Annotated in this window: 50 protein-coding genes and 1 tRNA gene (2 of these 51 cut by a window edge); 21 read left to right on the forward strand and 30 right to left on the reverse strand. The window is 32.4% G+C overall.

The genetic code is table 11. The features are described from left to right. Nucleotides 1–351, reverse strand: the 5' portion of a protein-coding gene (dcd, locus tag N2712_00280; GenBank protein ID MCX8028418.1) for a dCTP deaminase. 171 nt of this gene lie to the left of the window's left edge; only the first 351 of its 522 coding nucleotides appear in the window; the start codon lies at nt 349–351; its stop codon lies beyond the left edge, outside the window. Nucleotides 352–453: 102 nt separating this feature from the next. Further along, nucleotides 454–1980 carry a YifB family Mg chelatase-like AAA ATPase gene (locus tag N2712_00285; GenBank protein MCX8028419.1) on the reverse strand — a complete coding sequence of 509 codons (1527 nt, stop codon included), beginning with the start codon at nt 1978–1980 and terminating at the stop codon, nt 454–456. A gap of 326 nt (nt 1981–2306) precedes the next feature. On the opposite strand from N2712_00285, the gene N2712_00290 reads away from it, so the two are divergent. The 5 genes from N2712_00290 (at nt 2307) to N2712_00310 (ending at nt 8132) form a co-directional block, all read left to right on the forward strand. Further along, the gene (locus N2712_00290; GenBank protein MCX8028420.1) at nt 2307–3803 is read left to right on the forward strand and encodes a leucyl aminopeptidase; all 1497 of its coding nucleotides are present in this window, start codon (nt 2307–2309) and stop codon (nt 3801–3803) included. Nucleotides 3804–3808: 5 nt separating this feature from the next. After that, entirely contained in the window at nt 3809–4513 is a 705-nt protein-coding gene (locus tag N2712_00295; protein ID MCX8028421.1) for a hypothetical protein, read from the forward strand. A 348-nt stretch (nt 4514–4861) separates the two neighbouring features. Next, nucleotides 4862–6217 (forward strand): alpha-amylase family glycosyl hydrolase, encoded by a 1356-nt coding sequence (locus N2712_00300; protein MCX8028422.1) that lies wholly within the window; start codon nt 4862–4864, stop codon nt 6215–6217. Nucleotides 6218–6396: 179 nt separating this feature from the next. Continuing rightward, nucleotides 6397–7521: a GTPase HflX gene (hflX, locus tag N2712_00305; GenBank protein ID MCX8028423.1), complete on the forward strand. Its 1125-nt coding sequence runs from the start codon at nt 6397–6399 to the stop codon at nt 7519–7521. A 440-nt stretch (nt 7522–7961) separates the two neighbouring features. Further along, nucleotides 7962–8132, forward strand: coding sequence for a hypothetical protein (locus N2712_00310; GenBank protein MCX8028424.1), 171 nt, complete (start codon nt 7962–7964; stop codon nt 8130–8132). A 27-nt stretch (nt 8133–8159) separates the two neighbouring features. Here the strand turns inward: N2712_00310 and N2712_00315 are convergent, their stop codons facing one another. From N2712_00315 to amrS, 6 genes are all read right to left on the reverse strand, one after another. Continuing rightward, nucleotides 8160–9062, reverse strand: coding sequence for a radical SAM protein (locus N2712_00315; protein ID MCX8028425.1), 903 nt, complete (start codon nt 9060–9062; stop codon nt 8160–8162). Between the two features lie 140 nt (nt 9063–9202). Next, nucleotides 9203–10777, reverse strand: a complete 1575-nt coding sequence (locus tag N2712_00320) for a peptide-binding protein (protein ID MCX8028426.1) — start codon at nt 10775–10777, stop codon at nt 9203–9205. Between the two features lie 194 nt (nt 10778–10971). Further along, entirely contained in the window at nt 10972–12120 is a 1149-nt protein-coding gene (locus tag N2712_00325) for an alkaline phosphatase (GenBank protein ID MCX8028427.1), read from the reverse strand. Further along, a tRNA-Met gene (locus N2712_00330) sits at nt 12121–12194 on the reverse strand. It abuts the gene before it with no gap. 213 nt (nt 12195–12407) lie between these two features. After that, nucleotides 12408–13166 (reverse strand): pyridoxine 5'-phosphate synthase, encoded by a 759-nt coding sequence (locus N2712_00335; protein ID MCX8028428.1) that lies wholly within the window; start codon nt 13164–13166, stop codon nt 12408–12410. A gap of 104 nt (nt 13167–13270) precedes the next feature. Then, nucleotides 13271–14290, reverse strand: coding sequence for an AmmeMemoRadiSam system radical SAM enzyme (gene amrS, locus N2712_00340; protein MCX8028429.1), 1020 nt, complete (start codon nt 14288–14290; stop codon nt 13271–13273). A 146-nt stretch (nt 14291–14436) separates the two neighbouring features. Here amrS and N2712_00345 point away from each other — a divergent pair, with 146 nt between their 5' ends. Further along, on the forward strand, nt 14437–14823 hold the full coding sequence (locus tag N2712_00345; GenBank protein ID MCX8028430.1) for a gamma-glutamylcyclotransferase: 387 nt from the start codon (nt 14437–14439) through the stop codon (nt 14821–14823). Between the two features lie 4 nt (nt 14824–14827). Here the strand turns inward: N2712_00345 and fabF are convergent, their stop codons facing one another. Further along, the gene (gene fabF, locus N2712_00350) at nt 14828–16078 is read right to left on the reverse strand and encodes a beta-ketoacyl-ACP synthase II (GenBank protein ID MCX8028431.1); all 1251 of its coding nucleotides are present in this window, start codon (nt 16076–16078) and stop codon (nt 14828–14830) included. A 241-nt stretch (nt 16079–16319) separates the two neighbouring features. On the opposite strand from fabF, the gene acpS reads away from it, so the two are divergent. Continuing rightward, nucleotides 16320–16685: a holo-ACP synthase gene (acpS, locus tag N2712_00355; GenBank protein ID MCX8028432.1), complete on the forward strand. Its 366-nt coding sequence runs from the start codon at nt 16320–16322 to the stop codon at nt 16683–16685. Here the strand turns inward: acpS and glmS are convergent, their stop codons facing one another. Genes glmS through N2712_00370 form a run of 3 tightly spaced genes read right to left on the reverse strand, consistent with a single transcriptional unit; the run spans nt 16686 to nt 23027 of the window. Beyond that, on the reverse strand, nt 16686–18557 hold the full coding sequence (gene glmS / locus N2712_00360; GenBank protein MCX8028433.1) for a glutamine--fructose-6-phosphate transaminase (isomerizing): 1872 nt from the start codon (nt 18555–18557) through the stop codon (nt 16686–16688). It lies immediately after the preceding gene. A gap of 29 nt (nt 18558–18586) precedes the next feature. Continuing rightward, nucleotides 18587–20029: a hypothetical protein gene (locus tag N2712_00365; protein ID MCX8028434.1), complete on the reverse strand. Its 1443-nt coding sequence runs from the start codon at nt 20027–20029 to the stop codon at nt 18587–18589. A 19-nt stretch (nt 20030–20048) separates the two neighbouring features. Beyond that, nucleotides 20049–23027, reverse strand: a complete 2979-nt coding sequence (locus N2712_00370; GenBank protein MCX8028435.1) for a valine--tRNA ligase — start codon at nt 23025–23027, stop codon at nt 20049–20051. Nucleotides 23028–23219: 192 nt separating this feature from the next. On the opposite strand from N2712_00370, the gene lepB reads away from it, so the two are divergent. Then, nucleotides 23220–24071 (forward strand): signal peptidase I, encoded by an 852-nt coding sequence (gene lepB, locus N2712_00375; protein MCX8028436.1) that lies wholly within the window; start codon nt 23220–23222, stop codon nt 24069–24071. Nucleotides 24072–24166: 95 nt separating this feature from the next. After that, the gene (locus tag N2712_00380; GenBank protein ID MCX8028437.1) at nt 24167–26407 is read left to right on the forward strand and encodes a sodium-translocating pyrophosphatase; all 2241 of its coding nucleotides are present in this window, start codon (nt 24167–24169) and stop codon (nt 26405–26407) included. A gap of 162 nt (nt 26408–26569) precedes the next feature. Here the strand turns inward: N2712_00380 and N2712_00385 are convergent, their stop codons facing one another. Genes N2712_00385 through N2712_00395 form a run of 3 tightly spaced genes read right to left on the reverse strand, consistent with a single transcriptional unit; the run spans nt 26570 to nt 28889 of the window. Beyond that, the gene (locus N2712_00385) at nt 26570–27277 is read right to left on the reverse strand and encodes an HAD hydrolase-like protein (GenBank protein ID MCX8028438.1); all 708 of its coding nucleotides are present in this window, start codon (nt 27275–27277) and stop codon (nt 26570–26572) included. Continuing rightward, nucleotides 27267–28598, reverse strand: coding sequence for an ATP-dependent protease ATPase subunit HslU (gene hslU / locus N2712_00390; protein MCX8028439.1), 1332 nt, complete (start codon nt 28596–28598; stop codon nt 27267–27269). Before hslU ends, N2712_00385 begins: the two co-directional genes overlap by 11 nt. A 3-nt stretch (nt 28599–28601) precedes the next feature. Further along, on the reverse strand, nt 28602–28889 hold the full coding sequence (locus N2712_00395; GenBank protein MCX8028440.1) for a hypothetical protein: 288 nt from the start codon (nt 28887–28889) through the stop codon (nt 28602–28604). A 145-nt stretch (nt 28890–29034) separates the two neighbouring features. Between N2712_00395 and gpmA the strand changes: the two genes are divergently transcribed. After that, the gene (gpmA, locus tag N2712_00400; GenBank protein ID MCX8028441.1) at nt 29035–29784 is read left to right on the forward strand and encodes a 2,3-diphosphoglycerate-dependent phosphoglycerate mutase; all 750 of its coding nucleotides are present in this window, start codon (nt 29035–29037) and stop codon (nt 29782–29784) included. A gap of 2 nt (nt 29785–29786) precedes the next feature. After that, nucleotides 29787–30632, forward strand: coding sequence for a carboxylating nicotinate-nucleotide diphosphorylase (gene nadC, locus N2712_00405; protein MCX8028442.1), 846 nt, complete (start codon nt 29787–29789; stop codon nt 30630–30632). A gap of 4 nt (nt 30633–30636) precedes the next feature. Here the strand turns inward: nadC and N2712_00410 are convergent, their stop codons facing one another. Genes N2712_00410 through N2712_00420 form a run of 3 tightly spaced genes read right to left on the reverse strand, consistent with a single transcriptional unit; the run spans nt 30637 to nt 36139 of the window. Further along, nucleotides 30637–33723, reverse strand: a complete 3087-nt coding sequence (locus tag N2712_00410; GenBank protein ID MCX8028443.1) for a DEAD/DEAH box helicase — start codon at nt 33721–33723, stop codon at nt 30637–30639. A 20-nt stretch (nt 33724–33743) separates the two neighbouring features. Then, on the reverse strand, nt 33744–35732 hold the full coding sequence (locus tag N2712_00415; GenBank protein MCX8028444.1) for a hypothetical protein: 1989 nt from the start codon (nt 35730–35732) through the stop codon (nt 33744–33746). A gap of 11 nt (nt 35733–35743) precedes the next feature. Next, complete coding sequence (locus N2712_00420) at nt 35744–36139, reverse strand: DoxX family protein (protein MCX8028445.1); 396 nt, start codon at nt 36137–36139, stop codon at nt 35744–35746. 214 nt (nt 36140–36353) lie between these two features. Here N2712_00420 and N2712_00425 point away from each other — a divergent pair, with 214 nt between their 5' ends. From N2712_00425 to N2712_00440, 4 genes are read left to right on the forward strand one after another with little or no spacing between them, the layout of a single operon-like run. Further along, nucleotides 36354–36941: a 2-oxoacid:acceptor oxidoreductase family protein gene (locus N2712_00425; protein ID MCX8028446.1), complete on the forward strand. Its 588-nt coding sequence runs from the start codon at nt 36354–36356 to the stop codon at nt 36939–36941. Between the two features lie 2 nt (nt 36942–36943). Next, nucleotides 36944–37231, forward strand: a complete 288-nt coding sequence (gene porD / locus N2712_00430) for a pyruvate synthase subunit PorD (protein MCX8028447.1) — start codon at nt 36944–36946, stop codon at nt 37229–37231. Nucleotides 37232–37243: 12 nt separating this feature from the next. After that, nucleotides 37244–38458 carry a hypothetical protein gene (locus N2712_00435; protein ID MCX8028448.1) on the forward strand — a complete coding sequence of 405 codons (1215 nt, stop codon included), beginning with the start codon at nt 37244–37246 and terminating at the stop codon, nt 38456–38458. A 10-nt stretch (nt 38459–38468) separates the two neighbouring features. Beyond that, entirely contained in the window at nt 38469–39407 is a 939-nt protein-coding gene (locus N2712_00440) for a thiamine pyrophosphate-dependent enzyme (protein MCX8028449.1), read from the forward strand. 118 nt (nt 39408–39525) lie between these two features. On the opposite strand, the gene N2712_00445 is transcribed toward N2712_00440, so the two are convergent. The 3 genes from N2712_00445 to N2712_00455 are packed head-to-tail and all read right to left on the reverse strand — an operon-like array spanning nt 39526 to nt 41304. Continuing rightward, the gene (locus N2712_00445) at nt 39526–40689 is read right to left on the reverse strand and encodes a DegT/DnrJ/EryC1/StrS aminotransferase family protein (protein MCX8028450.1); all 1164 of its coding nucleotides are present in this window, start codon (nt 40687–40689) and stop codon (nt 39526–39528) included. Further along, entirely contained in the window at nt 40689–41096 is a 408-nt protein-coding gene (locus N2712_00450) for a biopolymer transporter ExbD (GenBank protein MCX8028451.1), read from the reverse strand. The genes N2712_00445 and N2712_00450 overlap by 1 nt, the downstream gene beginning before the upstream one ends. Before the next feature lie 7 nt (nt 41097–41103). Continuing rightward, entirely contained in the window at nt 41104–41304 is a 201-nt protein-coding gene (locus N2712_00455) for a hypothetical protein (protein ID MCX8028452.1), read from the reverse strand. Nucleotides 41305–41362: 58 nt separating this feature from the next. On the opposite strand from N2712_00455, the gene N2712_00460 reads away from it, so the two are divergent. Continuing rightward, entirely contained in the window at nt 41363–43846 is a 2484-nt protein-coding gene (locus tag N2712_00460) for a hypothetical protein (protein MCX8028453.1), read from the forward strand. A gap of 82 nt (nt 43847–43928) precedes the next feature. Here the strand turns inward: N2712_00460 and N2712_00465 are convergent, their stop codons facing one another. Beyond that, nucleotides 43929–45323, reverse strand: coding sequence for a hypothetical protein (locus N2712_00465; protein MCX8028454.1), 1395 nt, complete (start codon nt 45321–45323; stop codon nt 43929–43931). A 240-nt stretch (nt 45324–45563) separates the two neighbouring features. Here N2712_00465 and mtnP point away from each other — a divergent pair, with 240 nt between their 5' ends. The 4 genes from mtnP to N2712_00485 are packed head-to-tail and all read left to right on the forward strand — an operon-like array spanning nt 45564 to nt 48075. Beyond that, the gene (gene mtnP / locus N2712_00470) at nt 45564–46436 is read left to right on the forward strand and encodes an S-methyl-5'-thioadenosine phosphorylase (GenBank protein ID MCX8028455.1); all 873 of its coding nucleotides are present in this window, start codon (nt 45564–45566) and stop codon (nt 46434–46436) included. Between the two features lie 9 nt (nt 46437–46445). Continuing rightward, on the forward strand, nt 46446–47081 hold the full coding sequence (locus tag N2712_00475) for an adenylate kinase (protein ID MCX8028456.1): 636 nt from the start codon (nt 46446–46448) through the stop codon (nt 47079–47081). 6 nt (nt 47082–47087) lie between these two features. Beyond that, nucleotides 47088–47306 carry a translation initiation factor IF-1 gene (gene infA, locus N2712_00480; protein ID MCX8028457.1) on the forward strand — a complete coding sequence of 73 codons (219 nt, stop codon included), beginning with the start codon at nt 47088–47090 and terminating at the stop codon, nt 47304–47306. 1 nt (nt 47307) lies between these two features. Then, nucleotides 47308–48075: a tRNA (adenine-N1)-methyltransferase gene (locus tag N2712_00485; GenBank protein MCX8028458.1), complete on the forward strand. Its 768-nt coding sequence runs from the start codon at nt 47308–47310 to the stop codon at nt 48073–48075. Nucleotides 48076–48153: 78 nt separating this feature from the next. On the opposite strand, the gene N2712_00490 is transcribed toward N2712_00485, so the two are convergent. The 8 genes from N2712_00490 to murF form a co-directional block, all read right to left on the reverse strand. Next, complete coding sequence (locus N2712_00490; GenBank protein ID MCX8028459.1) at nt 48154–50319, reverse strand: cyclic nucleotide-binding domain-containing protein; 2166 nt, start codon at nt 50317–50319, stop codon at nt 48154–48156. Nucleotides 50320–50321: 2 nt separating this feature from the next. Beyond that, nucleotides 50322–50789: a hypothetical protein gene (locus N2712_00495; GenBank protein MCX8028460.1), complete on the reverse strand. Its 468-nt coding sequence runs from the start codon at nt 50787–50789 to the stop codon at nt 50322–50324. Next, nucleotides 50786–52183 (reverse strand): hypothetical protein, encoded by a 1398-nt coding sequence (locus N2712_00500; GenBank protein ID MCX8028461.1) that lies wholly within the window; start codon nt 52181–52183, stop codon nt 50786–50788. The genes N2712_00495 and N2712_00500 overlap by 4 nt, the downstream gene beginning before the upstream one ends. 163 nt (nt 52184–52346) lie before the next feature. Continuing rightward, nucleotides 52347–53519: a tRNA guanosine(34) transglycosylase Tgt gene (gene tgt / locus N2712_00505; GenBank protein ID MCX8028462.1), complete on the reverse strand. Its 1173-nt coding sequence runs from the start codon at nt 53517–53519 to the stop codon at nt 52347–52349. Nucleotides 53520–53583: 64 nt separating this feature from the next. Next, nucleotides 53584–54258: a metallophosphoesterase gene (locus N2712_00510; GenBank protein ID MCX8028463.1), complete on the reverse strand. Its 675-nt coding sequence runs from the start codon at nt 54256–54258 to the stop codon at nt 53584–53586. Nucleotides 54259–54261: 3 nt separating this feature from the next. Continuing rightward, nucleotides 54262–54426, reverse strand: a complete 165-nt coding sequence (locus N2712_00515; protein ID MCX8028464.1) for a hypothetical protein — start codon at nt 54424–54426, stop codon at nt 54262–54264. Between the two features lie 41 nt (nt 54427–54467). Beyond that, entirely contained in the window at nt 54468–55793 is a 1326-nt protein-coding gene (locus tag N2712_00520; GenBank protein ID MCX8028465.1) for a hypothetical protein, read from the reverse strand. Further along, complete coding sequence (gene murF, locus N2712_00525; protein ID MCX8028466.1) at nt 55790–57181, reverse strand: UDP-N-acetylmuramoyl-tripeptide--D-alanyl-D-alanine ligase; 1392 nt, start codon at nt 57179–57181, stop codon at nt 55790–55792. Before murF ends, N2712_00520 begins: the two co-directional genes overlap by 4 nt. Nucleotides 57182–57283: 102 nt before the next feature. Between murF and N2712_00530 the strand changes: the two genes are divergently transcribed. Then, on the forward strand, nt 57284–57671 hold the beginning of the coding sequence (locus tag N2712_00530) for an Hsp70 family protein (GenBank protein MCX8028467.1). The gene runs 1337 nt beyond the window's last position; only the first 388 of its 1725 coding nucleotides appear in the window; its start codon is at nt 57284–57286; its stop codon lies off the right edge, out of view.

The raw sequence follows: 57671 nt of genomic DNA on the forward strand, positions 1-57671 counted from the left end.
TCCTTCAAAGCCTACATCTCCAAATCCTGCTGTAGCATGTATTGATATACCTAATCTTGCTATACTTGATCTTCCTTCTATCATCGGGACAAAGTTTTTTGTTATTGTATATTCAAAAGTTCTACCTAGATAGAGATTTCCTGGTTCGAGTAATAATCCTTCTTCGGGAATGATAACTTTTTGGTAATTGGATGGTTTTCTCATATCTAGTTTTTCATCTGTTAATACAAGTAGCTCGTTATGGAGTCTTAAGTTGTATGAGTTCGGATTTAGATATTTTTCATCAAATGGTTCGATGATTATATTACCTTTTTTTATTTCTTCTAGTATCTTTTTTGAAGTGAGTATCATAGTGCCAAATTATAAATAAGATTGTTTTATGATTAAAAATAAACTGATTTTCGTGTTATTTGAAGATTTAGTTTTTAGTAATTGAGTTAGATTTGAGTTGGATTATGAGTATAAAATTTTGTCTAGCACTCTATGCTGAATTGCTTCAGCTATATGGCTTTCTTTTATGTCTTGAGTTTCATCAAGATCTGCTATAGTTCTTGCTATTTTAAGTATTTTGTGATATGATCTCATACTTATTTTGAATTTCGATATAACTACTTCTAATAATTTTTTTGAGGAGTTTGATACTCTACATATTTCTTCTATGTATGTTGAGGGTATTTTAGAGTTTGTTTTTATGTTAAGTTTTAGTTTTGAGAACCTGTTGTGTTGAATTTCTCTTGCTTTTAATATTCTTGATTTTATTTGTTTTGAGCTATAGTGTCCATTAGTTTTTTCTGATATTTCACTGAATTTAACTCTTGGTACTTCGATGTGCATATCTATTCTATCGATGAGAGGTGTGCTAATTTTGTTTAGTATTCTTATGATATCGGTTGATGAGTATATACTATCGGTATTATCTTTTGCGACGTTCATTGCGGCTACAAACATAAAATTTGCGGGGAAGATCACACTACCTTCTGCTCTTGATATAGTTATAAAGCCTTCTTCTAAGGGTTGTCTCATTACCTGTAACACATTTGATTTGAATTCTTGTAGTTCATCAAGAAACAGAACTCCGTTGTGTGCTAGGCTTACTTCTCCTGGTTTTGGTATTCTGCCACCGCCTATTATTGAAATATCCGACGATGTGTGATGTGGTGCTCTAAATGGTCTTTCGGATATTATACCTTTTTCTCCTAGCATACCTGCTATGCTATAGATTTTTGTTGTTTCGATTATTTCTTTCATTTCCATTTCTGGCATTATGGTAGGTATTCTTCTTGCTAACATTGTTTTTCCTCCACCTGGTCCTCCTAGCATGAGTATGTTATGACCTCCTGCTACTGCTATTTCTATAGCTCTCTTAGCATGATATTGTCCTTTAACATCAGAAAAATCTACATCAAAGTTATGATTTTTGTATATCTCTATACCATCTTTTAATGTGCTTGTGCTATTTTCACCACCAATAAATTCTACAACATCTTTTAGGGTTTTTACGGGTAGGATATTTATGTACTCCGATACTATTATACATTCGTTTTTATTTTCTTCGGGTACAAAGACATTTTTAAAACCATTTTCAATAGCGAACAGAACTGCAGGTAGGATTCCTTTTGTGTACTTTAGTTTTCCATCTAGTGATAATTCGCCTATAAAAATAGTGTTGTTGATATCAATAATTCCGCTATCTGATACTTGTTTTGAACCGATTAATATTCCAAGTGCAAGAGATAGGTCAAGTATTGATCCTTCTTTTCTAAGGTATGCAGGTGCTAGATTTATGAGAATCCTTTTCAAAGGAAAGGTATATCCTGAATTTAGTATAGCACTTCTTACTCTTTCTTTGGATTCTTTTACTGTAGTGTCAGGAAGCCCCACTATATCAAAACTTGGAACTTTAGTTTCGATATCAACTTCGACTTCAACTAAAGATACATTTAATCCGACAAAGGAAACCGAATAAACTTTATTAACCATAATGATACCTCCAGTTGTCTATTATTCATTAAACATTAAAAGTTTTCATTTTGTTACAAAAATTTACTTGGGTTATTTTTGCTTATGGTGTTTGTGATAGTGATTTTGGATGTACTTACGTTTGACTTGGAATTTAAATTCCTAAAAAGGTGAGTAAAAACCACAGTAAAAATATAAAATATTTTGGTATTTAGGGATGTAGTTTTGGGAGGCTTTTGATTAATAGAATTTTGCCTAATTTGTTAGGTCCTGCTTAAAGCTGAAAAGTTTGTTTCTTGTCAAGGAGTGTATTTATCTATTATGATAATAATCGTGGAGGAAGTAGTATGGATGTATTTGTAAAGTCTTTTAAAGATTTTGTAAGTCAGGAAGCAGATGCTTTAGTTGTGTTTTCTTTTGAAAATGAAGATATAAAGAAAGTTATCAATCCTACTATAACTAGATTGGTTAATGAGGTTATAAAATCAGAAGGTTTCAACTCAAAAATCGGTGAAGTTGTTGTGATACCTAAGCCAGCTTTGCCAAAAAACGTAAGATTTAAAAAAATAATAGTCATAGGTGCTGAAAAAAGAGATAAGTTTAACACTGAAACTATTAGGAAACTAGGTAGCGTGATTTCTAAGAATGCTTCTAAATATAATTATAGCTCTGTCTTGATTTATGCTAATTGGTTTAGCAAGGGGGTGAACAGAAGTAGTGATAAATCACTTCCTTTTAAAGCATTGATTGAAGGACTACTTTTAGGTACATATAAATTTGAGGAATTTATTTCAAAAAAGGAAAGCGATAAGAAAACTAGTTTAGAAAAAGCTTATGTTTTGAAACCAAATTTAGATATAGATTTTGATAGAATTGCTGATAGGGTTAAAGTGGTTGTTGATGGAGTATTTTTGGCAAGAAAGCTTCAGAACTTGCCTTCAAATGTTGCTACTCCTACTTATATTTCTCAGATTGCAAAGATGGAATGTGAAAAAGTTGGTGTAAAGGTTAAAATTATAGATAAAAAAGAAGCTGAGGAGATGGGTATGAATTTGTATCTTGCTGTTGCTAGAGGAAGTGAAGAGGAACCAAAATTTGTTATCATGGAATATGAAGGAGGTGGAGACAAATGGTATGGACTTCTGGGGAAAGGTATAACTTTTGATACAGGTGGTATTTCTCTAAAACCATCTGATAGAATGGAAGAAATGAAATTTGATATGAGCGGTGCAGCAGCAGTTATAGCAACTATGGTAACAATAGCTAAATTAAAGCTTAACGTTAATGTAGTTGGTATAACTCCTCTTACTGAAAATATGCCGAGCGGTAAAGCGACAAAACCAGGAGATATTGTCAAGAGTATGGGAGGAATATTTGTTGAAATAGTAAATACCGATGCGGAAGGTAGACTTATCCTAGCTGATGCTCTTGAGTATGTTAAGAAGTATAAGCCTGATTTCGTAATAGATATTGCCACGCTTACAGGTGCTTGTGTTGTGGCTCTAGGTCATGAAGCAGCAGGACTTATGGGAAATGATGAAAAGTTAAAGCAACTAATAAAAGAATCTTCAGAAAGAACTTCTGAAAGAGTTTGGGAATTGCCTCTATGGGAAGATTACGACGAGTATATTAAAAGTAATTTTGCAGATGTGAAAAATGTAGGTAATAGATACGCTGGTGCTATAACTGCAGCAGTATTTATGAAAAAGTTTGTTGATTATCCATGGGCTCATCTGGATATAGCTGGTGTTGCATACACTGATAAGGAAAAATTTTATATATCGAAAGGGGGTACAGGTTTTGGTGTAAGATTGTTTGTAGATATGTTTGAAAGAATTAAATAATTTGTATGAAAGTATTGCTAATATCACCTTCTAGGATTGTTAGAGATGCTTTTATTTCTGAACTTATACCAAGAGGCATAGAAATACTGTGGTGTGAAAATATATCGGAAATCTTAAAAAAACTCGGTGATAAAATAACTAGTGTTGATGTTGTAGTAGTTGAAGTTATAAGCAAGTACGACGTTGTGAGTTTCCTAGATGCAATAAAAGCTCTAAATGTAAGAGCTGCGATTGTCTTGTATATAGACATACATAGTCAAGCTGAAGTGTATGAGTATCTAAAACTAGGTGTTATGGGTTTTTTACAGAAGCCACTCAAAACTGGTATCATCTTTAATGTGCTATCCAAAGCATATCAAAACTTCAAAGGTGCTCCCCCAGAAAGAAAAGTTGTTCGTGTCCAACTAAATGAAGGTGAAGGTACTGTTGATTTTACCCTTTCATCAGGTGTTAGAGTCATCGGTAGTATATCTGATTTGAGTATTGGTGGATTGGCTTTTTCTTATTCTTTAAAGTATGAAGATAAACTAGTACCAAGCGATGAAGTCTTTGAAATAAGAATAGTGTTGCGAAATGAAGATACTTATGTGAAAGGTAAATTAAAAGCTAAAATACCGGAGAAACACTTAGCAGTTTTGGTTTTTACAGAACTAAATGTTGATGCAATACATAAGATATCTAAGTTTATATTTTATAAAACCTCTATTTAACAGCATGTTTTGGAATAATTACAGCAGTCTTCAAAGTAATAAATTCGTATGAACTTTAAATATAGCTTACTGATTTTTTACCTCCAATTTTTTATTGTTGCACCATTGTGCACAAAATAAAGAGGTTATTAGTGCAGATTTGGTGCAATTTTAATATCTTTTTTGTTGATTATCCTTTTACTTATTTGTTTTACTATATGTTTAGGTTATGTAACCAAAATATTTTGGTTTTTTATTAGTAATATTTTGTTCTTGACACAGTTTTTAATTTGAGAAGTTTTTAATATTTATGGCATGTTATTTGTATGAAATTAGTTTGTGATCCCTGTTGGGATCAGGAGGTAGATTATGAAGAAGTTTAGTTTAGTGATGCTAATGCTAGTGATGTTGATGTCGCTAGCATTGGTTTATGATGTTAGTGCTTGGAGAGTATTCCAAGCATTCTACTGGGATGTTCCAAATGGATGGTATACAACTGTTCAAGGTAAAGTTGCTGAGCTTGCTGCTGATAAAATTGAGGTTATATATCTTCCACCTCCATCTAAGGCAATGAATGGTGGTTATTCAATGGGTTATGATCCTTATGATTATTATGATTTAGGTCAATACAATCAAAAGGGGACCGTTGCTACGAGGTTTGGTACTCAATCTCAGTTAAGAAGTTTAATATCAAGCATAAAGTCTTATGGTATGAAAGCTATGGCAGATATAGTTTTAAATCACAGAGCTGGAGGGGATTCTCAGTATAATCCTTTTACTGGAGGTAATACTTGGACTGATTTTTCTAAAGTTGCTAGTGGTAGATTTAAGATGAGTTATTGGGATTTCCATCCTAATGATATTCATAGTAGTGATAGTGGGGTATTTGGAGGATATCCTGATGTATGTCATGATAAGACTTATGTTAAAACCAACATAATAGCGTGGCTTAACTGGCTAAGAAATAGTGCTAATGCTGGATTTGACTTCTGGAGACTTGACTATACAAAAGGGTTTGCACCTTGGGTAGCTGCTTATATATATGATAATACAGGGCAACCATTCATAGTAGGAGAGTATTGGGATGGTAATAGAGATACTCTTGCTTGGTGGGTTGATAGTGCGAATAGAGCAAATGTTAAGACATTTGACTTTTCTTTGTTGTATGTTCTTAGAGATATGGCTTTGGGTAATGGCTATTATGATATGAGAGGGTTACAGTTTGCCGGACTTGTAGGTATTAGGCCTACTAAAGCTGTTACGTTTGTTGCAAATCATGACACTGATCCAATAATACAGAATAAGATGATGGCCTATGCATACATACTAACTGCGGAAGGAGATCCGACAGTTTGGTGGAAAGATTATTATGACTACGGGCTTGCTAGAAGGGGTACTGCTAGAGGTATTCAACAGTTATTATGGGTTCATTGGAGACTTGCTGGTGGATCAACAACTATTCTATATGCTGATAACGATCTATACATAGCACAAAGAAATGGTTATGGTTCCAATCCAGGGCTTGTGATAGTGATAAATGATAATGGAGTACAATGGAAAGGAGCAAGAGTTAAGACAAAGTGGGCCAATACTGAACTAAATGTCTATGCTTGGGATGGAAAAGATACTGCGAGACCTCAAAATAAATGGACTGATGGAAGTGGTTATACAGATCTTTGGGCTGCACCTTACGGATATGCAGTCTACGCTCCTGCGGGTTATTAAGTTTGTTTAAGGGGACGTTTCTTCGTCCCCTTATTCTTCAACTCGATTGTGTATTTCAATTTTTTTATGTTTCTCTTAAACAGGGGTATAGCATTTTTTATGTTACTGTTTTGTCGAGATTAGAGTTTGTTTTGAAATATGTTTTTGATTTTTATTTGTTGTTTGTTTAGTATATAATTATGAAATGTTTAGTAGTTTATGCTATCAAAGACTTAAAAAGAATGGACCAAGAGTTACTTAAGAGTAGGTTGGATGAAATAAAAAGCCTTGTTAAAACTCTATCTTGGTATATTGTTGATTTACTTGTAATAAACCTTAGAGATGTAGATCCTGCTTTTTACATAACGAAAGGTAAAGTCGAGGAAGTAAAGGAATTAAGAGTATTAGATCAAGTTGAATATATAGTATTCTACAATAATCTTTCGCCAGTTCACATAAGGAATTTAGAGATAGAGTTTGGTAAGAAGGTGATTACTAAGGTTGATCTTATACTGATGATATTTAAGGAACATGCTGTTAGTCTTGAATCGAAATTGCAGGTAGAATTGGCTTCACTTCAGGTTGAGTTACCTAGACTTTATGGTATAGGTAAAGAAATGGAACAGATAAAAGGTGGAATAGGTTTGAGAGGACCTGGTGAAAGAAAAACGGAAGTTATGAAAAGACATATAAAGGAAAGAATTAGAACTCTTAAAAAGAAAATAGAGGATATTAAGAAGCATAGAAAAAATCAACTTTCTTCTAGGTTTGGAGTTTTTAATGTTTCAATAGTAGGATATACCAATAGTGGTAAATCATCTCTTATGAATCTTCTAACAAAGGCAAATGTGTTGGAAGAAAATAAGTTATTCTCGACATTGGATACTAAAACAAAGAGACTTGTTATCGAAGGAGTAGAGATGACAATAACTGATACCGTAGGATTTATTGAAGATCTTCCACCACAACTTGTTGAATCTTTTTATTCAACTCTTGAAGTTGTTAAGCAGTCGAATTTACTAATACACCTTGTTGATATATCTTCAAAGTTTGCTGAAGATAAAATGAGAGTTGTTGATGAGATACTTTCTAAAATATTTAGAGAAGACAAATTGGAACTTCCGAAAACACTTTATGTTTTCAATAAAGTTGATCTCGTTGAAAATTTGGATCTAATAAACAAATTTTCAGAATCATATCCAGATGCTCTGTTTATCTCAGTGAAAGAGAGAATTAATATCAAGAAGTTAAGAGAACAACTAAGAAATCATGCAGAAGAGTACTATAAAGTACTTAATTCAAATTACTATTTGAAAACTGTTTAGTTTATACCAGTATTGTTAATCTGTATGAATTTTTCTGTATGTGTATTAATATTTTTTAAAGTGTTGTTTAATTTTTTCTAATTTGAATTTGCAAGTAGGAGTATGGATGAAGTTGTATCTCTAGTAAGTAAGATGGTTTTTTAGAGTTTTGTTGGTAGTTAATGGATTTTTATGTGTTTTTTCTTAGGAAGAATTTTTATTCGAAAGTTTTAGATCTGAAGAGTAAATTTATAATAATATTTCTTTATACTTACTGGAGTTGTTTTGGCAATTGCACCTGAAGGTCTTAGAGCGATTTAGAGAAGTAGAGAGTTTAGAATAGTTCAATTCATGGATAATTTGATAGTGATTGTAAAAGTTTAAGTTAGGCTTTCTGTTATTATGAGGTTAGGTAACACTTTACTTCTAGTATAGATATTTCTACTGAGAAGAAAACTATCATGAAAGGGTTTAAAAAATATATAGGAAATCCGAGCTATAACTGGGGGATTATAGTATTTTATAGGTATAGTTTTCAGTATATACAACCTTCGATATTTATTGCGATGTTTTCAACAATAGTATTCGTTATTAGAGCAGTAGTTGAGAAGAAGATTATTCAAAGTACATGAAAGAAACCAGGATGTTTATATAAAGGATTACAAGTATATTCTTTTAAAACCCATTTCTTTTGCTATATTTACTACTTCATAGAGTTCTTCTTCGTATATTCTTCTTGATATTTCGTTGTATTTGTATGCTTTGAAAAGGGGTCTGTATTGCTTCATTATATTGATAAAAGTATTAGTTGAAATTTCTTCGGATATGAATTTTAGAACTTCGTATGATCCTGCTATGCCTTTTGGTAGGACTAAATGCCTAACTATAAGCCCTCTCAATGCAATACCATTTTCGACTACTAAATCACCAACTTGTCTGTACATTTCTCTAACTGCTGATTTTGCTATTTCAAAATAGTTTGGGGCGAAAGAATATTTCTCAGCAAAGGTGTTGTTGGAGTACTTAATGTCTGGCATGTATATATCAAATATACCATCCAATATCTTCAAAACTTCGGTTGAATCGTATCCACTTGAGTTATATACTAAAGGAATATTTAATCCTTTTTCGATTGCTACTTCAAGTGATTTTAGTATTTGGGGGATTTGATGTGTTGGTGTGACAAAATTTATATTATGGCATCCTAAATCTTGTAGCTCGATCATCATATCTGCTAATGTTTCGAAATCTACTTCTTTACCTCTCATAAGTTGAGATATTTCATAGTTTTGGCAGTATACGCACGAGATGTTACATCCTGTGAAGAATATTGTTCCAGATCCTCTTCTACCTACTAGTATATCTTCCTCTCCGAAGTGTGGTGTGTATGAATATACCATAGGATAACAGCCTACCTTACAAAAACCTTTTTGTCCGTTTGTTCTGATAACCTTACACAGTCGAGGACAAATCGAGCATTCTTTTAGCATTTCAAATAATCTATCCGCTTTTTCTCTTAACTCGTTCTTGCTAAGCTTTAAATAAGAAGGAACAAACTTCATATACAAAATTTTTATATCTTCAAATTGGAATTTCAAGTATATGTTTGTAGAAGTTTGGTTATATAGAATGAATTTATGGACCTTCTGGTTGTAAAGTTAGTAAAGAAGTTTATAATGTCATTTTTAATAAACTAAAGTTATTATTGTGGTGTTATAAGCTTCCAGGTATTGAAGTTCCAATATATTCCTGCTGTTGAAGGATCTATGTTACTAACTCGTTTATCAGCTCCTACTAGAGATGCTCTTGAAAATAAAAACAAGTATGGTAAGTCATCGTTTATAATCTTGTGAATTTTTGAATATATCTTTTTCCTTTCTTCTCTATTAAATATTTTTCTTCCTATCTCGCAAAGTTTATCGACTTCAGGATTTGAGTAACTTACATAGTTAATACCACCTTTTATTTGGGATGAATGCCATATGTCGTAGGGATCAGGATCAATTGAAAGAGACCATCCAAACATGACCATTTCGAAAGTTCTACTATCTATAGTTTTTGTAACCATTGACCATTCCATGATTCTTACGTTTAATTCTACACCTATTTTTTTGAGTGTTTCTTTGAATATTTCACCTATTTTTATTCCAGTTTCACTACCTTGGGGTATTATAAGCTCAAGAGATAATTTCTTACCATTTTTATCTCTTATTCCATCTCCGTCCGTGTCTTTCCATCCTGCTTTTTCGAGATATTCTATAGATTTATCTAAAGAAAATTCATAGTCATCTACATTTGGATTATATGCCCAACTATTAGGTGGAAATGGTCCAGAGAGTGGTTCTGCTAGTCCAAAATATACGTTATTTTTTATTTCCTCTTTATTTATAGCATGTGCCAAAGCTTTTCTAACTAGTTTGTCAGATAATATTTCATTTCTTAAGTTTAATGCTATTTGGGATATGTTGAGTGTATAATACTTGAAACTGTTGAATTTTGTTTTAAACCAATCTTGTTCTACTTGATTTATCCAGTCGATTGGTCTTATACCTGCTAAATCAGTTTCTCCTACTTTCAAAGCATTGAATTCCACGGTTGGATCTTTGATTATCCTAAATACTATTTTCTTTATGTTTGGTTCATTGTTTTTATCCCAGTAGTTTGTTGTCTTCTCAAGTATTATGTATTGTCCTGGAACTACTTTTTTAACCTCGTAAGCTCCACTTCCTATGGGAAATGAGTTGTATTTAGTATTATGAAAATCTTCCTTTTCAAATATGTGCTTGGGTATTGGTGTCATAGCCCAACTCTCGAGTGCTGGTGCGTAAGGTTGTTTATACTTAACTTCAAATGTTAAACTATCTATTTTTTTAACGTACTCTACGTCTTTATATTGGGCAACTTTGTTGAATGCTTTTGAAATTGGATTTGTTATCATTGAAAAAGTATATATTATGTCATCTGCTGTTATAGGAGTACCATCTTGCCATTTAGCATCTTCTCTTAGCCTAAATCTGAAAACTTTTGAATCTGATGATACAGAATATTCTTTGACTATTTTTGGTACGAAATTTAAGTTTTGGTCAACTTCAAAAAGACTATCGTATATAAAACTTATAATAGTTGAAGAATATAAGTCTAGAGATGATACAGGATTAAATGTCTGCGGTTCTTGAGAAAGAGTTAGAACTATTGTCTCTTCATTCTTTAAATTAGGTCTTGAACAAGAAACTATGAAAACTAAAAGTAATATAAGCAACAAGTTAATAAACCTCATACTCAACCTCTTTTGTAATCTTCTTTAGAATTATGTTATTGGAGGTACTTGCAAATCAAAATACATTAATTTGGGTATTGGGTTTTAAAAGATCTCGTGAAAGTGTTGTTAGATGAGACTATTTAATTTATGGTTTCAGTGATAGGCTATTTATTAAGTGGGACTAGATAAAGATTAGATTTTTGATAAGGGTACTAATTCTGTAAAAATTCTATTAATTTTTTACCTACAAATGTATTATCAATAAATCCTATAAAGTTATCACTTCCAAGTCCTATTGAGAATATTGGTACTAGTTCTGCAGTATGATCTTTTGAGGCAAAACGAATGGTTGATAATTTATTTAAAACGCCTCCTATTATGCTAACTCCACCTGTTTCGTGGTCTGAAGTTACTATCAAAAGAGTGTCTGGGTTTTTTAGTACAAAATCAATTGCTATTCCTACTGCGTTGTCAAAATCTCTCATTTCCTCTATTAATCCTTTATGGTTGTTTGCGTGGGCTTCCCAATCTATTTGGGATCCTTCAACCATTAGGATGAATCCTTCTTTGTTTTTTGACAATAGATCCAGAGACTTTTTTGTCATTTCTGCTAGAGTTGTTTTTCTGTTACCGCTTAATATTGGTGGTAAATGGATAGGTTCCAAAAGTGCTAATATTTTCTCGAATTTTGCTGGATTATAGTTTTTTAGATCTTCGTAGTTGGTAATTATGTTGTAACCTAGCTTTAATAGAATATCTACCAAGTTACTTGTTGCTGTTGGTTGTTGGTTTGTTTCCTCTGAGTATGTACTTTGCGATGGTATGGTAGTTGTAGTTGGTAAAAAGAATGATAGTCCTCCTCCTATGAATAAATCTATAGTTTGATTTGTTACGAATGTTGCTATTTCTGTTTCATTTAACCTTGAACTTACATGTGCATAAAAGGTTGCTGGTGTTGCATGAGTAATACTACAAGTTACTATTATTCCTGTGACTTTGCCCTTTTTCTTTGCTACTTCCATTACTGTTGGTACTATTTTACCATCTGGTAGTGTTGCTATATGTCCGTTTTTAGTTTTGTATCCTGTTGAAAGTGCTGTACCACTTGCTGCGGAATCTGTTACTAGAGAACCTTCAGCATATGTTGACATTAAGCCTATTTTTTTGAACTTGGATAGATTTGCGTTTGTGTTTGCTAGGTAGTATGCTGATATAGCACCTAATCCCATTCCGTCACCTATCATTATTATGATGTTTTTTGGAACATCTGATTTTTTAGCTGTTAATGGATTAGAAAAGATTAGAAAAATAGATAGTAAAAGTAGAAAACGAGTACAATGAGATATAGAATTTGAAAACATTTGCGGGGGTTGGATTTGAACCAACGACCTCTGGGTTATGAGCCCAGCGAGCTACCGGACTGCTCTACCCCGCGTTACTATAATTATTATACTACTATGTTTAGAGTCTTTGCAAATTAATTCTATGAGAAAGCTATGAGTTAATTTATTGAATTACTTCGTAGTATTATTAGTTTATTCATAGATTCCGTTGGAGTTTAGGATTATCTTGGAAAAGCACCGATGTAACGTTGTACTATTCATACATTAACGTAATGTGTTAAGACAATATATTCTTATAGTTTTTGTTATTTTTTAAAAGACACTAAATCGTAGTATGCTCTTAGTATGATATCTTTCATTTCTATAACTGCTTGTCTTATTCCAACATATATTGATCTACTTATTATGCTGTGTCCTATATTTAGGGTTTCAATTTCTGGTATACTAGCTATATCGTACGTATTCTTATAATTGAGACCATGTCCTGCATTTACCCTTAGACCGATTTTGCTAGCGTACTCTGCTGCTGTTCTTATCTTGTCAAGTTCTAGAATTTGGTTATCTCCTGCAGAGTTGGCATATTTACCTGTATGTATTTCGATATAGTCTGCTCCCACTTCTTTTGAGAGGTCAATAGCTTCAATATCAGGTTCAACAAAGAGACTAACTACAATTCCTTTTGATTTTAGTGATTTTATAACATCTTCGAGTCTGTGTTTAATAGGTTTTATCTTTAATCCACCTTCAGTTGTTATCTCTTCGCGTCGTTCTGGTACTATACAAACTTCATTTGGTATTACATCAAGGGCTATCTTGACAATCTCGTCGTTTATCGACATTTCTAAATTCATAGAGGTTTTAATGATTTGTTTAGACAGGTATACATCTCTATCTTGAATATGCCTTCTATCCTCTCGTAAATGTAGCGTAATTCCATCTGCTCCTGCGAGTTCGATAATTGGTATAACCGATACAGGGTCAGGTTCTGATGATTTTCTAGCTTGTCTTAATGTTGCGATATGATCTATATTAACTCCAAGTTTCTTTTTGAAGGTTTTCTTCATAGAAGTTATTTTATTCTATTTCATTCTTAAGATTCAAAAACCTGATTTATTGTTAAGAGAATTTTAGAAATACTGGATAAGGTAGATTTGTTTTGAATAAAAATCTAATTCCATAGCCCGTCAATTTTTCTTCTACATTTAGGACACTTGTTGTCTTTTATTTTGTTTTTCAAAACATCGTGCCAAGATCTTATGATTAGAGGTTCTTTACAATCTGGGCAATAGGTTGTACTACCTTCTTCATACCATACATTACCCGTATACACGTACTTTATACCTTTTTGAATTGCTATATTTCTAGCCTTGATGAGTGTTTCTTTTGGAGTTCTAGGTAAGTTATTGAGTTTATAGTCAGGGTGGAATGCAGTAAAATGTAATGGTACAGAGTCACCTAAGTTATCTAGTATCCACTCTGATAGTTCTTCAAATTCTTTCAAGCTATCGTTAAGTGTAGGTATGATGAGATTTGTTATTTCAAACCAGACATTGCCTAACTCTTTTAGCCTTTTGAGAGTTTCTTTGACTGGTTCTAGATGTGATAGAGTTATTCTATTGTAGAATATTTCTGTTATTGCTTTGAGATCTATATTAGCTCCATCAACGTACTGATATATATCATAGAATGCTTCTTTTGATATGTATCCATTTGATACCATAACTATTTTAATACCGTATTTTCTAGCAATTTTTGCTGTTTCGATTATATACTCTCCTATTATTGTTGGTTCGTTGTAGGTAAATGCTATGCTTGGAGTTTTATATGACAATGCTATTTCAACTATTTTTTCTGGTGACATGTAGATGCTTTTTACTTGATCAAGTTTTGCTTTTGAAATATCCCAGTTTTGACAAAATAAACAGCCAAGATTACATCCTGCTGTACCTAACGATAGTATATTCGTTCCTGGTAAGAAGTGAAACAGTGGTTTTTTCTCGATAGGGTCTATGTTAATTGCTACAGGTCTAGCATATCCTAGAGAGTATAGTATTCCTCCTTCGTTTTTTCTTATAAAACAAAAGCCAGTTTTTCCATCGCCTATTAAACAGTATCTTGGGCATAAGTAACATCTTACTTTGTTTCCTTCTTTCTTCCACCACTTTGCTACGATCTTGGTTTCTACCATATATTACATCCAACAGTATAATAGTAAATACTTGTAGAAAATTTGTCAAGGTGGTATATCATGATGAAGCATAGGATATAAATTGTGTAATTATTTGCCGAGCAGTGTTATTTTTTTTATATTTATTATGTAAATTTGTATAGATTATGAACTACAAATTTAGCTACTATGATGTTAAGGAAGATGAAATACTGATTTTTGTTTATGGAACTTTGAAAAAGGGATTTCATAACCATAGAATGATAAAGGATGCTAAATTTGTTGGTAGAGGTAAGACTAAAGATAAGTATGTTATGTATGTTGATATAATACCTTATGTTAGTAAAAGGGATCGTGTAAGTAATATATATGGAGAGGTGTACTGTATTGATCGAAACACATTAGATATGTTAGACAGATTAGAGAAACATCCCTGTTGGTATTATAGGGAAAAGGTTGACGTAATACTTGAAGATGGCAGAATCGTTAACGCATGGATGTATTTTAATGATATAGAGGTTGGAAATGTGGTTGAAAGTGGAATTTACGAGTAGTCTGTTATTTACCTCTCCATTTTCTGAATAGTATACTTGCGTTATGTCCTCCAAACCCAAAAGAGTTTGAGATAGCGTATTCTACATCCATTTCAATAGCTTTATTAGGTACAACATCAAGGTCGCATTCAGGATCAGGTTCTTCTTGATTTATAGTTGGGTGTATTTTGCCCGTTTCGAGCATTTTAGCTACTGCTACTGCTTCTACCCCACCTGCAGCACCTAGAGTATGTCCTATCATGGATTTTGTTGAGTTAATTTTTAGTTTGTATGCATGATCTCCAAAGACATTTTTTATTGCTAAGATTTCGGCTTTGTCTCCTAGTGGTGTGGATGTTCCGTGAGTGTTTATGAGCTGAACTTCAGTAGGTGATATTTTTGCCATATTTATAGCGTTTCTCATTGCGATGGAAGCTCCTGATCCGTCAGAACAAGGAGCAACATGATGGTAGGCATCTCCGCTAGTACCGTATCCAACTATTTCTGCATATATTTTAGCTCCTCTTTTGAGAGCATGATCTAGAGCTTCTATTACGAGTATTCCTGCGCCTTCAGCAATTACAAATCCATCTCTATTTTTATCAAAAGGCCTTGAAGCTTTTTCAGGAGCATCGTTTCTAGTTGACAAGGCATCTATTTGAGTAAAACCTGATATACAAAGGCCGTTTAAAGATGCTTCTGATCCACCTGTTATCATAACATCTGCATCACCAATAAGTATATGCATTATTGATGCTATTATTGAGTGGTTTGAAGAAGCACAAGCTGAAACAGCTGAATAGTTAGGCCCTCTAAATCCATATTGAATTGAAACATAAGCAGAAGCTGTATCAATTATAGACATCGAAATAAAGTTAGGATTTACTTTTCTTCTGCCTTCCTGAAAAAACTTCACAGAGTTGTTGTAAAACTGTAAACCGCCACCAATACCAGATCCTATTATAACACCAACTCTTTCTTTATCAAGGTTAGAGTAGTTAAGAAGCCCAGAATCTTCAACTGCTTTTTGTGCAGCATATATTCCAAAATGGGTATATCTATCAGTTCTTCTTACTACTTTTTTATCTAAAAAAGATTCAGCGTCAAAATTTTTAACTTGTCCTCCTATTTTTGAAGGTGAATCATGATCTAAATCTTCTATCTCAAGTAATGATATTCCAGATTTGCCATTGATAAGATTATCAAAGTATTCGTCTACTTCTAATCCAAGACTAGTAACAACTCCTAGGCCAGTTACTACTATTCTTCTATTCATCTTTACCTCCTGTCCCTAGAATTGTAAAAATGTTTTTAGATAAAAATCAATTTTTACCCATAATCAAATTTTGATTTAGAATAACTATCATGTTACTATAATTCAATATTCTAAATGTTGTATGTAAAGTAAATTACTGGATTTTATGGAACTGAGTTTTTTAATCCTGTTTTTTAGGATGATGTGGACTTGTATCAGAAGTTTTTGAAACAGCGATTATTGGTTATTTAGTATTTTCGGTATGGTTAGAGTTGGAGTTGACATAACTGATATATCTAGGGTTAGAGAGTTTTATAGTAGGCGAGGTGAAAAGTTTTTGGATAGAATTTTGACTGAGAGAGAAAAAGAATATGTGATGAAACACGAAAAGTTTTTACTAAATCTTGCTGGTAGGTTTGCTGGTAAAGAGGCGTTTTTCAAGGCACTAGGGACTGGTATCATAAATTTTAAAGAAGTTGAAATATTAAATGATTCATCTGGAAAGCCTTATATAAACTTGTACGGTAAAACCAAGGATGTTTTTGAAAGTCTTAATGTAAAGAGTTTTGATATTTCAATATCTCATACAGAACTCGCAGCAGTATCAGTTGTGGTTTTTGAGATATAGTTACTCTACTGTAACGCTTTTGGCTAAATTTCTTGGTTTATCAACGTCAAGTCCTTTCGTTGTTGCTACATAATAGGCAAATAGTTGTAGTGGTATTACGTTTATTATTGGTGAAAGTGGTTCGATAACATAGGGTACTGGTATAATGTAGTCTGTTATTTTTGAAACTTCATTGTCATTTTCGTTGACGATTGCTATGACTTTGCCGTTTCTTGCTTTTATTTCCTGGATGTTACTTATTATTTTTTCGTATAGTGAGCCCTTTGTAGCTATTACTACCACTGGCATATTTTCGTCGATTAATGCTATTGGGCCGTGTTTCATTTCGGCTGCTGGATATCCTTCTGCATGTATATATGATATTTCTTTTAGTTTTAGAGCTCCTTCGAGTGCTATGGGGTAGTTGTAGTGTCTTCCAAGGTAAAGGAAATTTCTACTCTTGTAGAATTCTTGTGCTAATTCTTTTGTTATCTTATCTGAGGTATTTAGAGTATATTCAACCAGTTCTGGTAGTTTTTTGAGTCCAGATACTATTTCTTTACCTTCAAAAATGCTAAGTCTCTTTTTACGGCCTACTAATACACTAATCATGGTGAGGGCAACTAACATGTTTGTAAAAGCTTTAGTTGAAGCAACACCTATTTCAGGACCTGAGTGTATATATATTCCTGTTCCTGCTTCTCTTGCTATTGTACTTCCGACAACATTTACAACACCCATTACTATAGCTCCTTTTCTTTTTGCTTCTTTGAGAGCTTCAAGTGTATCCATGGTTTCTCCAGATTGAGTTATTGCCACTACAATGTCTCTAGGACCTACGATTGGGTTTCTGTACCTAAATTCTGAAGCATAGTCTACTTCAGATATCGTTCCTCCTATGTTTTCCATTAGATATTTACCAACTAGTCCTGCATGGTACGCCGTGCCACAACCTATAAAAACAAACTTTCTTATTTTATGTACTATCCCTTCGATTTTAGATATGCCACCGAGTTTTACACTACCATCATCTTCTAAAAGTCTACCTCTTATACAATTTTCAATTGCTGTTGGCTGCTCGAATATTTCTTTTAACATATAGTGAGGGTAGCCTTTTTTGTTAAGTTGTTCTACTTCCCAATCTATTACAAATATGTCTTTTTTTATATCTTTACCAGTGAAATTCTTTGTTATTATACTATCTTTTTTGATTATTGCTATTTCTCCATCATCCAGGTATATAACATTTCTAGTATGTTTTACTATGGCATTTATGTCAGATGCTACTATACTTTCATTATCTCCTATACCTATAACTATAGGGCTACCTTTTCTGACAGCTATTATCTTATCTGTTTCATCTATATAAGATACAACTAATCCGAAGGTACCGTTTAGTTCGCTTACTGCAAGTATAACTGCGTCTTCAAAAGAATTTCCTTCTTTCATGTGTTCTTCTATAAGATTTACTATTACTTCAGTATCTGTTTGACTATAGAATCTGTAGCCTTTCTTAATAAGCATTTCTTTGAGTAATGTGTAGTTTTCTATTATTCCATTGTGTACTAATACTACCTTGCCGTTATTGCTGATGTGTGGGTGTGCATTTGGGACAGTAACCCCGCCGTGTGTTGCCCACCTAGTATGTCCTATCGATAAAGGTTTAATGTTTGAAATATCAATATTCTTAAGTTTCTCTTCTAAATTTGATATTCTGCCTACTTCTTTGTAGAGTTCATATTTACTATCCCTTATAAAACATAGACCTGCTGAGTCGTATCCCCTATATTCGAGTTGTTTAAGCCCTTCTATAACAACTTCAACAGGATTTGATTTATCTCCTACATATCCTACTATCCCACACATAAGTCTAACCTCTGGCTTTACTAACATTATCAATGATATACTTTTTGTATATCCAATTACCTTCTAAAAATCCACTTTAATCCTAAAATTAATATTACTCCAACCATGATAAACCAAAAAGATGAAATATCTATCTTTAAAGTATCAAGTACTGTTGTTGAATAGTTTTTTTTGATCTTGTTGATAAACTGTTTCGATACTTCTTCGTAGTATATACTATTTTCTGTTGGTTTTGTGCTTCCACTAAAAGCACTCTCTTGAAGTACTATTTTGTCATTACTATGATTCTCTTTCAATAAGAATTTACATAGCTCGCTGAAAAGATCAAAGAAAAAAGTAGAATAAATACCAACCTTTATGTTCTCAATATCAACTTTCGATACGTCTTCGATCAAAACTAGTATAAATTCTCTCTCTAGATAGTTGAAGTAGATAACTATTCCAGAATTGTCTAAGGGTATAACTTCGCTTGGAATTTTTGGAAAACTGTACTTAAAAGCATTATCAATCAAAACAGGGTAGTCGAAGTCTATATCAATAATGCCGAGTTTTTGATTGTAAGTGAAGTCTTCTGATGATAGTTTCATGTTTCTGATTTTTGAGAAGGATATTATATTTTTGATGAACTCTTCATCGGGTGATATCACTAATATTCTACTATTTTCATCAGTTTGTTTTATTATTTCTTCTATGTTTATGTTTTTGCCTTTTGGGTAGCCGATGATGAGATTTTTGAACTTGTTGGTTATCCTGAGAGGATTTTCTTTTCTTATGTTGGCAAATAATTCATATTTATATCCTAGCGTTTTGAGTACTCCTACTATATTTTTAAGATCTCTGTTTAATTCGAACCAAAAAATACCAACAGAAGCTATGTTTGGTAGTTTATAGGCTATATTTGTGTTGAGTGATGAGATTATGAATTCTTCAGGTAGAGATGATGTTTGAATTAGATGTTGTTTTTTGTATTCTTTGTATAATGAAGATCTTTTTGTTTTATCTAAAATTCTGATTTCGGAAATGGCTATCATATCTATTGTCAAGTATTCAACTTGCCCTATGTTTGTAGTGTAGATCTCTTTTATTAGGTGGTTAGTTTGGAGGCTATTGCCTATGTGGATAAACATTATATTGCTTTTGGATTTTATCTCATTTGGTATTTCAAATAAGAAGTCAGATAAAATAAGGTAAAAGTCTTTTTCGTTGAGATTTGCGAAATCGTCTTCTTTGTTGTAAGGAATTCCAAACTTTCTTATGAAGTCAAACTCTAGCTTTGTTAGTTTGGTTTCAATAGGTTTAACTTTATCTTTTGAACTTTCGGAATAATCAACCATTAATACAACGTTAGGTTCTTTTGGAGTTAGAATATTGATATTCATGACAAAAGGTATTGAAACGAGAAACATTAATCCGATTATAATGGCATACAAAAATTCTTTTTTTAGTAATAAAAATACTACGGTGGTTATGAGTACTATGATAGCTATTATTGTAACCATGTTAAAATGATCCTTGGTGTTATATTTTCTCTATTATTTCTTCCATTTCTTTTATCATTTTTGAAAATTGTCTTTGTTTTTCTTTCTCATCTTCGATAACTTCTTGAGGAGCTCTTTCTATGAAGTCTTTGTTTGATAGTTTTGCTTCAATAGAGGATAGTATTCCTTTTAGTCTATTTATTTCCTTGACTATTCTACTTTTTTCTTTTTCTACTTCCACCAAACCATTAACTGGTATTAGTACAGAAGTAAATCTACCGACTGCTCCTGCTTCTCCAAAGTTTTTGGTCATTTTCCCTACATCAAGGATATTTCTTGTCTTTGATAGTTTCTTTACTATGTTAGCAAATATTTCATTAGACATAATAGATTTTACTTTGTTTTCAAACTCTGGTAGGTTAATGCTTATCCTGATATCAACTTCTTCAGATGGTTTTATGTTGAGTATACCTCTTATTTGCCTTATGTTGTATACAATTTCTTTTAAGATTTCAAATGTTTCTTCTGCTTGAGCGTTTTCTAGCTTTGAGTTAGGCTGTGGGTAAGAAGAAACTATAAGATACTCTTTATCTTTTAATTCTTGAGGTATTTCTTTGTATATTCTTTCGGTTATGAATGGCATGATAGGATGTAGAAGCTTCAAAAATCCCACAAGGATGTTCAGGAGTACTGAGATAGTTATATCTTTTTTATCTGTTGTTAGCTTTACTTTGGATATTTCTATGTACCAATCGCAGAAATTATCCCAGAAAAATTCATGGAGTATTGATGCTATATCACTTAATCTGTATTCTTCAAATGCTTTTTTAACTTTTGAGACAATTGTGTTGAATAGAGATATTATCCATTTATCAACAGCGTCAAGATCTTGGTTGAGTAGTTCTTCTAGTGAATAGATTTCTTTGATTTGTGATTTTAGATTTTCGTAATTTGTTAGTATAAATCTTGAGGCGTTCCATATTTTGTTTGCGAATTTTGAACCTATCTTAAATTTTTCTATGGAGAGTCTTAAGTTTTGTCCTATTGGTGCGAGAAATACTGAAGTGAATCTAAGTGCATCTGCACCATACTCTTTTATGACGTCGAGAGGATCAATGCCATTACCTAGTGATTTACTCATTTTCCTTCCTTTTTCATCGAGTACTGCTCCATGTAGGTAAATATCAGTAAATGGTTTTTCTCCGAGAAATACGTATCCGGCCATTATCATCCTGGCAACCCAGAAAAAAAGTATATCTGCTCCTGTGACTAACACATCTGTTGGATAGTATCTTTCGAGTTCTTTTGTTTTGTTAGGCCACCCAAGTGTGGAAAATGGCCATAACCAAGAGGAAAACCATGTATCCAAAACATCTCCATCTCTTTTTAGATTTATGCTACCTGTTTTCTTATCTTTTATTGCAATTGTATATTTTTCACCAATTCTTCTTAGAAAACCTTTATTTTTATCTTGAACGTTTTCTTCGAAGTAGGATTTTAATTTAGAAGGATCATCCAGAATAGATAGATCATCATTTAGGGTAATTTTATCTTTATGAATTTCAAGGTAAACTTCTTTTGTTGTTCTCTTTTTAGGTTTGTTTGCGTCGACTATTGAGTCAGATTTTAGTACTTCAGTGACCTCTTCAGGTGTAAATATTTCACTTATTCTAGAAGATATCCAAAGATCAAAGATTATATAAAATATTACAGGATATTTACCTTTGTCATCGAAGTCGTTATATTCAAATACGTTTATGTTACCTTCTTCAGAATACCAGACAGGTATTCTATGTCCCCACCATATTTGTCTAGAAATACACCAATCTTTCACATTATAAAGCCAATTCAAATAGACTTTTTTCCATCTTTCTGGAAAGAATCTTATTTTTCCTTCTTCAGCTGCTTTTATAGCAGGTTCAGCGAGTGGTTTCATTTTAACAAACCATTGTTTCGAAACTTTTGGCTCTATTATTGTGTTGCATCTGTAACAGTGACCTACTGAGTGTTTGTAAGGTTCTGTTTTTTCAAGCAATCCTAGTGTTTCTAAGTCATTCACTATGACTTTTCTAGCTTCAAACCTATCGAGATTTCTGTACTTTTCGGGTACGTTGTCGTTAAGAGTGGCATCATCATTAAATATGTTAATAATGGGTAGATTATATTTTTTACCAATTTCAAAGTCATTGGGATCATGTCCTGGTGTTATTTTCAAACATCCGGTTCCAAATTCCATATCAACATATTCATCTGATATTAGAGGTATCTCTCTATTTACAAGTGGTAGAATGACTTTCTTACCTATAAGGTGTTTATATCTTTTATCGTTGGGATTTACTGCTATGGCTGTATCTCCAAGCATTGTTTCAGGTCTTGTAGTAGCTACTACTATATATTCTCCATTACTATTTGATATTGGATATCTTATATGCCATAAGTTACTTGATTTTTCTTCATATTCAACTTCGTCATCTGCTAGAGCAGTGCTACATCTAGGGCACCAATTAATTATATATTCTCCTCTGTAGACTAATCCCTTCTTGTAAAGAGAAACAAAAGCTTCTAATACTGCTCTAGAAAGTCCTTCATCCATCGTAAATCTTTCATAATTCCAATCACAGGATGCTCCTATTCTTTTAAGTTGCTTTATTATAGTAGCTCCGTGTTCTTCTTTCCATTTCCAAACTTCTTTTATGAATTCTTCTCTACCTAAGTCAAATCTTGTTTTTCCTACTTTTGCTAATTTTTTCTCTACTACATTTTGTGTTGCTATACCTGCATGATCTGTTCCAGGTACCCATAAAGAGTCGTATCCACACATTCTCTTATACCTTATAAGTACATCTTGAATGGTATTATTAAGGCCGTGTCCCATGTGTAGTACACTTGTTACGTTTGGGGGTGGTATCATTATGCAGAATTTATCACCACTACCTTTTGAGCTATAAAGCCCTTTTGATAGATATTCTTCTAGAATCTTTTCTTCAAAGCTCTGTGGTATATATGTTTCTTCAAGCATAGATTTACTCCCTCACTGGTTAATTATAAATATTAGTAGCGCTTAGACTGAAGTTTGTAAAATGTTTTAGTGGCCTATGAAATTATCGAAAGATATAATAAAATTTATTTTTGATTGGCTATTTTTCTTTTTCAAAACAACTTGAAAGAATACGAATTTACTAGTTATACTTAACTTCAACCTGAAGGAACGATGATGAAAGAACCTAAGCCGAAAAAGACTTTTAAAGAAGTAGTTTTAGAGAACCTTAGAGTTATAGGAGAAGCTTACGTTATAGCATTTGTGATTAGACTGCTTTTACTTGAAGCATTTGCTATACCAACAGGTTCTATGGTACCAACAATAATGGTAGGTGATAGGATAATAGTTATCAAACCAACTTATGGTATAAACTTTCCTATAGTTAATTTAAAAACTCCTGGTTTTTACAAACCAGAGAGAGGGGATATAATAGTTTTTAAGAATCCAACTTATCGATCGCCAGGATTCTTAAGAGAACTTATAACTCTTATGACATTTTCTCTTGTTAATGTTGATAATGAACCTAAGTACTTTGTAAAAAGGGTTATAGGTCTTCCGGGAGATAGTATAGATATAATAAGTAACCGTGTTTATGTGAATGGTGTGCCATTAAATTTAGAGTTTATTGATAATCAAAACGGGTGGAGTTACTTTAGAGAGTATTTTAACAATCAGAGTTGGGTTATAAAGATAAGACGTGAAGTTATGTTTGATGATGGAGTTGTTAGAAATTTTCATATCTCAAATCTATACTATTTGTATGATAGTGATACTAGGTTAGCTTTGATGTCGCAAGGTGTGCCTGAAGTTTACTTACCTAATCTGGAATACTTTAAGAATGATATAGATAAGATTAAAGAATCTCTTAAGAGTAATAGGATACCTGAAGGTTACTATTTTGCTATGGGGGATAATAGAGACGAGAGTAGTGATAGTAGATATTGGGGATTAGTACCTGAGAGTTTACTTGTTGGTAAAGGAGTGTTTAGATTTTGGCCTATTAATAGAGTAGGTGGCTTATAGGTACAGAATCAAAAGTAGTCTTGGTCATGTCATTTAACTGATTTATTGAAAAACCTTTTCCTTTCATTGATAATCAAGGCTGACGGAGGTTTTTTATGGAAGGTAAGATAACACTACCGCAGTTTGGCCCCGTTGAATGGGGGATACTATTTTTTGTTCTTGCTAGTTCTATTGTTGCTCTAGTGTATGGATTATTTCTTGTAAGGTATGTTATAAGGGTTAATGTAGATGATAAAAAAATGCTAGAAGTATCTTCTGCTATAGAAGAAGGTGCTATGGCGTATTTGAGAAGACAGTTCAATACAATGATATGGTTTATCATAGGTTTGATGATTGTTCTATTTTTTGTATATAGCACTGTATATACTGATATTAGATTACCTTTGGGTATAGCTATTGCATTTTTGATGGGAGTTTTTGCTTCATATGGTGCTGGTTTTGTTGGGATGTGGCTTTCCGTTAAAGCTAATGTTAGGACTGCTTATACTGCTTTGACAAAAAGTTTTTCTGACGCTTTAAAAGTTTCTTTTAGGGCTGGAGCAGTTTCTGGAATGTTTACGTTGGGATTTGGCTTATTGGGTGCTACTATAATCTTTATGGCGTTCAGGGAAGAAGCAATGAAGGTTTTGGTTGGTTTTGGATTTGGTGCTGCACTTGCTGCTCTATTTATGAGGGTAGGTGGTGGAATTTATACAAAGGCTGCTGATGTTGGAGCAGATCTTGTAGGTAAAGTAGAAAAAGGTATTCCTGAAGATGATCCAAGAAATGCTGCAACTATTGCTGATAATGTAGGAGATAATGTCGGAGATTGTGCAGGTATGACTGCTGATGTCTTTGAGTCTTATGAAGTTACGTTGGTTGCTGCAATAATACTTGCTGCAGCAACATTGCTTGATCCTGTGTTTACACAAACTTATGGACAAAATGCTGAAATGTTTGCTCTTAAGCTTATAATGTTTCCACTCATACTTAGAGCAATAGGTGTTTTTTCATCAATGGTTGGGGTTTGGAGTGTCAGAATGAAGGAAGATGAGCAAGATCCGATGAGAGGTATAAATAGAGGCTATATAGTGTCATCTATACTCTCTATTATAGGTTTTGCTATTGTGATATATTTCTACATAATAGATCCTAATACGGGTCAACCTGATTTTAGATTTCTCATACCACCTTCAATAGGTATTTTCCTTGCTGTTGTTACGATGTGGTTGACAGATTACTTTACTCATCCTGATAAGAAGCCTGCTACTGAGGTTTCCTATTCTAGTAAAACAGGGCCTGCTACGGTAATACTGACAGGTATGGGTGTTGGTCTTGAGTCAACTGTTTGGGCTATAGTTGTTATAGCGGGTACTATAGGTGGAGCATTATTGGTATTTCCAGATAATCTTTCCCTTGCAGCATATAGTATCGCATTGACTGGTTTAGGACTTCTAACAACAACAGGATACATACTTGCCATGGATACTTATGGGCCTATAACAGATAATGCTCATGGTATATTTGAGATGTCAGGTGTTAAAGATCAAAAAGCAAGTAAAGTGCTCGATAGAATGGATGCTATTGGTAATACTACAAAAGCATTAACTAAAGGATTGGCAATTGCTACTGCTGTTATTGCAGCAATATCATTATTTAGGTCTTTTATAGATGAAGCACAACTGTTTTTGAAAGGTATACAGATTAATTTACCAGATGTGTTTATAGGTCTTTTGATAGGTGGTGCTGTTCCATTTTTGTTTTCGTCATTTGCTATAAAGGCAGTTGGTAGAGCAGCATTTTTGGTTGTCGAAGAAGTCAGAAGACAATTTAGAGAGAAACCAGGTATAATGGAATGGAAGGAAAAACCAGACTACGGTAAGACAGTAGATATTGTTACTGCAGCAGCACAGAAAGAATTGATAGGGCCAGGTATACTAGCAATATTTTCACCAATACTAGTTGGGTTTTTACTAGGAGCACAAGCTCTTGGTGGATTTTTAGCAGGTGCGATATTAACGGGACAATTACTTGCGGTGTTTATGGCTAATTCAGGTGGTGTCTGGGATAATGCTAAGAAAAAGATAGAAGATGGTTTTCTTGGTGGTAAAGGAACTGATGAACATAAGGCAGCAGTTGTTGGTGATACTGTAGGAGATCCTTTCAAAGATACTGCAGGTCCTTCGCTTAATCCTCTTATAAAGGTCATAAATCTTGTTTCACTGCTAATAGCGCCTGTTGTAATACTCGAGCTCTCAGTATGGTTGAAGCTTTCAATTGTAGTTTTTGCGATTATATTGCTAGGTATTGCAGTGATGTTGAGTAAAAGAGGAGCAATAACTGAAGAGAAGAAGTAGTTTTTAGCCCCCAAAAAAGGGGGCTTTAAGTTTTTTTCAGGTTTATGTGGTTGTACTTTTTTATAGGTTGTTTCGGTATTTTACTTTTTTCTATTGTAAAATTATGTTTTCAGTACTCTGTAATTTTTAGTTTTTGATTGTTAAGTTACTTTTATTTTATTCCTAGAATTGATTTCGTTGGTTTTCTAGTTTTTTTATTATATTTGGTAGTTCATTGAGTGATTCAATAATGTAGTTGGGATTATATTTTTCGAGTTCTTCTCTTTTCATCTTACCAGTTGTTACTATTGCGCAAGGGATGTTATTTTCTCTTGCCGCTATTATATCTCGATGAGAATCTCCAATTATAAGATATTTTGAAAATGTTGTTTTGTAATATTCTTCAGATCTCCTTATTGCTATTGGGACTAATTTAGTTCTTTCTTTTTTTTCGTCTCCGAAGGCTCCGACAGGAAAAAATTTGTCAATTTTGAAAGGTGATAGTTTCATATATGCTACTTCCTTTATATTCCCCGTTAGAAGACAATTGTAGTAGTTATTATAACTCCACTCAGATATCTCGTAAGCATAAGGTAGTAATTTTATCTTTTCAGGGGTTTTATCAACTATTTCTCTAAACATGAATGATATTCTTTCAAATACCTGAAACATCTTGATAACAGAATCCTTGCCGTAAAAACCATTGTCTTGTATTACTTTGTGTATTATTTCGATATCTGTTGTACCTACCCAGTCAACGCTATTCAAAGATATTTCTTTATTTAGGACTTGTGACAATGCTTCTTGGTAGATCAATCTGCCTGTTTTGTCAAGTACTACAAGTGTACCATCGATATCATATAGTAGGAGTATAGGTTTCTTAGAGGACATACTTTGCTAAATCTTCATTTTGTATTATATCTGATAGTTTGTTTTCTACGAATGATTTTGTTATGATTATTTTCTTATCTTCAACATCTGGTACTTGAAAAGCAATATCTTCTAATAATTTTTCCATGACTGTGTATAATCTTCTTGCACCTATGTTTTCAAGTTTTTGGTTTGATTCGTATGCTATTTCTGCTATTTTATCTATAGCATCTTCTTCGAATTCTAGTTCAACTCCTTCTGTTTGTAGTAATAGTTTATATTGTTTCACGAGAGCATTTTTGGGTTCAACTAGAATTCTTTTTAGATCTTCTTTTGATAGAGGTTTTAGTTCTACTCTTACTGGAAATCTACCTTGTAGTTCTGCTATAAGATCTGAGGGTTTATTTTTTGAAAATGCACCTGCTGCGATGAATAGTATGTGATCTGTGCGTACAGGCCCATATTTAGTATTGACGGATGTTCCTTCAACGATTGGTAATAAATCTCTTTGTACTCCTTCTCTTGATACATTAGGGCCTGATGTTTCGCCTTTACTTATAAGTTTGTCTATCTCATCAATAAATATTATACCGTCTTCTTCTGCTCTTTTTTTTGCTTCTTCTGCTATATCACTTGGGTTAATAGATTTTTCTGATTCTATTGAAGATAAAATTATCTTTGCCTCTTTGACTGAAACTCTTTTTTTCTTCTTTTTTTCTTTTGGGCCGAATATCATGTCTAGTGGGTTTTGTATATCTATAATGTTTGAAAAATTGCCTGTTTCTAACATTTCTTCAAATGACATAGTGTTATCAAGTCTAGGTGGTTCTTCTATTTCTATTTCAATTATTACATCGTCATAGATGCCTTTTCTTATTTGCTCAATTACCATGCTTTTGTCGAGTTCCAGTATAGCAGGATTCGACTTAGTTAGATATTTGTATATTATTTCATTAGCTTTTCTACCGTATTTGTCTATGTTTTTTGATATGTACTCTTTTTTTACCATACTATAGGCAACATTTACTAGATCTCTAACCATGGATTCAACATTTCTGCCTATATATCCTATTTCTGTAAATTTTGTTGCTTCTACTTTCACAAAAGGAGCGTTTATTATACTTGCTATTCGTCTTGCTATTTCTGTTTTACCTACACCTGTGGGGCCTATCATTAAGATGTTTTTAGGTATTATATCTTCTTTTATACCCTCTGGTAGCATTTTTCTTCTATTTCTGTTTCTCAATGCTATAGCAACAGCTTTTTTAGCTTCGTTTTGGCCTATTATATATTTACTTAATTCTTCAACTATTTCTCTGGGTGTTAGACCCATTTTATCCATGTATTATTCCTCCTCGATATCGTCTTGAAAGTTAAATACTTCTCCTATTACATTTTTATCTTCTTCGAATGAAAACTTAACGGTATATCTATAGATTTCTTGGTCTATTTTTCTCAATGAGAAACCTTCTATTATAATTCCAGGAATGCTATCTATTATTTCCATAACTATATCTCTGTTTTTTGAGCAATTTCCTTCGAGGAACCAGTATGGGTATTCGTAAGATATAAAATCAGGGTTAAACAAGGATACAAGAAGATCACGAACTGCTATCAGCCTTGAATTGTCCATTTACCATATCTCCTTAAGAAATTATAAAAACAGTAGTAATATAAATTCAAAAACATAACGTGTATTTATTTAGTATTTATGTTTCATATTTTCTGTTGGAATAGTATAGTGTGGATATTTTATAATTACATCCAGGAGGTATAATATGTACAAGTTGGTTCTTGTTAGACACGGAGAAAGTGTTTGGAACAAAGAAAACAGATTTACTGGTTGGACTGATGTTGATCTTTCAGAAAAGGGTGTTGAAGAAGCAAAAAAGGCAGGACGAGTTCTTAGGGATAATGGATATATGTTTGATGTGGCTTTTACATCAGTTTTGAAGAGAGCTATAAATACATTGCATATTATTCTTGCGGAGATGGACTTGTTGTGGATACCTGAATATAAACACTGGAGACTTAACGAAAGGCATTATGGAGCACTTCAAGGTCTTAATAAGTCAGAAATGGCAGAGAAGTATGGTGAAGATCAAGTAAAAATATGGAGAAGAAGTTATGATGTTCCTCCACCACCCCTTGAAAAAACAGATCCAAGGTATCCAGGAAACGATCCCAGATATAAAGATCTAAAGCCAGAAGAGTTACCTCTCCATGAAAGTTTGAAAGATACAGTGGCAAGAGTGATACCGTATTGGAATGAAGTCTTAGCACCAACTATAAAGCAGGGGAAGAGAGTTATAATCGCAGCCCATGGAAATAGTTTGAGAGCATTAGTAAAGTATCTTGATAACATATCTGATAGTGATATAGTTGAGTTAAATATACCTACTGGTATACCGCTTGTTTACGAGCTTGATCAAAATCTCAAACCTATCAATAAGTATTATCTAGGAGATCCAGAAGAGATACAAAAAGCAATAGAATCTGTAGCGGCTCAAGGGAAAGCCAAGAGATAACTATGTTCTATTACGATATAAATCTGTATAATGCTAGTAAAAATCTTTTTCAGAATACTCTTTTTGAAGATACTAATAACAACGATATAATATCCAACATAATACCCAATAGAAAAGATCAAGCTTATATACAAGCAAATGATAGAGGAGTTTTTGTAGGTGAAATATTCTCAATTGTTTTGGAGAAAGATTTTGGTATAAAGAGTTGTTCTCTTAAGGATGGTGAAGAATTTACAAAGGGTACGAAGATATTCTCCCTAGAGGGGAGTGCTAAGATGCTCCTCTCTATTGAGAGGACTCTGCTTAACATACTTACAATACTTATATCAATATCAACCACTACAAGAGAGTTTGTAAATGCTACTGAAGGTAAATTTGGTATTCTAGATACCAGGAAAACAATACCTGGACTTAGGTTTTTTCAGAAATATGCTGTTAGAGTAGGTGGTGGAGTTAATCATAGGTTTGGTTTGTACGATATGATAATGATAAAAGACAATCACATAGTAGTCTTTGAGGGAGATATACAAAAGTTAGTAAGGATGGCTAAAGAGTATTCACCTATGCATAAGGTTGAAGTTGAATGTGAAAATATGGAGCAAGTTAAGAAAGCTGTTGAGGCTGGTGCCGATGTTATAATGCTTGATAATATGTCTGTAAATGATATAAAAGCTTCTGCGGAGTACATAAAGTCTATCAATCCAAACATAATAGTTGAAGCATCTGGAAATATTGACATTGATAAAATCAGAGATCTCGTTAAAGTTAATGCGCCTATTGACTTCGTATCCTCAAGTAAGTTGACTATGAGTTTCAAAGTTGTTGATTTATCGTTTGTTATAGAATAAGTTGTTAAAGTTTGAATCTAAAGATTACTTCGTTAAATTCTATGCTGTAAATTTGATTTTTGTGTTCGTACTTTAAGTATTTGTCTTCTAGTATTTTTTTCATTATTTTGTAAGTATAAATTACATCCTCTTCACAATGTTTTATTACAGTTTCAATTTTACCTTCTCTAAAGAAGTTTGGTATATCTTTGCTATGAGTAGTTTTGCCTTGGGGATTTATGTTGTTTCTGATAAGATTGTTTAGAGAAACTTTTGTGTCACCTATATGTTTTTTCAAAAGATCGTTGAGAATATCAAAAGTTTTCACAGAGTCGCAAATTTCGAATCTACTATCGTATCTAGATAAGACTTTATAATCGAAGTTTCTAGAGTTGTATCCTATAACTATATCTGATGAGAAGAGTAATTCTATCAAAAGTTTTATGTTATTTTCGTTGAATATCAGTATTTTGTCTTCTTTTATGTCATACACAACTGCTATTGAGACTAACATATCTTTTGCGTTATCCCATCCTCCAACTTCGTAAGAATATTTTTGTGTCTCTATGTCAAAGACTATAGGTTTTTTAAACTTTTCGAGAGGATATTCTAGAAGGTTATAGTAACCATACTTTTCGTTATTCTCGAGATAAGGCATTTCTTTTTTAAGATGTGTTATTGAGTACTTTATAAGTTTTGGGGTTATTGTTTCTTTTTCTTCGTTAGCTGGGGATTTCAGTGATTCCATTATAAAGTTAAGGATTTTAGTACCAATGTGCTTTGAGAGTATTGTATTTGCGTTACCACACTTAGGTGATTGGATGCAGGCAGGACATCCACTATCTTCCTTACAATAACAGCTTTTTATAGCCGATAGTGCTCTTTCAACTATTTTTTCAAATTTTTCAAATGCAACTTCGGAATATCCTACTCCTCCTGATATTCCTTCGTATATGAATATAGTTGGAGAGCTACCTCCGCTAACATATGATAATCCACCTATTTCGCTTCTACTACATATTATCTCTGAAGGATACATACCTATTATTGCGTGTTCTGCTGCATGTAGACCAGACCTTAGAATGTTTTCTTCGTTTAATTTAAATTTCTCTAATGAAATATTTCTTTCGAGTATTTCATAATCTTTGTTGTAGTTGATAATTTTTCTAAGTTCTCCTCCATCAAATGTGATGACTATTCCTTCAGTTTCATACTCAAGTATATATGGGTTTGGGTATTCTATGTATTCTATTACCTTTCTCTCTATGGTTGCTTCTTCTTTTTGTTGTTTCCTTAAATATTCAATTACTAAGTATCCTGTGAATATTTCTTTTACTTTTAATTTGCAATAATTCAGTGATAAATTTTTTAACCTTTTAGATCTTATTACTCCTAGTATTTCAATGTCTTTATCATTAAGTACTTCTGTTATTTTTTCTTCCTGTGTTGGATATACTGTGACAATATCATTATTGAAATCTACTTTTTGTACAGCGAAATTTTCTCCCATGTGCATGTAAACTCCACCAGGATGACATTCCCAAAATAGGTTGTTTATGCTTATTTCACCAATCTTTTTGTTATCTTTTGAATTATAGATAACGAATGATTTTCCGATTCCTCTTATATTTATCATCTTTCTTAATTCGTTTTTGGAAATTGTTGTGAAGAAATATCGATCTCCAGTATTTGTACTATTTGATATTATTGCACTATGGCTATGATTTCTTATGAATTTTTCTATTGAATATATTGCTTCTGGTCCCCAGTACTTTTCGATTATGTCTGCTGTTATGTAGTTTCTATCAGTTTCTTTTAATTCGTTGTATAACATTATGAGGGTAGAAATGTAGTATCCTATTATTCTATCGTTTAGGACATTTGTTGTTAAGTTTTCTACTTCGTCTGAGAATAATTCTTTTGGATTTGAATAGAAGTAATTATCAAGTATGTTTTCAGTTGGGAAAAATATTACAGTACCTTCTCTTATCCTTCCTGTTCTGCCAAATCTCTGTCTCAAAGAAATTCTTGACGATGGAAATCCTACTACACATACTACATCGAGATCTCCAATGTCTATTCCCATTTCAAAAGCGGATGTTGATATTAGTCCCATTATCTTGCCTGCTTTAAACATGTTTTCGATAGCAACTCTGTCATTATGGTCGTATCCTGACCTATACGGACTTACAAGTCTAGAAAGGTTTGGATTTTTTTTAATCGACTTTATTATTTTTTCAACCAATCTTCTTGATTTTACAAATACTAGGGTTTTCTTAGATAGATTTAGTACGAAGTTATTTAGTGTGTCAATAATTCTTTGGTTAGTACCGTATGTGAGTAGGTATGTTTTGTATGGTAATAGATATTCTATCTTGTTATTACCTGAAGTACTTCTATCTATTATTACAAATTCTTTTCCAAAAAGTGTTTCTATGAATGATTTAGGATTACCTATTGTACCTGATAAAGCAAAATATCTCGCATTGTTTCCGTACAAGTCATTTAATACGTTTACTATTCTTAAGATGTTGCCAAAGTGAGACCCTTTTACACCAGACATTTCGTGTATTTCGTCAACTACTATTAGCTTTAGATTTTTCCAAAACCTTTCCCAACTTTTGTTGTAAAGTATCATAGAATAGATAAGTATTTCTGGATTTGTAAGGATGAATTGTCCTCTACTTTTTATTCTATCCCTTATTTTATCGCTTGTCCCAGAAGTTAGAGGATAGACTTCAATAAAAGGAACTGCTTTTGAAAGGTATTCTTGTATTTTTTTGTACTGATCGTTTATTAGCGCATTTATAGGAGCTATATAGAGTGCTGTTGCATTTTCCTCTTTATATAGCTCTTCGAGGTAAGATATAATGTACGATAATGTTTTACCTGATGCTGTTGGGGTAACTAGTGCTACATTGTTACCATTGTTAAACTTTTCAATTGCCTCTGCTTGATGTTTGTATAGTCTTATGTTTAACTCTTTGAGTAGTCTTTCAGAAAATTCTGACAATTCTATTTTGTCTGCGTATTCAGGAGGTGTTTGTCGCTTAGTATAAGCGATTTCAAATTTTGAGTATATATCAAATTGGGTTTTCAACATTTCGTCCATGTTTTGATGTCTCCTTAGATTTAGAATGGAATTCTTTCTATTGATATGTTATCAAATTCATCCTTTATTTTCAATACTAAAACTCCAGATGATAAGTTCAAATTGAACTTGAATTTTTCGATACTGCTATCTATAACTCCATCGTCTGGTAGTATGTACTCCCAGATATTTCCACCATCTGTTGAGTATGTTACTTCTTTTAATGAGTAGTTGTCATAGATTTCAAACTCTATCTCTGTGAAATTGTGTTTTTTGCTAATTTTTACTTCTGATTTGTTTCTAATAGATGGGGGTGTGATGTCTGATATGTAGTTTTCGATATAGTTTGTTGAATAAAGTTCAAGGCCTTTGGGGTTTGAGGGATAGTCACTTGCTACTAGCATGAAGTTAAAAATACCGTTACCTATTGTATATCTACTTATTGAGAATCTATTATCGTTTATGGGAGAAGTATTTAATTTTTGCCATTGAGTTTCGTTGTAGTTTCTTACAAATATATCGAAGTTTAATTTATCATTATCTTGATCGAGTGATTTCCATTCGAAGTTGAGGTTATCTTCTTTGTGAGACACACTAAAAGAAGATATGATAGGTCTAGAATTCCTAGGAGTGTAGTATAATGAAACACTTCTTAGTATAGGTAGGTTATTTGAGGATTTTGATATAATTTCAACTTTAAGTTTTATGTATTGAAAAGTGTCTAGTTTAATGAATTCCTTTATTTCTGTCCAAGTTGACCAGGTTTGATCTTCCTTTGGAGTGTTACCACCTTTTATGAAGAATTTTATCACTGAATCTATGGGTATTTCTCCATCATATCTTATGCGTCCCCATTTGTATACATTACCTACCTCAATTTCTCTTGTTTCTATGTATCCATGGAAATTAGATTGGGACAAATCAATATAATCTAAGCCTGATGGATTAGCACTTGAAAGAACGATTTCATTACTGAATTTGAATATACTTACAAAATTTCTGTTATTTATTGAGTATTTTAATGTACCGTCTTCAAGAGAATATTCTATGAATTTGCCGTCGATTGTTGTTGCGAAAACCTTGTTACCAAAAACTTCAGCAGATGTTATACCTAGTTCACTGAACAATGGTTCTATTCTTTTAGTTTGTATACTTATTTTATAGACATTACCTTGAGTGTTTCTTAATACGGTTTGGGGTGATGTTAAGGATGATGTTCTGTTATCTTGAGATGTTTGTTGAGATTGATTAGGAGTTATGTTGTAAGTTGATACGATTAGGTATTCTCCATATTTTTTTATATCAGTTATTTCGTTGTCTTTGAGAGATATTAGTGGTTTTACGTTTTCCCCATCAAAGAAATATATAGTTCCTGTTCCACTTGATCCTATATATACACCATTTTCATCTCCTGCCACTGTAAGAAAGTGTTTTTCGTTTTTGTTTTCGAATACTTTCCTGATATTTTTACCTCTAAACTCATATATACATGCGTTATTTCCAGTTATAATGAAGTACCTACCTTTTAACTTAAATACATCCCATACATAACTGTCATCTATAAAAAGTAGAGGATTACTACTAAAGGGTAGGAGAAGATAGATGGCTCCTTTTTCACCTGTAAGTATATATATTGAGTTATCAATAACTCTCAATCTTGTTACAATAGAATGGTTGGGAATGCTTCCTAAATTTTCGACTTTTTTGTCGTTGTACAGATATATGTTATTTGGATTTGCTGTTGAGAATATAAAATTTCTGTATGTTCCTTCAACCCAGCTTATGAATCCTTCTGTGCCTGTAAATATGTTATTGATAGAATAACCAGGGGATATTCCTTTATTGTTTTGTAGGAATGTTATGTTACTTATAATAGTGAAATCATTTATATTTTGAATAGTAAATCTTATTTCGAGCTTTTTGGTATAGACTCCGTGCAGTGTTTTCGCGACTAGTAGAATGTTTAGTATTATAAGTAATGTAGTGATGAGTGACTTTTTTTTCAAAGAGTATTTGTATATAGTGTACATCATTTTGTTCATTATCTTTTCCTTATGTAATTATCAAGTGAAAATCTACCGGCACTTGTTAGTGAGAGTGTTATGAATATTCCTAGATATAGTAGAGATAACTCAAATGGAGCTCCAATTCTTATATTGTGATATGTTGCGATGAGCATAACTAGAGAAAGGAGAATTGAGCTTATTTTTGTGAATAATCCTACTGTTACCATTATACCGCCCAAGAACTCGATTAATCCTACTAGTATTGCGAATAATACAGGTAACGGAAAACCTATATTAGCAACAGTATCAACAAACTTCCATTCTTTGCCGTTTAGTAAGTAAAATATACCAACCATTTTGGTCCAACCGTGTAGTAGTACCATTAAAACTCCTGAGAATACTCTGATAACAAGGATACCTATATCAGTCATACTTATCCTCCTCCTTAGAGCTAATAATAAATATTTTTAATTCGTTTTTTAAACTTCGAATTTTCTCTAATTGAATGTTTTTTTGTATTTCATTAGAATTCTCGAAAATTGAATTGAAGGTTTAAAAATATACAAGTTTGGTAGTGTATTTAGATATAGTTATAAATTGTATAATTTTTCGCTTAAAATGTTTTTAAAACAAGGAGGATACCTTATGAGTGTATTGGTGAAAGAATTTTACGATATAAGGATACATGGTAGGGCTGGACAAGGTGCTAAGACAGCTGCTCAACTTGTAGCTGAATCTGCTATTGATATAGGTATGTATGCTCAATCTTTTCCGGAATTTGGTGCAGAGAGAACTGGAGCTCCAGTTAAGGCTTATGCTAGAATCTCAAAGAATAAAATAGAGATACATTATCAGATAACTAATCCTGATGTAATAGTGGTCATGGATGAAACTCTTTTTAATGCTGAGAATGTTGTAGATGGTATAAAGGAAGATGGGGTTATTATTGTGAATACTAATGAGAATCCGGAAAAAGTTAGAGAGAAGTATAGAATACCATCTAATATAAAGTTGTATACACTTAATGCTACTGGGATTGCAATAGAGCTTTTTGGTAGGGATTTTTCCAACATACCTTTGCTTGGTGCAGTTGTCAAACTTACAGGTGTTATTGATCCTGAGAAAGTTAAAGCTGTCATAAGAAGCAAATTTATAAAGAAGCTTGGAGAGGAAGGAGTTAGTAAGAATATAACTGCCTTTGAAAGGGGTATGAATGAAATAATAGGAGGATAACTATGTTGTTAGCGAGTCGAGATGTAAAGTCTGTTGATTTGAATATAGGTGGTTATGCTAAAGGTGGTACTTCGGTTGTTAATAAAACGGGTGGGTGGAGAACCTTTAAGCCAATTTTGAATAGAGAGAAGTGTGTTGACTGTATGATATGTTGGGTATATTGTCCTGATGACAGTATAGTAGTTAAGGAAGGTAAGATGATAGGATTTGATTATGATTATTGCAAAGGATGTAGTATATGTGCTAATGTGTGTCCAAGAGATGCTATTGAGATGATCTCTGAAAAATAAGAGGAGGGGTTTATGGAGAATGTAGTTCCAGTAAAAGTTATTAGAAAATCTTTGACAGGTGCGCAAGCAGCTGCTGAAGCAATGAGACAAGCGGACTTGGATGTTGTTGCGGCTTATCCGATTACACCTCAAACTCCTATAGTTCAAGAGTATGCACAGTTTGTTGCTGATGGACTTGTTAAAACTGAGATGATACAAGTTGAATCTGAACATAGTGCTATGAGTGCTGTTATAGGTGCTGCCTCTGCGGGTGCTAGAGCAAGCACTGCAACATCATCTCAAGGGTTAGCGTTTATGTGGGAAATGGTTGCTATAGCTTCTTCTTTGAGATTGCCTATAGTTATGAATCTTGTAAATAGAGCAATATCTGGTCCTCTGAATATACATTGTGATCATTCTGATGCTATGTCAATAAGAGATCTTGGGTGGATTATGTTATTCTCAGAGAATCCTCAGGAAGTTTACTATAATAATATTCTCGCATTCAGAATTGCTGAAGATCCTAGAGTTTTCTTACCTGTAGCAGTTAATCAGGATGGTTTTATTACAAGTCACTGCGTTGAAGCAGTTGATGTACTTGATGATGGATTTGTTAAAGAGTTTATTGGGCCTAACAAATATCCATATTCTTTACTTGATTTTGAAAATCCTGTATCTGCTGGTGAATGGTCTATGCCATCTCATTACTTTGAATTCAGAGTTGGTATTCAGAAGGCAATAGAAGATTCTGTAGCTGTTATTGATGAGATATTCAAAGATTTCCACAAAAAAACAGGTATAAAATTTGATTTCTTTGAAGGGTATAAAACTGAAGATGCTGAAGTAGTGTTTGTGTCTATGAATTCTACTTCTGGTACAGTTAGATATGTTGTTAACAAACTTAGAGAAAAGGGTAAGAAAGTAGGTTCTGTGAATGTAAGGGTTTATAGACCTTTTGTAGTGGACAAACTATTTGAAATTATACCTTCTGCCAAGTATCTGGCTGTTATGGATAGAGCCCTTTCTTTTGGTACTACTGGTTCTCCATTGTACCAAGATATAACTTCAGGTATATTCAGCAAAGGTAAATGCTTGATGGTAAATGACTATGTGTATGGTCTTGGTGGAAGAGATATTACGGATACCGATATAGATGAAATTTATGAACACGCAGAGTATGCTATGGAAGAGGAAATTAATGGACAGATCGTTTATGTAGGTTTAAATCCTGATTTTATCAAAATATAGGAGGTAGTTTATGGCTATAAATTTGAAGCAGATTGCTGGAACTGAGTTAAAGTTTACTAAAGGACATAGAATGTGTGCTGGTTGTGGCGTTGCTGTTTTTGTCAGAGAATTATCAATAGCAGCTCAAAATCTAGATATGGATCTTGTTATAGCGAATGCAACAGGATGTTTAGAGGTTACAACTAGTGTTTATCCTGAAAGTTCTTGGAAGTATCCTTGGATACATACTGCTTTTGAGAACGCAGGTTCTACTATATCGGGTATAGAGAGAGCATACTATGCGCTTAAAGCAAAAGGTAAGATAAATCATAATAAGAAGGTTAAATTTGTTGCTATTGCAGGTGATGGTGGAAGCTATGATATAGGATTACAGAGTCTTTCAGGAGCACTTGAAAGAGGACACAATATTCTTTATATTGCCTATGATAATGAAGCATATATGAATACGGGATACCAAAGGAGTAGTGCTACTCCACTTTTTGCTAATACAACAACTGCTCCTTTCGGTAAAGTAATACCTGGTAAAACTCAACCTAGAAAAGATTTATTTGCTATAGCGGTAGCTCATAACATACCATACGCAGCGACTGTCAGTATATACTATTGGAATGATCTTATAGCAAAAATACAAAAGGCTCTAACTATAGAAGGGCCTACGTTTATACTCTCAATAACTCCTTGTATTCCTGGTTGGGTTATGCCAACTGGCGATGCTATCGAGCTTTCTAAATCAGCGGTTGAGACTGGGTATTGGCCGCTTGTTGAATATGAAAATGGAAACTATAAATGGAGTCCATCAAATCCGAGACAACTCAAACCTATTGAAGAGTTTATATCGAAGCAAAAGAGGTTTGCTGGTATGCTAAAAAATCCAGAGCTTGTTGAACAATTTAAACAAGATGTAATGGTAAATTACGAAAAATATAGAAAGCTCTGCGGAGTTTCTTAACGGTAATTAGGGGGTAATTCCCCCTATTCTAGTGAATTTGATATAAATAAACCTTTGGATGTCCATCTAAGAAATTTTCTAAGTGAAGTTAGTTGTCTTATGCTTTATTACTTGGTTTTTACCTACGATAATTCTTCCATATATCTTTTATTGTATCGACAATATACCATATCTCTTTGTTAGAAAGAGATGGGTATATAGGAAGTGATACTATCTCTCTATATACTTTTTCCGAAATGGGAAATTCTTTGAAGTTTAGGCTTAGGATACTTTGGTATTTTGAAAACCTGTATACTGGTGTAAAATGCACACTTGTGCCTATTCCTTTTTCATTTAATAGTTTTATGAAAGTGTTTCTGTCTATCTTCCACATGTCTAGGTTTAGTCTGATTACAAACAGATGGTATGAATGTTTTGTGTTAGGTCTTATTTTTGGTAACCTTATACCTTCAATATCATTAAGGGTATTTTGGTAGAAGTTCCATACTCTTTCTCTTTCTTTTTGGGATTTGTTAAAACTTTTAAGTTGTGCTATACCTATGGATGCTAAGATGTCAGGGAAATTATATTTGAAACCTATTTCTGTTATATCATAGAAAGGTAAATTATCTTGGTATCTTTTCCAGGCGTTTTTATCCATTCCGTGTAAATAGGTTTTTGATATTTTTTCTATAATGTTTTCTAAATGCGTTGATATTAATCCTCCTTCACCTGTTTGGAGTGTTTTAGTTGCGTAAAGGCTGAATACCGTTGCGGATGTTCCGAATTTTTGAGTATTACCGACTTTTGATCCCATGTATTCAGTTCCAAAGGCGTGTGCTCCATCTTCAATTACTATAATATCGTATGACTCTGATAGTTTTTTCATTCCATCAATATCATATGGGTTTCCACCATAATATGTAGGAACTATTATTTTGGTATCTTTTGTTATTTTTCTCTCAATATCATCCAGAGAGATAGTTAAGTATTCATCTTCAACATCAACAATTATTGGTTTTGCTCCGGAGATAATTGACATTTCAACAGGTGATATAAATGTTATACTGGGTATTATTATGGAATAACCTTTAACTTCAAAAGCGTCAAACAGTAAATGTAGTCCAGCAGTACAAGATGAAACAAGTTTTAGGTTTTTTTCTTCTACTTCTAGATATTCTGATAATAGCTTGGTAAATTCAGAGTTTCTTTTCCCAGTGGTTAGCCAACCTGTTTTAAGTGTTTTGAAAACTTCAAAGTAATCTAAAATTGTGATAGATGGTTTGTAAAATGGTATTTTCATTATCTTTTTTGCTCAACTGATAAGCCAACTTCAGTTGCTCCACCTAACCTAACTCTGTCCATTACTTCTATAACAGTTTGGTATGGTATATCTCTATCGCCTCTTATTATTACGGGAATATTGGGATCCTTGACAGTTATTCTCTTTATAGTTGGAGATATGTCTTGTAATGATATAGGATAGTCGTTTAAATAGAACTTATTGTCTTTGGTTATTGTTATTATTATCTGTGTTCTAGGTTGTGAATCGGATACTACTGATTTCGGAAGATTTACATTGATTGCAGAAGTTTTTATTATAGTTGAGGTTAACATAAAAAATATAGTTAGCAAAAACATTACATCAATGAGAGGGGTAGGTTCAATACCTACTTTCAATTTGCTTCTATCTGATTTACTCAAGTTCATAAACGAATTATATCAAAGACTGTTCATAATATTCAAAGTTAGTTTTCAAGAAACTACTTAAATCTAGATTCACTGTTGAAGTAGAGATCATGTAAGGTGGAGGTAAAAATTTTTTGTTTTCTGGTGTTTTTACAACACTCGCAGAAAGGTATCCATTAGAATTACAAGTATTCACAAGCATTACATACATTTTCTTGAGCACATTCATCCTAAATTGATTAGAAATTGTATCATTTTTTAAACTACTTTGAAGTGAGGTATGGGTTATGTATTTCAATAAAAGGCTAGTTATTACTTTGATATTACTGATAATTTTTGTAAGTATTGTTGTGTTACCTACTCTTATTTCAGGTAAGACTTTCTATGGTATAGATGGTAATATAGGTATAATAAAAGAGTACTCTGAAGTTATTTGGAAGTTTAATAATCAAAATTGGTATCATAACTACCTTTTAGGTTTTCCTTCAGGTATTGGTTTTAATATATCTATTTTCTTAGGAAAAATAATAGGTTATGAGAGGGTACCTATATTTGATGTACTTTTGTATATGGTAGTTTCTTTTTTGGGAATGTTTATTCTTTTGAGAGGTTATGGTATTTTGTTTTGGGGAGCTGTTTTTGGTGCTACTGGTATATCTTTGACGACAATGGGTATTTTGTCAGTATTTGGGGGGCACCTAAATGGTTCTTTGTCATTTTTAATTCTTGCTCTAGGGCTTACTAAATATTTGTATTCTAGAGATTTGTCTATTGTCAAAACTTCTATTTTGATTTTGTTAATAGGTGTTTCTTTAGGTATAGCATTTGTTGATCCCCAAAGAACTATATATTTTGGTTTTGTTTATGGTGCTTATTTGATATTACTTTCCCTTTCAAGGGTAAGTGGATTTTCAAATTTACCTAAGGTTGATAGAAAATTGTTGATAAAACTTATTATTATACCTGCTGCTATCTTCGTTATATTTTTGGTTTTTTCGATGAACTCGATAGTAAGTTTGTTTGGAATTACTCAGATGGAACAGATTGGAGTTCAAAAGGATGATCCTGAGACTAAATGGAGATTTTTAGTTCAATTTTCAATGCCACCTGAGGAGATATTGAATTTCTTGATACCTGGTATTTTTGGATACTTTTCCAATGATCCTAATTTGCCTTATTGGGGTAGGGCTGCACAAGATTTTGATTACGAAAAAACTAGACAGGGGATGAGAAATTTTAGGTTAGGTATTGATAACTATCTGGCTGTTTTGTTTGTTCCGTTTTTAATAATGTCTTTCTTGTACTTTGGGACATGGGATCCAGAGAAAAAGAAGCATTTTATATTTTGGGGTATAGTAGCAGTAATAGCATTTCTTATCTCAATAGCAAGATATTTCCCTACACTATTTTGGCTTCTTATACAGATACCATTCATGGATAAATTTAGAGTTCCATCGAAGTGGATGGATATTTTTGTCATATCAATTGTTATAATGTCTTCTTTCTCTTTTGATTCCTTTTTACGAAATCTTAAGGGAGATATAAATAGGAATAAAATACTCTTAAATGCATTCTTGGTATATTCTGGTGTGCTTCTTTTTGTTTATCTGATACTTTTAGGGTTTAGAGCTGAAATTGCTTTCTATTTTGCTTCCTCTCAGCAGTACGATTATGGTGTAGCACAAAAAATAAGTGATAATATATCTAGTTCAGTTGGTAATGCGTTTATATTTGTACTTTTAGGAACTTTGATACTTTACTTATTGCAGATTCTTTCTTCTAGAAACGTAGAGATAAGTGATGTTGTTTCAAGCAAATCTTTGATAGCAGATGTGATTTTAGGTATTTTTGTTATAGTTGTGTTTATAAATATGGTGATTGTAACTAAGCCAATCTTCAAAGAAGTTGATCCATATAAACTCTATGCTAAAAATGATATTGTTAAATTCATGGAAGAAAAGACTAAAAATGAGCAGGCAAGATTTGTTATGTATTCTCCTTTAGCTAATCATTACTTTACTTTTCTTTTCCCTTACTATAATCTGGAGACAATACAGACAATAGCTCAGTCTAGGTTGCCTGAGGATTATGTAAAACTTTTACCATTTATATCGTCATTTAATTTTGATGTTATGGCAAAGTATGGAACTGTGTATTTTGTAACAGAGTTACCGCCTACCCATCAGGTATTTTTACAGTTACCGATAATAACCTATTACACAAATTTGTCAACACAGATGTACCTATCTGAAGATCAGCCTTCAATTACTCATTCTGTTTTTGTTTACAAAATAACTAATTACTTACCTAGGTTTTTCATAACTCCAAACTATATAAAGTATAATGGTCAAATAGAAATGGTTCTTATGTTACCAGTGGATGTTTTGAAAAACAGTGTTTTGCTTACAAACGATATAGCTAATTTTATCTCCTCCCAAAACTTATCATATGACATAAAGGTTGAAGAGTACACTAAAGACTATTCTAAGCTTAAAGTTACTACATCTGATAAGGCATTTTTAGTTTTCAATACTTATTATGATCCTAAATGGGAGTGTTACGTTGACGGTAAGAAAAAAGATATTATGAAGGCTAATTTCTTAGTTCAGGCAGTCTTGTTAGATACACCTGGAGAACATGTAGTAGAGTTTAAGTTTAATGCTTTTTCTGTATGGGTTATGCTTCAAATGGTTTTACTAGTTATTTCTATACTAGCTTTGGTGATTTTAGGAGTTTGGGACAAATTGCTCGTAAAGAAGGGAAAACTGTGAGATCAATAAAGCTTAGAATTTTCTTATCAGATTAATTTATATCTTAGTTGTTAAAATTGAGTATTTCTTATTCCTGAAAAGTTTATTTTTGAAATTGTTGTTTGTTTTCTTGGTATGCTAGGGTAATAGATAAAGTAAGTATGAAGTTTAATACTGTTAGGTATATTGTATAGTAATCAAACTTTATTGAAGGTATTACTAATTCAGCAAGTATTATGTATAGAGAGCTAAATGACATTATGAATATGATGATTAGTTTTGTTGTTATGCTTAGTTTGATGGTTTTGTTTAAGAGTTTTAGTATTATTGATGAAAATATCAGTGGGGCTACTGTTGTTGAGAATATTTTGTACGCTAGGAGTAAAGTTGGTATTATTCCTCTTCCCATTGAAGCTACAAGCGTTGCTAATGTTATAACTATGCTTGCTATGAGTCTTATAAACCAGATATTATTGAAAAATTTACTGTTACCAAAAATCGATGGTAAGATATTTTTTGATATCAGAGAACTTGATGTAATTAATATTACATCTGCTCCAGACAACGGTATTGATATTAGTGCTATGAATACTAGTGGTTTGATTTCGTTTGGAACGTTAAGGGCCAGATATGGGATTATGTTATCTGGATTTGGTGTGTTACTAAATATTCCTCTGGATAGTATTCCTACTAATACTATCATGATTGATATGATGAATATTATCACCGACGCTAAAATTAGCGAAGTTTTTGCTACATTGCTAGTTTTTGAGGAGAATATTCTGGAGTATATATCGGGGCCGAATAAGTAAGAAAGACCTACTGATAGAAATACACTAATCCAAAATGCAAAACTAAAGCTACCTTCAAATCCTATTTCTGTGTTTTTGATTATGTTTTGACTTTCATTTCCAACTCTTGATAGAGTAAAGTAGAGAAGAATACATATGCCGATAACCATAATTATAACTTGGAGAAAAGATACTCTTATTGCTCCGACTTGACCCCATATTATTGTATATAAAGCAAATATTGTTGAAAAAACTATAAGGGATATAATCTTATTACCAACTATAAATTCAATAATATTACCACCTGCAATGATTTGCCCGGCCAAAACGCTTATCCAGGCAAGCAGGAGTACAATAGAAGATAAAGTTTTGATTGGAGCTCCAAAGTTTTCATTTATTATGTCAATTATAGTATATCCTTTGAAGGAGTAAATGGTTTTAACTAAAAATGTTGCTAGTAAAATCAAAAATATTACACCAGATAGTGTCCACCATATAGCATTCCAACCTAGTTTATAAGCCCAACCGGCAAGCCCAAACACTGATGAGGCACCAAACACTAGAGCAACTAAAGACATTGTTATCTCAAATACTCCTCCATTCCTACCGTACACAAGATATTCTTCTTCCTTGGATGTAAAGAATTTCTTGTATAAAATTAGTATTATCCCTATAAGCAGTACAAGGTACAGAAATATATATATCATAGTTAACTATTTTAATTGAAAAGTTAACACAAAATCAAAATGGTTATTTTTTATAAATTCTGTAGCTGATGGTAGTTATCGAGTTAGGTGTAAGTTATTGAAGTGTTATTTTATTCTTGTTTTAACTGAAATGATGTTTTTGTATGATATTAGCGTGAGGTAATTGGTTTTATTGGGTAGTTGATTTGAGTTTGAAAACGATAGTGTGATTAGTTTATCTTTCTATCCGAAGAGGTGATTATGGACTATAAAGTTGAGATAGGTGTTATTGGGGGTAGTGGTTTATATTCTTTTTCATCTGCTAAAATTGTAGATGAAGTTGACATAGATACACCTTTTGGTAAGCCGTCTGATAAGATAACTATAGTAGATGTTGAAGGTAGAAAAGTTGCATTTTTACCAAGGCATGGTAGAGGACATATATATCCACCAACTAAGATACCTATGAAGGCGAATATTTGGGCTTTAAAGTATTTGGGGGTTAGGAGGCTTATTGGTGTAAGTGCTGTTGGTAGTTTAAGAGAAGAGCTTAGGCCTATGGATTTTGTTATACCTTCTCAACTAATTGATTTCACTAGATGGAGAGAGCTAACATTTTTTACAACGGGATTAGTGGGGCATGTTTCTATGGCCGATCCTTTTTGTAATGAATTTTCAAGTGAAATAGGAGATATAATCAGTAAGAATTTCCCTGAGATAAGGCTACATACTAATAAGACTTACATAAATATAGAAGGACCACAATTTTCAAGTAGAGCTGAGAGCAATTTGTTTAGGCAGTGGGGTGCAGATATAATAGGAATGACTGCTGCTGGAGAGGCTAAGCTTTCTAGAGAAGCTGAGATATGTTATTCTCTCATATCTATGGTTACAGACTATGATTGTTGGTACGAGGGGCATGAAGATGTTAATGCGGATATGGTTATGGAATATATGAAAAAGAATACCGATAATATACTCAAGATGTTACCTGTTATCATAAAGAATATCAATTTAACAAATAGATATTCAGCTGAAGAGTCCGCTAAATTTGCTATAGTTACATCCAAAGATAGGATACCACAAGATATTAAAAGAGCGTTAGCTATATTTTATGAAAAGTATTGGAGTTAGTGAGGGGAAATGATGCGTATCCTTATATTAGGAGCGCCAGGAGCAGGTAAAGGAACTCAAAGTGAATTAATAAGTCAAAAGTACGGTATACCCCATATATCAACAGGAGATATATTGAGAGCGGAAATTTCTTCTGGAAGTCTATTGGGATTAAGGGTTAAAAGTTTGGTTGAAAGTGGTAGCTTAGTCCCTGATGATATTGTAGCAGATGTGTTACTGAAAGAGATATCAAAAGAAAAATATAAAAAAGGTTACATACTTGATGGTTTTCCAAGGAACTTAAATCAAGTTAGAATAATGGAAGAAAAGGGAATAGTTGTTGATAAAGTTATATTTATTGATACGTCTGAAGATATGATACTTAAGAGAATAACTGGTAGAAGAGTTTGTTCTAATTGCGGAAGTGTGTATAATATCTACTTTAATCTGCCTAGGATTGAGAGTATTTGTGATAAATGTGGAAATAGTTTAACTCATAGAAAGGATGATACTGAAGAGGTTGTTAAGAAAAGGCTTGATACTTTTAAGCGAGAAACTTTACCAGTTGTTGATTATTATAGGAATAAAAAAATGCTTTTAGTTGTCAATGGAGACAAGAATTTTGAAGATATAAAAAATGAAATATTTTCTCTTCTTGAGGTGTAGGCAGGTATGGCTAAAGATGATGTTTTGAAATTTGAAGGTGTTGTTGTTAAGCAATTACCTAATTCGGTGTTTAAGGTAAAGCTTGATAATGGTAAAGAGGTTATGGCTCATCCATCGGGTAAGATACGGATAAATTCTATTAGAATAATTGAGGGTGATAGAGTTGTGGTTGAGTTTTCTCCTTATGATCTTACCAAAGGCAGGATAGTATATAGGTACAGATAGTATGATAGAGGAAGGCGAGATAATATATCTCTATCACTCTGAGAAGGCGAAATATCCAGTAGTTTATAAGAAAAATCAATTTTTTCAGTCTCATCTTGGTAAGATTGTTTTACCAGAAAATTTGAATTGGGGTGATGTTTTAGAGACTAATAAAGGATATAAGTTTTTTGTTCTTAAGCCTTCTATTGAAGATTTAGTTTTAAACGTCAAAAGAAAAACAAATATAATGTATCCTAAAGATATTGGTTACATAATCTTAAATTCAACAATAAGAGATGGTAGTACAGTGATAGAAGTTGGTACTGGTTCTGGTGCTATGACTTCTGTGTTGGCTATTCTAGTAGGTCCTTATGGTAGAGTCTATTCGTATGACAAAAATGAAGAGCATTTGGAAAATGCGAGGAAGAATATTCAAAAATATGGCCTTTTAGGCAGAGTTGTGTTAGAGGTTAGAGATGTTGCAGTTAATGGGTTTTCCATTGATAATGCCGATGGATGTATAATTGATTTACCTGAACCTTGGACTATCATACCTCATGCTAAAAAATCTCTGAAACCAGGCTCTTCAGTAGCTATAGTTGTCCCAACAGTAGAACAAGTACAATTGTCTTTTAAGTCGCTTAAAGATAATGGATTTACTAGAATAAAATCCGTCGAAATCCTAGAAAGAGAGATATATCTAAGAGAAGGTATAACAAGACCTAAAGAGAGAATGGTATCGCATACCGTTTATTTGGTTATAGCATATAATACTAATCTAAAAGTTTGATTTGGGTATAGGAATGAATAACTACGAGATCCCCTACATTGGGAATGAAGTTATATAAATTTTTTTTTGTAAACTATACTAGTATGATTTGAGACGCGGTAGTATTACTGGATAGTCATAAAAGTAACTTTTGAAGTCTTTTGATTTTATGTAAAATAGTTTTGCTCTTTCGGATATTACTTTTATTTCTTTTATTTCATTTTCTGTTCCAAGTAAAACATGATCAGGATCACCAAGAAAATGATACTTTTGGTTTTCTGAAGAGATAGTATAACTTCCATAATTATCAACGACCATTACTTCTCCGTCTATTAGTATGTAGACTTTGTTTGTTTTTTTGTTGGTATATATAACGGTATTTTTTTGTACTTCTTCATAGTTAAGTATCATTTCAAAGTAAGTTTTCATTGATGGGGTAAAATCTTCAAAATATTTAGTTGAAAATATATTCCAAGTATCTTTCCCTCTTATATGGGCTAGGTTTAGAAGTTTTTTGTATAATTTTGTTCCTTTTATGTTCTTCAGGAAGCTGTTGCTTTTTACTCTTAATACCTTACATCCATTGTTACCTGCTACTATAGTTGCGCTTCTACCTTTTTTTGTTAGTATAGCACTTTCTCCAAAGAAATCGAATACTAAGTATTCTTTGAATAATTTTTCGCCAACAAAAAGATTTACGTATCCTTCAACAATAATGTAGAAATCTTTATTTTGAGTGTCTCCTTCTTTTATTATTACTTCTCCGGGTTTATAATCTTCAAACTCACTATTGTCTTCCATATCTTTTATGTTTCTAAGAGGTAAATCTAGGAATAGTTTTACTGAGGATAGCACATCGAACTTGCTTAACCTTTTTTGTGATATTATCACAACAGAATTCTCAATACCTTGTTTTGGATAGAGTAGAGATGGATTTGGGTTTGCTGAAATGTAATTAAGATAGTCTTTTTCAGAGCAGTGGAATGCGTAAACGTATTGATCTTCTCTTGTTTGAAAATTGAGTTTTGATATTTCGGTGTGTATTATACCTCCACCTGCTTCATGTAGTATGTAGTCATAGTTTTTGAACTCATTCATAACAAAATTGTATCTTTCTTGGTTTATTATTCCTTCGTCTAGCAGTAGTTTAGTCCTATCCGAAACAAATGTATCTGATGAATAGAATAATGTTTTCCCTTCAAACTCTACGGTAAAACCAATTGTTGGTATTGAGTGTAGTGTGTAGTGGAATTTGAATACGGCATTCTCAATATTAATTTCTCTGCCAACTTTTATTGGTTTGAATTCACATATTTTGTCGAAGAAGTACTCTTTTACATCAAGTAACTTTGAATATTTTCTTTTGAACGATTCCCATATAGTTTTAGTTGTATAGATTTTAACCTTGTTACCCCTTAGCATACTTTGAAGTGTTCCTGCATCATGGTCTGCGTGACAATGTGTAAGTATTATCGCTACTATGCTACTTATAGGAATGTTATTTCTTTCTACTTCATTAAACGAATGTGCTGGTGGATCTATGAAAATACCCTTACCGTTGATCCATAATATAAATCCTGAGGTAGTTCCGTCGGGATCAAACCCATTGCTTGAACCTAGGCAAGTAAATCCAAATCTAGGAAATCTAAAATTGGTTAGTTTTTTGTTGTTTGAAGGAGTTATTTGTATAACTTTGAGATCATACTTGATACCTGTTAATATTTCATTGCCTAACTTTATATCTAGTTTTTCATTTCCTTTGTAAAAGGAAATGTTGTCACCTTCTTTTCTAACTATTATTTCACCTATTGGAATTTCTTTTTGGATATCAATAAATTCAACAGAATCGAATACTTCGAATAGTTCTTCTTTTTTGGTTTGGTCTTTTCTTCTGAAGAACATCATTTCTGCAGGAATATTACATGTTATTCCACTATGGAAATCATCTTCGTATATATTGTTGGGGCCTATTAGTGACTCTTTGAATAGTATTTCTAATGATTTTTTCTGATCTTTTGAGCAGATGATATAAGTTTTTCTTCTTCTTACGAAGTAGTTGTAGTATATTGGGAACTCAACTTCACCTACGTTTAGGAAGGTTGTCCTGTCAATGATGTTTTTAGGAATAATATAGTACTGGGGAGCTTCACCATATAATTTTATTGAATCTTTTATAGTTTCTGGAGGTACTCCAAATTGGCATAACATTTTGCCATCTTTTGTTAGTATATATCCACCTCTTGGCAAGGGTATAGCTTCTATCATATTTACTCCGTAATTGTGAAGTTTATTACCATATTAACATTTTCGGAATCTCCTGACATATATATTTTAGTAAAGCTTATGGGAAGAAATGAATTTTCTATTTCACCAAATGAAAGAAATACATCTCTAAAATTCCCAGTTACTGATGCCTTGTAAACTGTTCCTTCGTCATAGTCCTCTCTTGTTATAGACTTTATGGTTACATTGTATTTTGAAAATATTTTTAGTATCTTGCCTACAACTAATCCTTGGTTTTTAGTTTCTTCTTTTAAACTTTTTAACTTCATATATTCTCCTTCTAGATAGTATAGCCTCTTGTTTAAGTAAGGTATGTCTTGATACTCCTTAACTTCTTTGTCAACTTTCTCAAAATTTATTTTTAGATATACATACTCCACTATGAAGTAGGTAACTAAGATAAATATCATACTTATTACTATTGTATATATCCTTAAAGCAATTTTTTTCATATTTCTATTTCTATTTCAAATCTAAGATTTTTGTCTTTGCTTATGGATAGTATTTTTATGTTAGAAAAGCGTTGTGTTTTTGACAAATTAGAAATTGTTTTAAAGAAAGAGGTTTCATCCATTGAAAAACCTCTAACTTTTATGCCCTTCGGGAAAACCTCAACGTCTTTTAACCAAGAATTTGTATCTATGCTTCTGAATACTTCATATAATATGGAGAAGTACTTTTCTTTCTTTGCAAATTTGCTGTAGAAGGATGATATATAGGTTTCATACTCGGATATTTTTCTCTTTATCTCAATAACTTTTATATATCTTTCAACTTCTGGTAGTGTTTCTCTTTGTCCATTTTCAATACCCATTCTTATGAGCTTATACCTTTGTACCTCGGTGTTTGTAATTACTATTGATATCATACCTATAAGAGATAGTAATGTTAAAACTATTGATGCTCTTAATAACAGAACATCGAATTTTATGGCGTTGCTGTCTTTTAATGAAAGTAAGTTGATATTATTGTTTGGGAATCTGGCAGAACATATTATATCAAGATATAAAAATTTATCGTTTATCCATTTATTTTCAGGTAATATTTCTCCAGAAACACATAAGATATTGACTCTGTCAAATATCCTTTCTATAAACTCATCCTCAAAATAGAAAAAGAGTATCTTTTCAAGAAACAGAGTTCTTTCTTTTATAAAATCTGATATAAAAGAGATGATGTAGTTTTCTACTATATTTCTGTCAAGCATTTCTACAATTTCAAGTTTTAGTATGTTATTTTTTGAAAGTATGGCAAGTAATATTTCATCCTGCTTATTTAAGACTATTGCATGAGCTCCTGTTGACTGTTTACCTGTAAATATATTTGCGTTGTTTACGGTTGCTGAAAAGATATTTGTCAAATTTATTCCTAAGTTTTTGAAGTATCCAACATATTCAGAAATAATATTAATCTTTATTGCAGAAATAAGTATTTTTAAAAGAGTTTTATCTTTTTGTTTATGTAGGCCTATGATTTTGTAATTGTAATTTAACGAAGAGAGATCAAAAATCCCCATACTTTCAACAGAAGATTGAACTATGTTCTTTATTTTTGATATAGCAGATTTTGGAACTGTTATTACTTTGTTTACAAAAAACTCACTCGGTAATATCAACTTTGCTAGGTAGACAGGTATATTTAAGTTTTTTTCTATAAACCTTTGGATTGAGAATTCCATTCTGTTTTTATCAACAAGTTGTCCGCTTGTTAACAATATTTCCTTTTTACCAAATATGTAGTTTAGAAAAATACCAGCTAATATTGTGGAAGATTTTATCTGAAAAATTATTTCAATTACTCCTAAATATTCTAGAACAAAGTATATGAATTTAGTTATCGATTTCATACCAATAAATAGTATGAATTTTGATTAGAGACTTTCAAGAATATAAGTCTTAAATTTGGTCAAGAGTTTGGTATTTTTGAGAAATATCGTGTTAGTGATTTTGTTTCGCTTTCAGTGATGATGTTTAGATTTTGGTATTTGATGTGTTTTAGTTTTTGGCATGTTATGAGTCAATATTGATGTTTTGTAACATTACTTTTAAATTGTTGTACATATTTTCAATATTATCTTCTATTATAGCATTTCTTATTTGTGATGTGAGTTTTTTAAAGAAATATAGGTTGTGTATTGTAGTTAATCTATAGCCCAACATTTCTTCTGATCTTATCAGATGTCTTATGTATGCTTTTGAGTATTTTAAGCAAGTATAGCAATCACACATGGGATCTGGTGGTGAAAAATCTCTTTCGTATTTTTTGTTCTTTATGTTAATTCTGCCTTGAGAGGTAAAAAATAGACCTCTTCTACCTGCTCTTGTCGGAAACACACAATCAAACATATCAATGCCATTCATGACTGCTATTATTATATCTTCTGGTGTACCTACCCCCATTAGGTAACGGGGTTTGTTTTCTGGAAGTAGATTAGCAGTATAATCTAGTATATCGTACATTTGTGATTTTTCTTCTCCTACGCTTAATCCACCTATGGCAAACCCGTCAAATTCAAGAGAACATATATCTTCAACGCTTATTTTTCTAAGCTCTTTAAAGAATCCACCTTGAACTATTCCGAAGTGGTAGTTTAGGTTTCTTATGTTTTGAAATCTACTTGTAGTGAGTTTTCTTGGAATATAGTCTTTCAATGATAGAAATGTCTGAATTGATCTTTTAGCCCAATTTGATGTTCTTTCTGTTGCTTCTTTAGTGTAGTTGTAAGTTGTATTAGGAGGTACAGGTTCATCGAGTGGCATTATTATGTTTGATCCAAATCTTAACTGAATTTCAACAACTCTTTCAGGGGTAAAAAAGTGGTACGATCCGTCTATGTGAGATTTAAATCTTACTCCTTCTTCGGATACTTTTGTAAACTCGTTTAAACTAAATACTTGGAATCCACCACTGTCAGTTAGTAGTGCTTTGTCCCAATTCATAAATGAGTGTAATCCACCGGCATCTTCTATGACTTCGACTCCTGGCCGTAAGTATAAGTGATAAGTATTCGAAAGTATAATTCCGTTGCTTAATTCTGAAACTTCTTCTGAGGAAAGTGTTTTCACGCTTGCTTGTGTTCCAACAGGCATAAAAACAGGTGTTGGTATAACTATGCTACCTATAACTATCTCTCCGACTCTTGCTTTGCTCTTAGTTGATTTGTATAAAACTCTAAATTCCATAACGTTTTAGAAGGGTTTTTTAAATACCTAAATTTTCAAAACATGTTTTAGTAAAGATTTCTGTCTATATATCAAGTATATAATATCCATAACAATTTATAACTTTTGTACCTTTATAATCAAATATTCTGTTTTCTCTATTATCGTATATGTGTGTATGCCCGTGAAGTAGGTATTTGGGTTTGAATTTATCCATCAGCTCCAAAAATGCTTTGAATCCAGTATGGACTATATCTTGTTTGTCGTGTATTCCATATGGTGGTGCATGGGTTACTACTATATCAATGTAAGATTTATTTCTTAGTTTGTTGAGCATTATTTTCCAGTAGGTGCTTTTTACTCTTTTACTCATCTCTTTTTGTGTGTATTGGTGTTTCCCGTTGTTGTATTTGTTACAGCCTTCAAAACCTAATATTGTGTATCCATTGAAATGGACTATTTTCCTATCGATTTCTATTCCAGCAAAAGTTTTATGATAATCATGGTTAGATGAGAAGTCGAATCTAGAGCTACTTATCAAGTTTAGTGTTCCTTCTATATTTGGTATTGAATTTATTTGGTAGTCATCATGGTTTCCTTGGACAAACAGTAATGGGACATTGAACTTTGACATCAGAAATTCAAGATAATCTTGTGGTAGATCTCCACACGATATAATGAGATCAGGTTTTATTCTTCCTGAACTATCAGAGTTATAGATGTATTTGTCAACTACGTCACTTACACAGAGTATTCTCATCTGCTATTCTTCTACTTCTTTGATTTTGTCCTTTATGTACTTCTCAAATTCATCTTTCGACATTTTATCTTTCATAAGTTCCCATACTGATTGTTTCAGCTCTTCAATATTATCAAATTTAGCACCTTTTTGAGCTCCTTCCTCAACGTAATAATATTTCTTACCCATACCCTAGTACCCTCCTAGGCTCTAAGAATTCTTGAGATATATTAAATGAATAACCTGTATATTTCTACTATTTTTCCGGTTTCTTTAACTTTTATTTCTTTTACGAACTCGGTGTTTTCAAATATATCTTTTATATCTCCAGATATGAATATACCATCTCCTTCAGGATATTTACCGACTATGTAACTCTCAATCATTGCTTCACCAAAAAAGTATGGAAGAGATCCGTATATGCTATCTGTTTTACCTACGAATATTCTACCACTTGAAATACCAACCTTGAAAATGTTTATTCTGTCTAACTCGTTATATTTGTATGTTGAAGATAAGAAATTTACAAAGCTTCTTAAGTTATCGAACCATTCTCCCCCGTCTAATCCCCATACTATGTACATTTCTGTTCCTTCAAATCTTGCTATATGCCCTCTATTCTCTATTGCTTTTGCTTCAATTTTGGAGAATATCGACTGTATGTCATCAATTATCTTTTCAGAGAATTCTGAGAAGATCTTAGATGTGTCAAAAAGTTTCATCCATAAACATCCACAAAACTGTTTACCTAACTCTATGTTTATTTTATTATCTCCTAAGTATATCTGTGGAAAGGATGATGTTTGTTTACATTCGTTTACTATACTTTCTAGATAAAATGATATTAGACCTATTTCGTCATTTGATAGAGTTGGAATGAATTTGTCGAATAATTCTGGAACCTTTAGGATCTTTATAATGTATCTTAGTTTCACTACAAGGTTAGCCATGAATAGTATTAGTGATGTAATGAAAGAGAACACAGATACATATATTATAACTTGTAGTGATTGTTTAGCGTATGTTAATGATATAAAAATTAATCCTACACCCAATATTACATTTATAAACATCAATAGTATAAAGTATGAAAATATACTTGAGATGCTTTTCCTATTGAATGAGTAGAAACCGTTAAACTTTAGCTCATATATTGGTATTTTGAGTAGATAATATGAAATAAAAGATATAGGAATAGAGAATGAAATTATATTTAATAATTTACTTAGGCTTTTTGTCTCTCTGTATTCATATACAGATACAGCAAGTACTATGATAATGGATGCTAGTACAAAAAAGAGAGGTATGAAGGATAAAAACCTTGATATACTTCGAATATCTCTATTATCAAGTCTTGAAACATCGTATTTTCTTATTCTTCTTATGTAAAGAGAGACTACTATAAAAAGTGACAATAGAAGTAATAATCCTGCTAATATTATTACAGTTATGGTGAGTGAAAACTTAAAACCCAAAGTTATTTTGAGTATGTATAGGTAGGAAGCGATTGTTGTAATGATAACGATGATTGATAAAAAAATTTTGGCAAAAATCATAACTTCTCCTTTAGTTTATTTTCTAGGAATGAAGAAACTTCATTCAATCTCATAGCTCTTGAGCCTTTAACTAAGATTGTGTCACCTTCTTTTATTATGTAGTTTAACAAGTCTGCTATTTCATTTATGCTAGATACTGATATAACTTTATTTTTGTCTATACCTTTACTAATCATGTAGTCATGAACTAATGAAAAATTTTCTCCGTAGCATATTACAAAATCAATATTTTTTTGTATTAAATAATCTGCTATTTCTTCATGGAGTTTTTTAGACATTTCACCAAGCTCTAACATATCACCTAAAACTGCTATTTTTCTACCGTTTGTCCTAATGTTACTGAGTAAGTCAATGGCTCTTCTCATTGAATCGGGATTTGCATTATATGAGTCATCTATCAAGGTGAACCATCCTCTTATTACATTATTTCTCATTTCAGGTAGGGATAAGTTCTTGACAATTGGTATTAGATCTTGTAATTTGATACCAAAGAATTTAGCAACTTCTAATCCTGCTATAAGATTTTCCATGTTATGTACTCCAGGAATAGGAGTTTCGAACTGAATTCCGTCATACTCGAAAACTAAACCATCTATACCTTTGTCGTTGGTTATCTTTGCTTTATTTACGTCAAAGTAGTGTATTTTTAATTGATATTTTATTGCGTTAGATTCAAGAACATCTAGATATCTTGAATTTTTATTTAAAAAGACAACCCCTCCACTTTTTATACCTTCAAACAATTCAGATTTTGCTAGAGCAATATTTCTGACTGTTTTTAAAAACTCTATATGTGCGTAACCTATATTAGTTATAAGTCCTATATCAGGTGAAACTATTTTTGAAAGTTTTCTTATTTCTCCTTTCTTATTCATACCTATTTCTAGCACTCCTATGTCAGTTTTTTCATCTATTCGGAACAATGATAGGGGTACACCTATGTTGTTATTAAAGCTTTTAGGTGAGAATTCAACATTGTACTTATATGATAATAGTTGAGAAATTAGATATTTTGTAGTTGTTTTCCCGGAACTTCCAGTTATTGCTATTATCTTCTTGGTGTTTATAAAGTCGTTTCTGTATGCCGTTCCTATATCCATAAGGGATTTGTAGGTATCTTTTACGACTATTAGATTAGAATTTGTGAATGGAAATCTTTGTGAGCTAAGATAATCAGATTCTACTATGAATGTGTCTATACCTTTTGAGATACATTCTTGGATGAAATTATGCCCATCGAAGTTTTTACCTTTCAAAGCAATAAAACATTCTCCGAGTTTTATAGTTCTTGAATCGGTTGAAATATTTGTTATAGTTTTTCTTCCATTTGATATAACGAGTTTTCCTTTTGATGCTTTTGCTAACCAACTAACAGAAACTTCAATCATATACCTGTATTTTAAAAAATACCATGTGTTAAGTAAAAGTTTTACGTAGAGCAATCATTAAAAATTTTTACTACAATCCGAAAAAATAAGAGAGGTGGATTTATGGTAGGTATTGACTTTGGAACCACGAAATGTGCTATTGGATATTATGATAACGGAGAAGTAAAGATAGTGACTGATAGAAGGGGGAAAAAAACTATACCTTCTGTTGTTGCCTTTTTGCCAGATGGTAGTGTTATAGTAGGTGAGGGGGCTAAAGGTAGGTTATTTATAGATAACAATAATGTAATTAAGTCTGTAAAGAGATATCTTGGTACAAATCATAGATTTGTTATAAATGAAAAAGAATATTCTCCAGAAGAGGTCGCAAGCTTTATATTATCGAAACTTAAAGAGATAGCAGAGTATTATTTAAATGAGATAGTTAAAGATATTGTTATAACTGTGCCTGCATATTTCTCAGATCTTCAAAGGAATGCTTTGAAGAATG

The sequence above is a fragment of the Brevinematales bacterium genome (assembly GCA_026415355.1).
Classification (GTDB): domain Bacteria; phylum Spirochaetota; class Brevinematia; order DTOW01; family DTOW01; genus SKYB106.

Bases quoted from the DNA above. Each gene is read 5' to 3' on its own strand.
- amrS (MCX8028429.1), bottom strand. From the start codon at position 14,290: ATGGTAGAAACCAAGATCGTAGCAAAGTGGTGGAAGAAAGAAGGAAAC.
- N2712_00290 (MCX8028420.1), top strand. From the start codon at position 2,307: ATGGATGTATTTGTAAAGTCTTTTAAAGATTTTGTAAGTCAGGAAGCA.
- N2712_00440 (MCX8028449.1), top strand. From the start codon at position 38,469: ATGGCTATAAATTTGAAGCAGATTGCTGGAACTGAGTTAAAGTTTACT.
- gpmA (MCX8028441.1), top strand. From the start codon at position 29,035: ATGTACAAGTTGGTTCTTGTTAGACACGGAGAAAGTGTTTGGAACAAA.
- tgt (MCX8028462.1), bottom strand. From the start codon at position 53,519: ATGGAATTTAGAGTTTTATACAAATCAACTAAGAGCAAAGCAAGAGTC.
- N2712_00315 (MCX8028425.1), bottom strand. From the start codon at position 9,062: ATGAAGTTTGTTCCTTCTTATTTAAAGCTTAGCAAGAACGAGTTAAGA.
- N2712_00490 (MCX8028459.1), bottom strand. From the start codon at position 50,319: ATGATAGAAGCTATACCCTTGCCAAGAGGTGGATATATACTAACAAAA.
- N2712_00345 (MCX8028430.1), top strand. From the start codon at position 14,437: ATGAACTACAAATTTAGCTACTATGATGTTAAGGAAGATGAAATACTG.
- fabF (MCX8028431.1), bottom strand. From the start codon at position 16,078: ATGAATAGAAGAATAGTAGTAACTGGCCTAGGAGTTGTTACTAGTCTT.
- hslU (MCX8028439.1), bottom strand. From the start codon at position 28,598: ATGGATAAAATGGGTCTAACACCCAGAGAAATAGTTGAAGAATTAAGT.
- N2712_00310 (MCX8028424.1), top strand. From the start codon at position 7,962: ATGAAAGGGTTTAAAAAATATATAGGAAATCCGAGCTATAACTGGGGG.
- N2712_00295 (MCX8028421.1), top strand. From the start codon at position 3,809: ATGAAAGTATTGCTAATATCACCTTCTAGGATTGTTAGAGATGCTTTT.
- N2712_00460 (MCX8028453.1), top strand. From the start codon at position 41,363: ATGTATTTCAATAAAAGGCTAGTTATTACTTTGATATTACTGATAATT.
- N2712_00365 (MCX8028434.1), bottom strand. From the start codon at position 20,029: ATGGTTACAATAATAGCTATCATAGTACTCATAACCACCGTAGTATTT.
- hflX (MCX8028423.1), top strand. From the start codon at position 6,397: ATGAAATGTTTAGTAGTTTATGCTATCAAAGACTTAAAAAGAATGGAC.
- N2712_00485 (MCX8028458.1), top strand. From the start codon at position 47,308: ATGATAGAGGAAGGCGAGATAATATATCTCTATCACTCTGAGAAGGCG.
- infA (MCX8028457.1), top strand. From the start codon at position 47,088: ATGGCTAAAGATGATGTTTTGAAATTTGAAGGTGTTGTTGTTAAGCAA.
- N2712_00455 (MCX8028452.1), bottom strand. From the start codon at position 41,304: ATGAATGTGCTCAAGAAAATGTATGTAATGCTTGTGAATACTTGTAAT.
- porD (MCX8028447.1), top strand. From the start codon at position 36,944: ATGTTGTTAGCGAGTCGAGATGTAAAGTCTGTTGATTTGAATATAGGT.
- N2712_00450 (MCX8028451.1), bottom strand. From the start codon at position 41,096: ATGAACTTGAGTAAATCAGATAGAAGCAAATTGAAAGTAGGTATTGAA.
- acpS (MCX8028432.1), top strand. From the start codon at position 16,320: ATGGTTAGAGTTGGAGTTGACATAACTGATATATCTAGGGTTAGAGAG.
- N2712_00285 (MCX8028419.1), bottom strand. From the start codon at position 1,980: ATGGTTAATAAAGTTTATTCGGTTTCCTTTGTCGGATTAAATGTATCT.
- N2712_00380 (MCX8028437.1), top strand. From the start codon at position 24,167: ATGGAAGGTAAGATAACACTACCGCAGTTTGGCCCCGTTGAATGGGGG.
- N2712_00395 (MCX8028440.1), bottom strand. From the start codon at position 28,889: ATGGACAATTCAAGGCTGATAGCAGTTCGTGATCTTCTTGTATCCTTG.
- N2712_00410 (MCX8028443.1), bottom strand. From the start codon at position 33,723: ATGGACGAAATGTTGAAAACCCAATTTGATATATACTCAAAATTTGAA.
- N2712_00515 (MCX8028464.1), bottom strand. From the start codon at position 54,426: ATGGGTAAGAAATATTATTACGTTGAGGAAGGAGCTCAAAAAGGTGCT.
- N2712_00300 (MCX8028422.1), top strand. From the start codon at position 4,862: ATGAAGAAGTTTAGTTTAGTGATGCTAATGCTAGTGATGTTGATGTCG.
- N2712_00370 (MCX8028435.1), bottom strand. From the start codon at position 23,027: ATGCTTGAAGAAACATATATACCACAGAGCTTTGAAGAAAAGATTCTA.
- N2712_00415 (MCX8028444.1), bottom strand. From the start codon at position 35,732: ATGTACACTATATACAAATACTCTTTGAAAAAAAAGTCACTCATCACT.
- N2712_00420 (MCX8028445.1), bottom strand. From the start codon at position 36,139: ATGACTGATATAGGTATCCTTGTTATCAGAGTATTCTCAGGAGTTTTA.
- glmS (MCX8028433.1), bottom strand. From the start codon at position 18,557: ATGTTAGTAAAGCCAGAGGTTAGACTTATGTGTGGGATAGTAGGATAT.
- N2712_00445 (MCX8028450.1), bottom strand. From the start codon at position 40,689: ATGAAAATACCATTTTACAAACCATCTATCACAATTTTAGATTACTTT.
- murF (MCX8028466.1), bottom strand. From the start codon at position 57,181: ATGATTGAAGTTTCTGTTAGTTGGTTAGCAAAAGCATCAAAAGGAAAA.
- N2712_00385 (MCX8028438.1), bottom strand. From the start codon at position 27,277: ATGTCCTCTAAGAAACCTATACTCCTACTATATGATATCGATGGTACA.
- N2712_00335 (MCX8028428.1), bottom strand. From the start codon at position 13,166: ATGAAGAAAACCTTCAAAAAGAAACTTGGAGTTAATATAGATCATATC.
- N2712_00465 (MCX8028454.1), bottom strand. From the start codon at position 45,323: ATGATATATATATTTCTGTACCTTGTACTGCTTATAGGGATAATACTA.
- nadC (MCX8028442.1), top strand. From the start codon at position 29,787: ATGTTCTATTACGATATAAATCTGTATAATGCTAGTAAAAATCTTTTT.
- N2712_00425 (MCX8028446.1), top strand. From the start codon at position 36,354: ATGAGTGTATTGGTGAAAGAATTTTACGATATAAGGATACATGGTAGG.
- N2712_00325 (MCX8028427.1), bottom strand. From the start codon at position 12,120: ATGTTTTCAAATTCTATATCTCATTGTACTCGTTTTCTACTTTTACTA.
- N2712_00435 (MCX8028448.1), top strand. From the start codon at position 37,244: ATGGAGAATGTAGTTCCAGTAAAAGTTATTAGAAAATCTTTGACAGGT.
- N2712_00520 (MCX8028465.1), bottom strand. From the start codon at position 55,793: ATGATTTTTGCCAAAATTTTTTTATCAATCATCGTTATCATTACAACA.
- N2712_00510 (MCX8028463.1), bottom strand. From the start codon at position 54,258: ATGAGAATACTCTGTGTAAGTGACGTAGTTGACAAATACATCTATAAC.
- mtnP (MCX8028455.1), top strand. From the start codon at position 45,564: ATGGACTATAAAGTTGAGATAGGTGTTATTGGGGGTAGTGGTTTATAT.
- N2712_00320 (MCX8028426.1), bottom strand. From the start codon at position 10,777: ATGAGGTTTATTAACTTGTTGCTTATATTACTTTTAGTTTTCATAGTT.
- N2712_00495 (MCX8028460.1), bottom strand. From the start codon at position 50,789: ATGAAAAAAATTGCTTTAAGGATATATACAATAGTAATAAGTATGATA.
- N2712_00475 (MCX8028456.1), top strand. From the start codon at position 46,446: ATGATGCGTATCCTTATATTAGGAGCGCCAGGAGCAGGTAAAGGAACT.
- N2712_00500 (MCX8028461.1), bottom strand. From the start codon at position 52,183: ATGAAATCGATAACTAAATTCATATACTTTGTTCTAGAATATTTAGGA.
- lepB (MCX8028436.1), top strand. From the start codon at position 23,220: ATGATGAAAGAACCTAAGCCGAAAAAGACTTTTAAAGAAGTAGTTTTA.